The sequence below is a fragment of the Peribacillus simplex genome, from assembly GCF_030123325.1.
GTDB classification, from domain to species: Bacteria; Bacillota; Bacilli; order Bacillales; family DSM-1321; genus Peribacillus; species Peribacillus simplex_D.
On sequence record NZ_CP126106.1, the window covers coordinates 5,734,043 to 5,783,869 of the forward strand.

The 49,827-nt window shown below is 41.5% G+C and carries 44 protein-coding genes, 4 tRNA genes and 1 pseudogene (1 of these 49 running past the window's edge); 6 read left to right on the forward strand and 43 right to left on the reverse strand.

Annotation, left to right across the window (positions count from 1 at the left end; genetic code table 11):
- The 5 genes in view from QNH43_RS27355 to QNH43_RS27375 are tightly spaced (at most 7 nt apart) and all read right to left on the reverse strand, a layout consistent with a single transcriptional unit that may run on beyond the window.
- Nucleotides 1-171, reverse strand: the 5' portion of a protein-coding gene (locus tag QNH43_RS27355) for a lysine N(6)-hydroxylase/L-ornithine N(5)-oxygenase family protein (RefSeq protein WP_283916427.1). The gene continues 1,158 nt to the left of window position 1, outside the view; the window shows 171 of its 1,329 coding nt (coding positions 1-171); the start codon lies at nucleotides 169-171; the stop codon falls past the left edge of the window.
- The gene (locus tag QNH43_RS27360) at nucleotides 146-730 is read right to left on the reverse strand and encodes a GNAT family N-acetyltransferase (protein WP_283916428.1); all 585 of its coding nucleotides are present in this window, start codon (nucleotides 728-730) and stop codon (nucleotides 146-148) included. Before QNH43_RS27360 ends, QNH43_RS27355 begins: the two co-directional genes overlap by 26 nt.
- Nucleotides 720-2,522 carry an IucA/IucC family protein gene (locus tag QNH43_RS27365; protein WP_283916429.1) on the reverse strand — a complete coding sequence of 601 codons (1,803 nt, stop codon included), beginning with the start codon at nucleotides 2,520-2,522 and terminating at the stop codon, nucleotides 720-722. The genes QNH43_RS27360 and QNH43_RS27365 overlap by 11 nt, the downstream gene beginning before the upstream one ends.
- Nucleotides 2,523-2,524: 2 nt before the next feature.
- Nucleotides 2,525-4,033, reverse strand: coding sequence for a pyridoxal phosphate-dependent decarboxylase family protein (locus QNH43_RS27370; protein ID WP_283916430.1), 1,509 nt, complete (start codon nucleotides 4,031-4,033; stop codon nucleotides 2,525-2,527).
- A 7-nt stretch (nucleotides 4,034-4,040) separates the two neighbouring features.
- The gene (locus QNH43_RS27375; protein WP_283916431.1) at nucleotides 4,041-5,393 is read right to left on the reverse strand and encodes an aspartate aminotransferase family protein; all 1,353 of its coding nucleotides are present in this window, start codon (nucleotides 5,391-5,393) and stop codon (nucleotides 4,041-4,043) included.
- 257 nt (nucleotides 5,394-5,650) lie between these two features.
- On the opposite strand from QNH43_RS27375, the gene QNH43_RS27380 reads away from it, so the two are divergent.
- From QNH43_RS27380 to pepT, 4 genes and pseudogenes are all read left to right on the forward strand, one after another.
- Nucleotides 5,651-6,334: a polyphosphate polymerase domain-containing protein gene (locus tag QNH43_RS27380; RefSeq protein WP_283916432.1), complete on the forward strand. Its 684-nt coding sequence runs from the start codon at nucleotides 5,651-5,653 to the stop codon at nucleotides 6,332-6,334.
- A gap of 35 nt (nucleotides 6,335-6,369) precedes the next feature.
- Nucleotides 6,370-6,625 (forward strand): annotated as a pseudogene (locus QNH43_RS27385) (DUF4956 domain-containing protein); the annotation flags it as partial.
- 590 nt (nucleotides 6,626-7,215) lie between these two features.
- On the forward strand, nucleotides 7,216-8,679 hold the full coding sequence (locus QNH43_RS27390; protein WP_283916433.1) for an alpha-amylase: 1,464 nt from the start codon (nucleotides 7,216-7,218) through the stop codon (nucleotides 8,677-8,679).
- Nucleotides 8,680-8,845: 166 nt separating this feature from the next.
- Nucleotides 8,846-10,081 carry a peptidase T gene (pepT, locus tag QNH43_RS27395; RefSeq protein ID WP_283916434.1) on the forward strand — a complete coding sequence of 412 codons (1,236 nt, stop codon included), beginning with the start codon at nucleotides 8,846-8,848 and terminating at the stop codon, nucleotides 10,079-10,081.
- Nucleotides 10,082-10,145: 64 nt separating this feature from the next.
- On the opposite strand, the gene QNH43_RS27400 is transcribed toward pepT, so the two are convergent.
- Nucleotides 10,146-12,215: a catalase gene (locus QNH43_RS27400; protein WP_283916435.1), complete on the reverse strand. Its 2,070-nt coding sequence runs from the start codon at nucleotides 12,213-12,215 to the stop codon at nucleotides 10,146-10,148.
- Between the two features lie 277 nt (nucleotides 12,216-12,492).
- Nucleotides 12,493-13,941, reverse strand: coding sequence for a DEAD/DEAH box helicase (locus QNH43_RS27405; RefSeq protein WP_283916436.1), 1,449 nt, complete (start codon nucleotides 13,939-13,941; stop codon nucleotides 12,493-12,495).
- Nucleotides 13,942-14,238: 297 nt separating this feature from the next.
- Here QNH43_RS27405 and QNH43_RS27410 point away from each other — a divergent pair, with 297 nt between their 5' ends.
- Complete coding sequence (locus QNH43_RS27410) at nucleotides 14,239-14,571, forward strand: heme oxygenase (protein WP_063234288.1); 333 nt, start codon at nucleotides 14,239-14,241, stop codon at nucleotides 14,569-14,571.
- 62 nt (nucleotides 14,572-14,633) lie between these two features.
- Here QNH43_RS27410 and rlmN read toward each other — a convergent pair whose 3' ends face one another.
- The 25 genes from rlmN to QNH43_RS27535 form a co-directional block, all read right to left on the reverse strand.
- Nucleotides 14,634-15,701, reverse strand: a complete 1,068-nt coding sequence (gene rlmN / locus QNH43_RS27415; RefSeq protein ID WP_283916437.1) for a dual-specificity RNA methyltransferase RlmN — start codon at nucleotides 15,699-15,701, stop codon at nucleotides 14,634-14,636.
- Between the two features lie 77 nt (nucleotides 15,702-15,778).
- A complete protein-coding gene (gene rlmH / locus QNH43_RS27420) occupies nucleotides 15,779-16,258 on the reverse strand; it encodes a 23S rRNA (pseudouridine(1915)-N(3))-methyltransferase RlmH (protein ID WP_063234290.1) in 480 nt (159 codons plus the stop codon).
- Between the two features lie 616 nt (nucleotides 16,259-16,874).
- Complete coding sequence (locus QNH43_RS27425; RefSeq protein WP_065310847.1) at nucleotides 16,875-17,036, reverse strand: CxxH/CxxC protein; 162 nt, start codon at nucleotides 17,034-17,036, stop codon at nucleotides 16,875-16,877.
- Nucleotides 17,037-17,210: 174 nt separating this feature from the next.
- Nucleotides 17,211-18,422 (reverse strand): S1C family serine protease, encoded by a 1,212-nt coding sequence (locus tag QNH43_RS27430; protein WP_283916438.1) that lies wholly within the window; start codon nucleotides 18,420-18,422, stop codon nucleotides 17,211-17,213.
- Nucleotides 18,423-18,676: 254 nt separating this feature from the next.
- The gene (locus QNH43_RS27435) at nucleotides 18,677-19,471 is read right to left on the reverse strand and encodes an MBL fold metallo-hydrolase (RefSeq protein ID WP_283916439.1); all 795 of its coding nucleotides are present in this window, start codon (nucleotides 19,469-19,471) and stop codon (nucleotides 18,677-18,679) included.
- Nucleotides 19,472-19,477: 6 nt separating this feature from the next.
- Nucleotides 19,478-20,275: a two-component system regulatory protein YycI gene (locus QNH43_RS27440; RefSeq protein WP_283916440.1), complete on the reverse strand. Its 798-nt coding sequence runs from the start codon at nucleotides 20,273-20,275 to the stop codon at nucleotides 19,478-19,480.
- Nucleotides 20,262-21,599 (reverse strand): YycH family regulatory protein, encoded by a 1,338-nt coding sequence (locus QNH43_RS27445; RefSeq protein WP_283916441.1) that lies wholly within the window; start codon nucleotides 21,597-21,599, stop codon nucleotides 20,262-20,264. The genes QNH43_RS27440 and QNH43_RS27445 overlap by 14 nt, the downstream gene beginning before the upstream one ends.
- Nucleotides 21,596-23,428 (reverse strand): cell wall metabolism sensor histidine kinase WalK, encoded by a 1,833-nt coding sequence (gene walK / locus QNH43_RS27450; protein ID WP_283916442.1) that lies wholly within the window; start codon nucleotides 23,426-23,428, stop codon nucleotides 21,596-21,598. Before walK ends, QNH43_RS27445 begins: the two co-directional genes overlap by 4 nt.
- Nucleotides 23,429-23,433: 5 nt before the next feature.
- Entirely contained in the window at nucleotides 23,434-24,141 is a 708-nt protein-coding gene (gene yycF, locus QNH43_RS27455; RefSeq protein ID WP_034316131.1) for a response regulator YycF, read from the reverse strand.
- Between the two features lie 278 nt (nucleotides 24,142-24,419).
- Nucleotides 24,420-25,838, reverse strand: a complete 1,419-nt coding sequence (locus QNH43_RS27460) for a peptidoglycan DD-metalloendopeptidase family protein (protein WP_283916443.1) — start codon at nucleotides 25,836-25,838, stop codon at nucleotides 24,420-24,422.
- Between the two features lie 409 nt (nucleotides 25,839-26,247).
- Nucleotides 26,248-26,320 (reverse strand) — tRNA-Phe (locus QNH43_RS27465).
- Nucleotides 26,321-26,348: 28 nt separating this feature from the next.
- A tRNA-Asp gene (locus QNH43_RS27470) sits at nucleotides 26,349-26,424 on the reverse strand.
- A gap of 23 nt (nucleotides 26,425-26,447) precedes the next feature.
- Nucleotides 26,448-26,519 (reverse strand) — tRNA-Glu (locus QNH43_RS27475).
- 8 nt (nucleotides 26,520-26,527) lie between these two features.
- A tRNA-Lys gene (locus QNH43_RS27480) sits at nucleotides 26,528-26,603 on the reverse strand.
- Nucleotides 26,604-26,870: 267 nt separating this feature from the next.
- Nucleotides 26,871-28,163, reverse strand: a complete 1,293-nt coding sequence (locus QNH43_RS27485; protein ID WP_076368493.1) for an adenylosuccinate synthase — start codon at nucleotides 28,161-28,163, stop codon at nucleotides 26,871-26,873.
- A gap of 291 nt (nucleotides 28,164-28,454) precedes the next feature.
- Nucleotides 28,455-29,819 (reverse strand): replicative DNA helicase, encoded by a 1,365-nt coding sequence (gene dnaB / locus QNH43_RS27490; RefSeq protein ID WP_076368494.1) that lies wholly within the window; start codon nucleotides 29,817-29,819, stop codon nucleotides 28,455-28,457.
- Between the two features lie 140 nt (nucleotides 29,820-29,959).
- Nucleotides 29,960-30,409 carry a 50S ribosomal protein L9 gene (gene rplI, locus QNH43_RS27495; RefSeq protein ID WP_076368495.1) on the reverse strand — a complete coding sequence of 150 codons (450 nt, stop codon included), beginning with the start codon at nucleotides 30,407-30,409 and terminating at the stop codon, nucleotides 29,960-29,962.
- A complete protein-coding gene (locus QNH43_RS27500) occupies nucleotides 30,406-32,376 on the reverse strand; it encodes a DHH family phosphoesterase (protein ID WP_283916444.1) in 1,971 nt (656 codons plus the stop codon). Before QNH43_RS27500 ends, rplI begins: the two co-directional genes overlap by 4 nt.
- Before the next feature lie 42 nt (nucleotides 32,377-32,418).
- Complete coding sequence (locus QNH43_RS27505) at nucleotides 32,419-33,366, reverse strand: YybS family protein (protein WP_283916445.1); 948 nt, start codon at nucleotides 33,364-33,366, stop codon at nucleotides 32,419-32,421.
- Between the two features lie 235 nt (nucleotides 33,367-33,601).
- Nucleotides 33,602-33,841, reverse strand: coding sequence for a 30S ribosomal protein S18 (gene rpsR / locus QNH43_RS27510; RefSeq protein WP_034316147.1), 240 nt, complete (start codon nucleotides 33,839-33,841; stop codon nucleotides 33,602-33,604).
- A 47-nt stretch (nucleotides 33,842-33,888) separates the two neighbouring features.
- The gene (gene ssb, locus QNH43_RS27515) at nucleotides 33,889-34,416 is read right to left on the reverse strand and encodes a single-stranded DNA-binding protein (RefSeq protein ID WP_076368498.1); all 528 of its coding nucleotides are present in this window, start codon (nucleotides 34,414-34,416) and stop codon (nucleotides 33,889-33,891) included.
- A gap of 69 nt (nucleotides 34,417-34,485) precedes the next feature.
- On the reverse strand, nucleotides 34,486-34,770 hold the full coding sequence (gene rpsF, locus QNH43_RS27520; RefSeq protein ID WP_076368499.1) for a 30S ribosomal protein S6: 285 nt from the start codon (nucleotides 34,768-34,770) through the stop codon (nucleotides 34,486-34,488).
- Between the two features lie 331 nt (nucleotides 34,771-35,101).
- Nucleotides 35,102-36,202 (reverse strand): redox-regulated ATPase YchF, encoded by a 1,101-nt coding sequence (gene ychF / locus QNH43_RS27525; protein WP_076368500.1) that lies wholly within the window; start codon nucleotides 36,200-36,202, stop codon nucleotides 35,102-35,104.
- A gap of 166 nt (nucleotides 36,203-36,368) precedes the next feature.
- A complete protein-coding gene (locus QNH43_RS27530) occupies nucleotides 36,369-36,566 on the reverse strand; it encodes a DUF951 domain-containing protein (RefSeq protein WP_283916446.1) in 198 nt (65 codons plus the stop codon).
- 20 nt (nucleotides 36,567-36,586) lie between these two features.
- The gene (locus QNH43_RS27535; protein WP_283916447.1) at nucleotides 36,587-37,423 is read right to left on the reverse strand and encodes a mechanosensitive ion channel family protein; all 837 of its coding nucleotides are present in this window, start codon (nucleotides 37,421-37,423) and stop codon (nucleotides 36,587-36,589) included.
- Between the two features lie 390 nt (nucleotides 37,424-37,813).
- On the opposite strand from QNH43_RS27535, the gene yyaC reads away from it, so the two are divergent.
- Nucleotides 37,814-38,449 carry a spore protease YyaC gene (yyaC, locus tag QNH43_RS27540; protein ID WP_076368503.1) on the forward strand — a complete coding sequence of 212 codons (636 nt, stop codon included), beginning with the start codon at nucleotides 37,814-37,816 and terminating at the stop codon, nucleotides 38,447-38,449.
- Nucleotides 38,450-38,504: 55 nt separating this feature from the next.
- Here the strand turns inward: yyaC and QNH43_RS27545 are convergent, their stop codons facing one another.
- From QNH43_RS27545 to rpmH, 11 genes are all read right to left on the reverse strand, one after another.
- A complete protein-coding gene (locus tag QNH43_RS27545) occupies nucleotides 38,505-39,206 on the reverse strand; it encodes a DUF554 domain-containing protein (protein ID WP_076368504.1) in 702 nt (233 codons plus the stop codon).
- A gap of 52 nt (nucleotides 39,207-39,258) precedes the next feature.
- Nucleotides 39,259-40,119, reverse strand: coding sequence for a ParB/RepB/Spo0J family partition protein (locus tag QNH43_RS27550; protein ID WP_076368505.1), 861 nt, complete (start codon nucleotides 40,117-40,119; stop codon nucleotides 39,259-39,261).
- The gene (locus QNH43_RS27555) at nucleotides 40,112-40,873 is read right to left on the reverse strand and encodes a ParA family protein (RefSeq protein WP_076368556.1); all 762 of its coding nucleotides are present in this window, start codon (nucleotides 40,871-40,873) and stop codon (nucleotides 40,112-40,114) included. The genes QNH43_RS27550 and QNH43_RS27555 overlap by 8 nt, the downstream gene beginning before the upstream one ends.
- 254 nt (nucleotides 40,874-41,127) lie before the next feature.
- Nucleotides 41,128-41,988 (reverse strand): nucleoid occlusion protein, encoded by an 861-nt coding sequence (noc, locus tag QNH43_RS27560; RefSeq protein ID WP_076368506.1) that lies wholly within the window; start codon nucleotides 41,986-41,988, stop codon nucleotides 41,128-41,130.
- A gap of 374 nt (nucleotides 41,989-42,362) precedes the next feature.
- Entirely contained in the window at nucleotides 42,363-43,079 is a 717-nt protein-coding gene (rsmG, locus tag QNH43_RS27565; protein WP_283916448.1) for a 16S rRNA (guanine(527)-N(7))-methyltransferase RsmG, read from the reverse strand.
- A gap of 29 nt (nucleotides 43,080-43,108) precedes the next feature.
- Nucleotides 43,109-44,995 (reverse strand): tRNA uridine-5-carboxymethylaminomethyl(34) synthesis enzyme MnmG, encoded by a 1,887-nt coding sequence (gene mnmG / locus QNH43_RS27570; RefSeq protein ID WP_076368508.1) that lies wholly within the window; start codon nucleotides 44,993-44,995, stop codon nucleotides 43,109-43,111.
- 21 nt (nucleotides 44,996-45,016) lie between these two features.
- Nucleotides 45,017-46,402 (reverse strand): tRNA uridine-5-carboxymethylaminomethyl(34) synthesis GTPase MnmE, encoded by a 1,386-nt coding sequence (mnmE, locus tag QNH43_RS27575; protein ID WP_076368509.1) that lies wholly within the window; start codon nucleotides 46,400-46,402, stop codon nucleotides 45,017-45,019.
- A 343-nt stretch (nucleotides 46,403-46,745) separates the two neighbouring features.
- Nucleotides 46,746-47,366, reverse strand: coding sequence for an RNA-binding cell elongation regulator Jag/EloR (jag, locus tag QNH43_RS27580; protein ID WP_283916449.1), 621 nt, complete (start codon nucleotides 47,364-47,366; stop codon nucleotides 46,746-46,748).
- Nucleotides 47,363-48,151, reverse strand: a complete 789-nt coding sequence (gene spoIIIJ, locus QNH43_RS27585) for a YidC family membrane integrase SpoIIIJ (protein ID WP_076368511.1) — start codon at nucleotides 48,149-48,151, stop codon at nucleotides 47,363-47,365. Before spoIIIJ ends, jag begins: the two co-directional genes overlap by 4 nt.
- A 173-nt stretch (nucleotides 48,152-48,324) precedes the next feature.
- Complete coding sequence (gene rnpA, locus QNH43_RS27590; RefSeq protein ID WP_076368512.1) at nucleotides 48,325-48,681, reverse strand: ribonuclease P protein component; 357 nt, start codon at nucleotides 48,679-48,681, stop codon at nucleotides 48,325-48,327.
- 80 nt (nucleotides 48,682-48,761) lie between these two features.
- Nucleotides 48,762-48,896, reverse strand: coding sequence for a 50S ribosomal protein L34 (rpmH, locus tag QNH43_RS27595; RefSeq protein WP_034316183.1), 135 nt, complete (start codon nucleotides 48,894-48,896; stop codon nucleotides 48,762-48,764).
- Nucleotides 48,897-49,827 lie beyond the last annotated feature (931 nt).

Below are 49,827 nucleotides of genomic sequence, written 5' to 3' on the forward strand. Positions count from 1 at the left end.
CTGCAGAGTTGTCCCTTCCAACAGCATCCCTTCATGCCAATTAAATTCCCGCTTTTTCTCAAAAAAGACGGCATTCAGCTCCGGGGTTTTCTCCAAAAGGGCTGCAAGTCCAAGGTTAAAGGGTCCTATCCCTATCCCTACCAGGTCATAGATAGATTGTTGCTTCTCCATACTTCCACTTCCTCTCGAAGTTCTCCCGTGTACATGACATAAGTAATGCTGTTTTATCTGGGAGCTCAATTTCTTTAATTGGGGTAAACCCGCACTTTTCAAATAAGTAAATCATCTTTGCATTTCTAATATCCGGTTCAGCCATCACTTTTTTTGTTTTCGCAGAAAGCAGTTGGTATTTCACCATTGCACGTAAAAACGGCAAAGCCAGTCCTTTTCCTAGATAATCCGGATCACCTATGAGTAAATGAATGCCTTGATCTCCCTCTTCGGATTCATAAAAACCTTCGATGATATCGCCTTTTACCCAATACGATTCCCAATAGCTCATGGGAATGGAGTCCAGACAGCCTAAATAGAGTGTTTGGTGTGTATCAGCCAATGCCTTCTTTAAATGAACGGCGAATTTTTCTTTTGTGAAATTCAAATTCCAGTAGGGAATCACATGATCTTCATGCATCCATTTATGCAGTGTATCCAAATCCTTCTCAAATTCGACTTTGACAAATGAAAGCTGTTGATTACGGTCCTTCAGCATTTCTTCATAACTATTTTTCATGGACAGCCATAACCCCCTGCGCGAACGGATTATCAATCGTTGTATAAACGGATTGTGTCTCAAGTGAACCGACAAGCTCATCCATATCATGGAATCGTGTCAGTAAATTAGCCTTACACGATAATTCCCGGGCATGAAGCAACTTTGAAACAACTCGATTCACCCCTTCATCTTCGCTTTCCTTGCTGCATATTTCCAATTGTTCCTGAACGAGCTGTAACAGTTTGATCTCTGATGCTAATCCTTCCGTACCAAAATTATTGATTAAGCCTAATAAGTGATTGAAAAAGAAATAGTATTGCAGTCTTTCTTCAGCGACTTCATCAGAACAAATCGTGAAGCTTTTTTCACTTAGTTCAGGCAAGATCTTCAACAGCCTATCCACTTTGGATTCACAATAGTAATACCCTTGATTATCACGATAATAAAAAGTGGCTGGATAACCATCTTGAAGTTGAATGATGGAATTTTGTTGATGGGCTTCCAAAACAATTCCATACTCTTCAAAAAGCCAAAGCATCGGTTTTAATGTCCTTGACAGATAGGTTTTGAACCAATCCTTACTTACTTCTTCGGTACTGCGGTTTTCTTCAGCTGATAATTTGCGGATGATCGCTCCAAGCCTTGATGGTGCACCATAGGCATTATCCTGACATAAGCCGGCAATCAGGCTTGCTTGTTTATCGTTTTCATAAAAAGGGTTTTCCCGGATATCGACATCGAATCCCGATTCTTGCTCGGTTGTTTTGATCGTTAGGTAAGCAGGGTCCTTGATGATTTGGAAGGATGGGTGCCGTTCTTTTAGATCGTCGCCCACTTTAGAATCTATTAATTTAGCAATTTCCACACCACGATCTAATTCTTTTTGCAGATTTGCACGTAAGGAATTCGTGATTTTAACCGGAACGGAAAATTTGTACATATATCTTGATGTGGCACTATATACCGTCCTAAATGAAGAGGTGGCCGTGAATTTTTTCCCAAGCGGTCCAGCATAAACTAGTGACCCTTGCTCGATCAGCCTCTTGACCTCTTCTTTTTCAATGAGCACTTTTGCCTGGAGCGGGTGTGCCGGGATGATGATGAATTTGCTTTCCTTTTGGCAATACGTGCCCCTGAATTCACTGGAAATCTCCAAGTCCCCGGCTAATTCCTGTTTAATGATCTCACTTGCCGAAAGGACTTCACTGGAATCCTGGATGACAATCGAAGGTTCTGCCAGGAAGTAGTGCAGCTGAAACTGCCCTTTTAATTCGGGTGAATAGATCCATTCCTCTTTTTCTGAAATGCCCTGCTTGCTTTTCGGTGTCGGGTGGAACAGGTGCCCGAATAAAAGTGACTGCTCTGCTTCGATGTAGGTGAAATCAGGACTTTGAAGTGCATCAATGTCTTCCGTCCTGGCTTCAACATACCGTTGAATATTTTGGCTGCTTAGGATGACCCGCAGCATCAATTCATCCTCACTATCCGTCCGGCCCTGCTCATTCAATAATTCTTTAGAAACGATCGAGACCATTGTCACGTAATCTAATTCATGTACTTGCTTGGATGCCGTTTGATAGTAAATCGGGAAGTTAAAAATATGACGCCCCGTTTCCGACCAATATTTAAGCGGAACAAGCAATGCAATATCTTGGGACATGAGCTTACTGACCACTAATGAATCCGGAATGGCCCCATCCAAATTCGGCCAGTTTTTCGTTTCTTCTAAACTGTAATTTCCGGTTTCCCGGAAATAACAATTCAGAAAGCTTTGCATTGTCGCCCTTTCAGCTATTTGCTTACCATTCATCTTCATTCCTCCATTATCTTGAACATTTCACCTAATACTCGGATTTCGTCTAAAATTCCCTCTATGTGTTCAAGGCTTGTCATTGGATTCAATAGTGTCATTTTTAAATATACCTGTCCGTCAAAACGCGTTTTTGCTAAAAATGCCCGTCCGCTTTTCAGTAATTCTTGCTGAATCTGTTTATTTAATAGATTTACTAACTGATCACTTTCACCCACGGGATTATAACGGAATACAACCGCATTCAATTCAGGTTCTTTATTTAATACTGTGAATCCTTCCTCCTTATCGATCTTCGCTGCCACTTCACGTGCAAGATGGCAAGTATAGTCGATCATTTCGGCAAAGGTATCCAGTCCAACGACCTTCAATGACATCCAGAGTTTCAATGCGTCGAACCTTCTCGTCGTTTGAACCGATTTATTGACTAAGTGAACCATGCCCTCGGCTTCATCTTCCTGAGGATTCAAGTAATCGGCATGATGCTGGATATATTGAAATGAGTTGCTGTCAGAGACAAGAAAAGCACCACAACTGATGGGTTGATAGAATAATTTGTGAAAATCAACCGTAATCGAGTCGGCCCGTTCAATTCCGCTGATTAACTCTTTGTAATCCTTACTTAAAATCATCGCGCCTCCATATGCGGCGTCCACATGCAGCCATATCCCATTCTTCCTTGCAGCTTCGGACAATTCGTGTAATGGATCGATTGAACCGAAATCCGTTGTTCCACAAGTTGCAACGATGGCAAATGGCAGTAAACCCTGTTCCTCTAGAATCGACATTTGAAGATTTAATTCATCCATGGACAGACGGTGATTTGAATCCGTTTTAATCGTGACTACAGCCTGTTCACCAAGACCCAGCTGTGCCGCTGATTTACGGACCGTAAAGTGGGCAGCCTCGGAGCATAAAATCCGCAATTTTTTCGCCTCGACTGGCAAACCTTGCTGCTGAACATCCACACCCCAGAAACGCTTACAATAAGCGTCCCTCGCCAATAGCAGTCCCATATAATTAGATTGGGTTCCACCGCTAGTGAAAATCCCATCCGCTTGTTCAGGTAACCCCGCCTGGCTGCACAGCCAATCTATTAAACTCTCTTCAACGAAGGTGGCCGCCGAGCTTTGGTCCCATGAATCCATGGATTGATTCAACGTACCTATAATCATTTCGGCAGCCACGGCAGGTATTAATGTCGGGCAATGCAAATGTCCGATACAAGTGGGGCTGTGTACATTGATGCTGTCGTTAATAACAAACTCTGCCAGCTCATCCGCTACCGCTTCCATTGTCTTCCCTTTTAGAGAAGCAAGGGACAGCTCGTTTAATCTTGCTTCGATTTCATACGGTTTTTTCCCAGAGTATGGTGAATCGTTCCCTTTTAAAAAGTCCGTCAGCTTTTTTTCAATGATTTTTAATGACTGGCTGTAGTTATTGAAACCTTCTTCGTTATTCAAGAACAATCGAGAATAAGCAAAATCCGTTCTATTTATCATTTCGATCATTGTTCATTCACCCTCTTGCAACAGCTGCTCGAACAGCTTGTTCAAAAATTGCAGTGGCCCCGCGAAGCTGGGATTCCGTTACGATCAATGGAGGCAAGAACCTCACTACACTTCCATGTCTGCCGCCAACTTCCAGTATCAATCCTCTTTGAAAACATTCCTGTTGAATGGCACTGGCAAGTTGCGAATCAGCAGGATGGCTTCCATTCGCATTTTGCGGTTCTTCAGGATTGATCATTTCCACACCGACCATTAATCCCCGGCCCCTGACATCACCGATCTGCTTAATATCTTTTTGCAAATCTTTAAGAATATCCTTTAAGATTTCTCCCATTTTAGCGGCATGCTCCACAAGATTCGTCTCTTTCATGTATTTTAAAGTAGCTGTTCCTGCTGCCATTGCCATTTGGTTTCCGCGGAACGTACCGATATGTGCACCTGGTGACCATAGGTCAAGCTCTTTGTTATAAATCACCACCGATAATGGAAGACTTCCGCCTATTGCTTTGGATAGTACAAGAACATCCGGAATGATTCCTGCATGTTCAAAGGCAAACATTTTCCCTGTACGGCCGATACCTGATTGAACTTCGTCGATAATTAGCGGAATGCCCTTCTCTTTTGTTATTCTCCTGATTTCCTTAAGCCATGGAATTGGAGCTGGAATGGAGCCTCCCTCGCCTTGTACTGCTTCTAAAATCATTCCTGCAGGCGGCAATAATCCTGATTCGGGATCGTTCAATAGATTTTCGATATACTGGCTGCTGATTTTATGGCTTTCTTCCCCGCCTATTCCAAAGGGACAGCGATACTGATAAGGATACGGCAGGAATTGTACATCTGGGATTAACCCTTGTATTTTTTCCTTTGGCTTTGTATTGCCGCTGATTGACATGGTTGCATGCGTTGCCCCGTGGTAAGCACCTTGGAAGGATAAAATACTTCTATTGCCTGTCGCTGTTTTTACTAGTTTAAGTGCTGCCTCAATGGCGTCTCCGCCAGTAGGACCACAGAATTGAATTTTTGCATTTTTCCTGAATTCCTCAGGCAGGCATTCAAAAATTTCATCGACGAACTGCTCTTTGATCGGCGTCGTAAAGTCCAATGTATGCAAAGGACGCTTGTCCTTAAGAATTTTTTCCATTGCCTCGAGCACTGCCGGATGATTGTGTCCAAGCGCTAATGTTCCAGCCCCCGCCAGAAAATCAATATAACGTTTTCCATCCATGTCTGTTAAGTAAATTCCCTCCGCTTGATCGATCGCCATGGGTAATCTTCTAGGATATGATCGGGCATTTGATTCCCTTGTATTTTGTTGTTCCAGTAGTTGATCATTTTTCGTAAGCATGTTAGTTACCATAGTGAACCTCCATATATTAAATTAATTGAGAATAATTATCATTATCATGGAACTAATTTTACTGATAATGATAATTATTCTCAATGAGTAAATCCACTCATTTTTCTGCTATTAATTTCCAATAAAATTAAGAAAAGGTTAAAACTGGGGCCTATTCTCCACTTAACTATTGAATATAAAAAATGTTGTTAAGGTTTTATTAAGATTCTGTTTATAAGCTGAACGCAGTCAAAAATCATGAAAAAGGAGGAACGGCAATGAACGGTTTAAAGGGAAGGCGGGAACTTAAACATGCAATCACCAAAGCGGATTGTCATTTATTAAGAAAAAATCTGCAAAACTTCATGAGACTTGATCCCCATGGGTGTGATGGGAAATATTTAATTCGAAGTGTTTATTTCGATAACTTTGACAATAAAATCCTGCGGCAAAAAACAGAGGGGTTCTATCACAGGGATAAGTTCAGGGCTAGACTTTATGATCATAATGCCAATTTCATCAATCTAGAAAAAAAGAGTAAGCGGAATAACCTTACCTATAAACAGAAGTGCATGCTTTCTGCCGAGGAATACGAACGGATTCGTTCAGGGGATATAGATTGGATGTCCCAGGATTCAAGGGATATCCTCAGGGACTTATACATTCAAATGACCCTTTTCCAAATCAAGCCGACAACCGTCGTTGACTATGAAAGGGAGGTATTCATCTATGAGTATGGAAATGTGCGGGTCACCTTTGACAGTAACGTGAAAACGAGCTTTCGGGATACGGACTTCCTGAATCCCGAATTGATCGTGGTCGATGCTTTAGACCCAGATTGTGTCATCCTGGAAATAAAGTTTGACGAATTTCTTCCGGATATCATCAAACAATTGTTATCCATCATCGATACTAGAAAAACAGCTTTTTCAAAATACCAACTAAGCAGAAGATACGGCTGATTGCAACAAACATATAAATTTTGGAGGAATAGAAAATGGATACGACGACAACCAGCACCACTTTTAATGATATTTTCAAATCAAGCTTTTTGGACAAGACCGAGAGTTTTTCAATCATTGACTCCCTAATTGGATTACTGTTGGCATGCCATCGGATTGTTCATTTACGTCATTTATAAGAAAACCTTTTCCGGTGTGATGTACTCACATAATTTCAATATATCCCTCATCATCATGACAATGGCCACGGCTTTGATCATCATGGGCATATCGGCAAATATCGTCAACAGCCAGCGGAAAGAAAGCGGATTTCTGAAAACAACTTGAACGTTTTTTAAAGAGGCACTTTTCGTAAAGATTGTTGTTTTTAAAAGAAACTATTTAACGTTGATTGGAGCGCAAGTGCGAGACTCCTGCGGGAGCAGCGGGACAAGTGAGACCCCACAGGCGTTTTCGCCGAGGAGGCTCACCGCCCGCCCCGCGGAAAGCGAGCATCTGGAATCAACCACACCGCTTTACTTGGAATAGCAACAAAGTATGCGAAAACAGCCTTTAATGAAAACGGTAGGCAAACTGCTTTTCTTCGAATTATCTATAGTCTGAGGTATCCCAAAAATATTCGGGATACCTTTTTTATTGAATTGGCGTATGGCTTTTTCCGGGTTATTCCTCCACATTTGATTAATTTTTAGCTGCTAATCAATATAAAATACCCTTATTTGGTATAAAATAGTAAAATAGAGAGGTAAATGAACCTCAATCAAGAGGGTTGTTCACTTGTTTATCAATTGGAATTAGGGGGTAAAGATTTCCATTATTACTTTATCCGATCGTACAGTTTCACTTTTGTTAAAAACGGGTCGGTGTCAGGGGGGAAACGGATGAAAAGAAATCATACGATGATGCAATTTTTTGAGTGGCATCTTGAGGCAGATGGTTCTCATTGGGAGAGATTGAAATTTGCAGCCTCCAAGTTGAAGGATATAGGAATTGACTGCGTTTGGCTTCCGCCAGTAACCAAAGGGCAATCCGTTGGGGATAATGGATATGGAATATACGATGGATACGATTTGGGGGAATTTGACCAAAAAGGAACAGTTCGTACCAAATACGGGACCAAAGATGAATTGTTGCAAGCGATAGCCACCTGTCATAACTACGGACTTTGCGTTTATATCGATTTAGTCATGAACCATAAAGCAGGAGCCGATGGAACCGAAAAATTTGAAGTGATTGAAGTCAATCCAGAAAACCGTATGGAAGATATCTCAGAACCATTTGAAATGGAAGGCTGGACAAAATTCGATTTTCCAGGCCGTAAAAATAAATACTCTGATTTTAAATGGAACCATACTCATTTTAATGGTACAGACTATGATGCCGAAAACGACAAAATGGGTGTATATCGAATCACAGGCGAAAACAAGCACTGGAATCAGCATGTCATCGATGAATTCGGAAACTATGATTATTTAATGTTTGCCAATATCGATTACAGCCTGCCGGAAGTTCGTCAGGAAATGATTAGCTGGGGAAAATGGATGGTTGATACGTTAAAGTGTGATGGTTTTCGTTTGGACGCCGTTAAACATATCGATTATGAATTCATCAATGAATTTCTCCAAGAACTCATTCCTTATACAAAGGAACATTTCTTCATGGTCGGCGAATTTTGGAAGGCGGATGTTAAAGCATGTCAAACTTACTTAGAGCAAACCAATCATGACCTCAACTTGTTCGATGTTTCCCTGCATTATAAATTTCATGAGGCCTCAAACGCAGGAACTGACTTCGACCTCTCAACCATCTTTGATAATACCCTCGTCCAAACCAATCCGGCAGAGGCCGTCACTTTTGTCGACAACCATGACTCCCAGCCCCATGAATCCCTGGAATCTTGGGTAAAGGATTGGTTCAAACCATCGGCATATGCACTTACCTTGCTTAGACTTTGCGGTTATCCATGTGTCTTTTACGGGGACTATTATGGAATCGGCGGGCCTTCTCCGGTGCCAGGGAAAAAGGACATTCTAGATCGCCTCTTATATGCAAGGTATGAAAAAGCATACGGGGAACAGACTGATTACTTTGATGATCCAAATACGATAGGCTGGGTCCGGCACGGAGTTGAAGAGCTAGAAGGCTCGGGGTGCGCCGTCATAATTTCGAATGGAGATCGCAACAGTGAAAAAAGGATGTTCGTCGGTAAACATCGTGCTGGTGAAATCTGGAGTGATTTAACTTGTCATAGAGATGACCACATCACCATTGAAGAAGATGGTTTCGCGACCTTTCCCGTTCATGGGAAAAGCGTATCGGTATGGGCTTTGAATAATCCGCTCTAAAAAGAGATAAGCAAGGAACGGCATGTCCATTTGCGGATATGCTGTTCTTTGCTTATGACAACACCCTTGAAGACTTGGAAATAAGTCTGTATGCCACATAGGGAAAGATAATTTTTCCATTTTGATCAATCATGGTAAGATAAGGGAAAAAGGAGTTGAAGGAAAAGTGAAAAATGAAATCATTGAAAGATTCACTTCTTATGTGAAAGTAGATACCCAATCGAATGAGGAAAATCCCTCATGTCCCTCTACACCCGGACAGTTGACCTTGGCAAATGCATTGGTCAAGGAACTTCAATCGATTGGGATGAAGGAAGTGACAATTGATCAGAACGGATATGTCATGGCAACATTGCCAGCCAATTCAAGTAAGGATGTCCCGACAATCGGTTTCTTGGCACATGTCGATACAGCAACGGATTTCACTGGAAAAGATGTAAAACCGCAAATCATTGACAACTATGATGGCAATGATCTTACTTTACATGAAAAATTGGATGTCATTCTTTCACCTGATGATTTTCCTTCGCTTAAGAACTATAAAGGGCATACCTTGATTACAACGGATGGGACAACCCTGTTGGGAGCAGATAATAAGGCTGGAATTGCCGAAATCATGACTGCCATGGATTATTTGATCCAGCATCCGGAAATCAAGCATGGAAAAATCCGTGTTGCTTTTACTCCCGATGAGGAAATCGGCAGGGGGCCCCATAAGTTTGATGTAGATGCTTTTGATGCTCAATTTGCCTACACCGTGGACGGTGGTCCACTTGGAGAACTTGAATATGAGAGCTTCAATGCAGCATCGGCCAAAATCCTGATCAAAGGGACGAATATTCACCCTGGTACGGCTAAAGGAAAAATGGTCAACTCGGCAAAAATCGCCATGGAATTCCATAATGAACTCCCAGTGGCAGAAGCACCGGAATATACGGAGGGTTACGAAGGATTTTATCATCTGATTTCATTTCACGGTGATGTGGAAGAGACCAAGCTTTCTTATATCATCAGGGATTTCGACCGCCAAAAATTTAATGAACGCAAGGAATATATAACAAAAGTAATCGAAGATTTAAAAGAAAAATATGGGCAAAACCGCATCCAGCTTGAATTAAACGACCAATACTTCAACATGAAGGAAAAAATTGAGCCCGTAAAGGAAATCGTGGATATTGCCCACGAAGCAATGGAGAAACTCGATATAAAACCGAAAATCTCGCCAATACGCGGTGGTACGGACGGTTCTCAATTATCGTATATGGGCCTGCCAACACCCAACATCTTTACGGGCGGGGAGAACTTTCATGGCAAATATGAATTTATTTCCGTCGATAACATGATCCTGGCCACTAAGGTGATCGTTGGCATTGCATCGCTTTTTGAAGAAAAAGCAATGTAGCTTGATACGAAATGCCTTTATTGAAAAACCCCCGACTCCAAGTCTGGGGGTTTTTCATCCAATATTAAACGCGATTCCAGTGACGGTGCTTGGCAATCGCCTCGATAAAGACAGTACCACTATTTTTATCCGTAACAGCTACAATGCCTGAGGCTGGATCATTGGAACCGATGCCTGCCTTCGATAGGATTTCGGCTCCTTCTTTTCCCGCACCAATTGCTTTGAAATGATTGTAGGCTTCATCAACAAAGTAAATTGGTTCCTTGGATGCCTTTAAAGAATTGACGCTCTCCTGCCCTCCTGGCACATATACAGCATCGAAAAGTACCGAATCGGCTGTCAGGAATGTCTGATTCACCTCGGCCTGCTGTCCTTTAGAACTTGTAATCACTCCACGGTTATGACTGATGATTTCAGCCGTTATCCCTGCCGATTTAAATGATTCCAAAACTTGATTGACCTCTGACCCGTTGAAGCCATTTGCAGCCAAGATTGCCACTTTCCTTGTTGCGGCCGTGTTCACCTTCATTTGCTCCTGGCTTAAAGCTGGAGAAGCCAAATCCATTTTGACCTCACTTTTGTTGGCCGGAGGATTCACGCCCACCCCAATAGCGATCGTTTTAGCCAGCTCTACATCCACATTGCTGAACATCTCGACGATTTGCTGCTGAACGTCCTTACTTTTCACTTTTCCCACTTCAAAGTGGAACGCCTGAATAATATGCTCCTTCTCCACTTCCGTCATGCTATTCCAAAATAATTTAGCCTGGCTGTAATGATCCTTGAAGCTTTCACTGCGTTGTCGGACCTTCCTGCCATCGACTTTTTCCTGGTAATGTGCATAGCCGCCTTCCTCTTCCGAAGCAGGTTCGGGAGAGTTGCCTGCAAGGGAATTTTTGTGGTAGCTGACCTGTCCTGGATTTATTGACATTCGGTGCATGCCATCGCGTTGATTATTATGAACGGGGGCAACCGTCCTATTAATCGGAAGCTCATGGAAATTCGGTCCTCCCAATCGGGATAGCTGGGTATCGGTGTATGAGAATAACCGTCCCTGGAGCAGCGGATCATTTGAAAAATCAATACCCGGTACGACATGCCCCGGATGGAACGCTATCTGTTCCGTCTCTGCAAAAAAGTTATCCGTATTTTGATTCAAAACCATTTTTCCGATTATTTTCACCGGAATCTGTTCTTCCGGCCATAGTTTAGTAGGATCAAGGATATCAAAGTCGAATTTGAATTCATCTTCCTCCTTAATCATTTGCACGCCAAATTCAAATTCAGGATAATTTCCGGTGTCTATCGCTTCCCACAGATCTTGGCGGTGAAAATCAGGATTCTTCCCTGCAATTTTCTGTGCCTCATCCCAGACAAGGGATTTAACTCCAAGTACAGGCTTCCAATGGAATTTAACGAAATGGGCCACGCCTTGTTCATTTACAAAACGGAATGTATGGACACCAAACCCTTCCATCATCCGGAAACTCCTCGGTATGGCCCTATCAGAAAGATGCCACATGATCATATGAGCCGTTTCTTCATTGTTGGCGACGAAGTCCCAAAAAGTATCATGGGCAGACGCAGCCTGAGGTATTTCGTTATGAGGCTCCGGTTTAACCGCATGAATTAAATCCGGGAATTTAATGGCATCCTGGATAAAGAATACCGGAATATTATTTCCGACTAAATCATAGTTTCCTTCCTCAGTATAGAACTTTGTAGAAAATCCCCTAACATCACGTACCGAGTCTGCAGATCCACGGGAACCTGCCACCGTTGAGAAGCGAACGAATACGGGTGTCTTGACTGAAGGGTCTTGAAGAAACTTGGCTTTTGTATATTCGGCCATCGGTTCATATACCTGAAAATATCCATGAGCACCAGATCCACGGGCATGGACAATCCGCTCAGGAATACGCTCATGGTCAAAATGGGTCATTTTTTCCCGGAATTGAAAGTCCTCCATCAAAGTCGGACCACGCGTTCCAGCCTTCAAAGAATGCTCATCCTCAGAAATGCGCAAACCTTGGTTAGTCGTCATCTTTTTCCCATTATCGTCCACTCGATATTGATCCAACTGTCGCTGCTTACTTTGCTCATTGATTCTTCCGTTTTCATTTGCTTTTGCCATCCCACTCATTCCCCTCCATGTCTAAGAATTCAGATTAAATCGTGTTGTATGTACTTAATTGATTCGAAAAAATTGCGTTATCCTTCCTCATATACCACTCTATTTTGTCGGATAAACAGAATTCAAAAAAAGAATCTTCACGGTAGGTAGGTCATTGGGGGATAGGTGGAATGCTTCCCGTCCCCAGTTTTGAAACACTTAAGACGGATCATTAACATATAAAAAAGAAGCGGGAGACCGATATTTCGATCTTCCCGCTTCTTTTCATTCAACACCTTTACTTCTTAAAAGCCTCTGAAACCTTCAAAAGTTTGCCTTTTACTTTCGTATTTTTCATCACTTTCAAGACAAGCGGTCCCTTTTCATTCAATATTTCCACATAAGAAACATTGTCCTGGATCGTAATGATCCCAATGTCCTCTGCATTCACTCCATCAATCTTTGCGATGGTTCCGACAAAATCCACAGCCCTGAGTTTCTTTTTCTTGCCGCCATTAAAATACAACTTCATGATTTGTTTATTCAACTGTTCACTTTTATCTTTTTTGATCTTGGGACGAGCTTCCAGTTTCGCTTCGAATTCCAATTTTTTATTGGAGACTTCCTCTTTTGAAGGAACAGTCATTTTAGGGATTTCAAAACCGATATATCCTTGAATCTCAGCAAGGAATTTGTCTTCGTACGGCGTCATAAAAGTAATGGCTTTTCCTTTTTTACCGGCACGGCCCGTTCTTCCAGTTCGATGTACGTAACTTTCCTTTTCCAATGGCAGGTCATAGTTAATCACATGGGTTATATTGTCGATGTCAATTCCACGCGCAGCAACATCTGTCGCAACCAAATAGCGGAATTCACCTCTTCTGAATTCATTCATCACTGCAAGGCGATCTTCCTGAAGCATGCCGCCGTGTATCATATCACACGGATATTCCAGTTCCAGCAGCTGTTCACATACTTGATCTACCCTATCTTTCGTCCGACAGAAAATGATGCAGCTATCGGGGTTTTCCGTGATGGTGACGTCTCTAAGCAGGGAAAACTTATCATCTTCTTTCACTTCAATAAGAGCATGTTCAATTTTCTCCGTCGTTAAGCCCTTTGCTTTGATTTCAATATCCAAAGGATCTTTCATATATTGCTTGCATAGCTTTTTTATACTCTCAGGTAACGTAGCAGAGAACAGCATGGTTACTCTATCTTTCGGAAGCTCTTTAATAATGGCTTCCACTTGTTCAATGAAGCCCATATTCAGCATTTCATCCGCTTCATCAATAACTAAATGAGTTAAGCGTTCCAAGGCGAGTGTCCCTTTCTCGATATGATCCAGAACACGCCCCGGAGTTCCAACGACTACATGGCTTTTTTGTTTCAATTCCGCTTTTTGCTGTGCGAATGGATGTTTTCCATAAACCGCAGTAGCCTTTATCCTTTTAAATCTGCCTATATTCGTAATATCCTCTTTAACCTGTACAGCAAGCTCGCGTGTCGGTGTTAAAATAAGCGCCTGAGGCTTATTCTCCTCCCAATCGACCATTTCGCAGATCGGTATGCCGAATGAAGCGGTCTTGCCGCTTCCCGTTTGGGATTTAACGACTAGATCCCGCTTTTTCAGCGCCACTGGTATCACTTCACGCTGTACTTCGGTTGGACTTTGATATCCCAAGCTTTCTAATGCCCTTATAATTTCATCGCTTAATGTATAATCAGTAAAACTCAATTCATTCATATGACAGCCTCTTTTGTTGTTTAGTATATTGCTTTATTGTTTCCATAATCGTAATTTCCTTATACAAGGTTCTATTATACGCTATATGCATCGATAAACCTTGTACTAACCAAATTTCAATTGCCTTATTTCAATATAATGAAACGTTCGTCTTCATTAAAACAACGGTCATCAGGATATCATGATCTGAGTTAATCAAAATGGACCCTGCTTCTTTCAATATGCTAAAATATGTATGATATAAAAGCCGAAATAGGGTGTAGTTTCTAAACCGATGTCCAAAAGGAGTGCTGATTTATGATAATCGTAACGAATAGAATCAGAGTCAAAAAAGGGATGGGTGCAGTCATGGCCCCAGGATTTACTGCACCAGGTCCACTTGATACTACGGAAGGCTTCGTAAAAGTTGAAGTATTATTAACGCAGAATTTGTCGGACCACGATGAACTGAGCGTTAATATGTACTGGGAAAACCTTGATAACTTTACTGCTTGGAGAAATAGCGATGCATTCAAAGCTGCACATAAACGGCCTGAACCAGGTTCCGGTGAAGCAAAAAAAGAATCTCCAATTCTAGGCAGCGAGCTTACAACGTATGAAGTCGCCTCGGTAAAGGAAATAGCTAAATAATAAAATCACACAAAAAGAGGCCGCAAAATATGCGGCCTCTTTCTGTGTTTTCTCTTAGTGAATTACTGGGCTTCAGCCTTCTTTATTTGCTTGCTTCTAAGCTGGCCGCAAGCTGCATCAATATCCGTTCCATGTTCTTGGCGGATTTTACAATTTACGCCTCTCTTTTTCAGCGTATCATAAAACGCGAGAACGGACTCTTTTTCACTTCTTTGATATTGACTATGCTCATCTACAGGATTATATGGAATCAGGTTGACATAGAGCCGATGTTTTTTGTCCTCAAGAAGAGTGGCGAGTTGCTCGGCTTCTTCTTGATGGTCATTGACATCTTTCAATAGGATATATTCAATCGTAATTCTCCTATTCGTTTTCTCTAAATAATAATCAAGAGATTTCATCAATTTTTCTATCGGGATACCTCGGTTTATTTTCATGATCTGTGTCCTGAGCTCATTATTCGGCGCATGCAATGAGATGGCCAGATTCACCTGTAATTGGGTATCGGTGAATTCATAAATCTTATTGGCAAGACCGCTCGTCGAAACAGTAATGCGCCTGCCCGCTATAGCAAGGCCCTTATGGTCCATGAGCACCTTCAAAAAGTCCAACATATTTTCAAAGTTATCGAACGGTTCGCCAATACCCATTACAACAACATGGCTTACAACATCCTCTTGTTCCAATTTATCCAGATGAAGTTGAACGTTCATGATTTGTTCCACTATTTCCCCGCTGGATAAATCACGGCTTTTGGCCAATAATCCACTGGCACAGAAACTGCAGCCAATATTGCAACCCACTTGGGTGGTGACGCAAACCGAAATTCCGTATTTATGTCTCATCATGACCGTTTCGATAAGATTTCCATCCTGTAATTTAAACAAAAACTTGATCGTACCATCCGCTGATTCTTGCTTGACGTGCTGAGTCAAAGTCTGGATGACAAAGTGCTCTTCAAGTAATTTTATGCACTCTTTATTTACATCCGTCATTTCAGAGAAACTCGTCACACGTGTTCTATAAAGCCACTCCCAGACTTGGGAAGCTCTGAATTTTTTATGGCCATGGTCCGAAAGCCACGCTGTCAATTGTTCGAATGTTAAACCATAAATGGACTCTTTATTCATTCGTTACCCTCTTTTCATTACATTAAGATTTAATATGTTATCCCATTAACCTTACGGGGAATTCCCCCGTAGTCATTTCATTTATGATAAGGTTCATTTCTATTTATCCGAAAAGCCCGATATATTTGCTCCACCAGAACCAGTTTCATTAATTGATGCGGAAAGGTCATTTTCGAGAAGGAAAGGGCATAATCGCTTCTTGATAACACCTCGGTGCCAAGCCCAAGCGATCCGCCGATAATAAAGGCAATTTTGCTCTTTCCATAGGTGGCGAGCTGATCCATATGAGTGGCCAGCTGCTCTGAAGTAAGCTGTTTTCCATTGATTTCAAGCGTTATTACGTAGGTGTCAGGGCTGACTTTCGCCAGGATTCGTTCACCCTCCTTTTGCTTTACAATGTCCATGTCCGCTGCACTCAGGTTCTCCGGGGCTTTTTCATCCGGTACTTCGACAAGTTCTATATTAGCATAGGCGCTTAACCTTTTAGTATATTCAGCAATTCCTTGCTTTAAGTATTTTTCCTTTAGCTTGCCAACAGTAATAATCGTTATTTTCATATATATCCTCTAGCTTTCATTATGTTTTTACTATCAATTGTTGGATTTGCCTACCTATTATCATACCTTACAGTGCCCTATAAGCAAAACAAGCATATCCTTTCCAATTTTTAATGCATTTTAAAATAAGGCTGTTTTCGCATACTTTGTTGCTATTTACCAAGTAAAGCAGTGTGGTTGATTTCCCCTCCAGATGCTCGCTTTCCACGGGGCGGGCGGTGAGCCTCCTCGGTGTAAACGCCTGTGGGGTCTCACCTGTCCCGCTGCTCCCGCAGGAGTCTCGCACTTGCGCTCCAATCAACCTGAAATCGTTTCGTTTTAAAAACAACAATCTTTACGAAAAGAGCCTAAAATAAAAACCGCTGCCCCTGAAAGCGGCAACGGTAACTTTCATTATTTTTTAATGTGTATTGAAGAAATTAGAGTCGACTTAGTTAAATCCGATGCAGAATTATGTTGATTATTCGTACAATCAAAAGCACGAATCTAAACCATTTCACACGCCGCTTCATTCTTCGGAAAATGTTAAGAACATGTTAAGAACAGGTTACGAACATGTTATCCACAAAAGTTATCCACATATCCACAAAATCTATCCACATCTTGTATGGGAATATTAGTTCCCTACTAGATATATTGCCACGTTTCGACAATATTCACAGGTTGTTGATAACTGATTTTCTTCGGGAACCAGCGTTAAAACAGGATAGGTTTCACATTCGTATACCACTTCATCCAGCGCCATATCCACGTGTTCCTGACAGCAATATAATTTCATCTTTCATATCTCCTTTCCCACTCATTATTCCCAGTACTTCCATTCCAATTATCCACAAATTACATGAGATTATTAATTTAAGTATATATCCACAGGTAATCGTAACAAAAAATAAGAAAATCGCAAGGAAATAGAAAGGACAGGAGGCATTTTTCCCCCTGTCCTTTTGTGCTTTTAGATTTCGCTGCTTGAAAGTTTGACTTCCGCAGTTTCTTTCTTTCCGTCACGGTAATAAATGATTTTGACTTTATCACCGATTTTCTTTTCGTTGTAAAGGTATTTTCGTAATTCCACAACGTCATGAATTTTTTCATTATCCATTCCAACAATGACGTCAAATTCCTTCAATCCGGCTTTGGATGCTGGAGAGTTGCTTTGAACGCCTGTTATTGCAACGCCAGATGTAACTTTCCTTGGTAACTTTAATGTATTTTGTTGATGGTATTGGGAAATCTCTTCTACAGATGCCAAGTTCACACCCAAGTAGGCACGTTTCACTTCACCAAATTCCTCTATATCATTAATAATCGGTATAACTGAATCAATCGGAATGGAAAGACCGATTCCTTCCACTGCATTTTCCGCAATCTTCATCGAATTTATTCCGATGACCTGCCCTGACATATTTACGAGTGCCCCCCCGCTGTTACCTGGGTTAATCGCCGCATCGGTCTGGATGACCTCCGCATTCCAGTCCACTTGTCCGTCCTCATTGATATCCACCTCTATCGTACGCTCCAAACCGGAGATGATCCCTTGTGTGATCGATCCAGAGAATTGGAGGCCTAATGGATTGCCAATGGCAATTACGGGCTCACCAGGTTTCAATTTGCTGGATTTCCCGAATTCAGCAATGGTTTTGATTTTATCACCATTCACGACAATGACAGCTAAATCTGTCCATGGGTCACTACCTTGTAGTTCAGCTGGTAATTTAGTGCCATCACTTAATGTAACTTCCAGTTCATTGGCGCCTTCAATGACGTGATTATTCGTGACGATATAGGCTTTGCCCCCATCTTTTTTGTAGACGACTCCAGAACCAGTGCCAGCTTCTGCCGAACTGTCCTCGGCGTTGCTCCCTTGACCCCAGAAGTTCGTTTCCTGAATGTTAGTGATCCCGACTACTGCGTCGCTGGCCTTATCAACAGCATTTGTGACAGCACTTGTTACATCAAGAGTAAGGTTTTGCTGGGACTGCTCCGCAGGCTCATTCTCTGTTGATTTCTCCGTTGTAATTTCGTTATCATCGTTATTTAACAGCCCGCTTCCCGGTAAAATAAGTAAGGCCCCGATGATGACGCCCCCCAAGCCTGCTAGAAAATAGCCCGTATAGCCTTTTTTCCGTTTATTTTGGTTCTCATCATTCTGATCATAATAACCCAAGACCGCCCCATCCTCTCATTTTAGGAATGTATTATAGCAATTCTATTGTTTGGTATCCTCTCTCAATTATACTCAATTACCGAATTTTTTCTAAAAAAATGAATGCTTTTATTTAAGGGAATAAAGCCGTTTTCCTTTTACCTATACAGTTCTAACCAAACGATACCCCTTTTAATCCGATTCGTAACTTACGAATCGGAATTTTTAAAAATAAAAAAGGAATGAACAAGGTATCCCTCATCCATTCCTTTTATTTATAACGTAACAAGCTCCGTTGGTCTTTTCGGGTCAGTATCATATAAGGAAAATTGTTCGCCAACGATGATCCCCTTTGTCTTTAACGTCTGTTCCACCGACATTCTTGCTAGATCCTTCATATTGTTATCAAGGCTTAAGTGGGCCAAGTAAATCCGCTTGGTCTTATCACCTGCCACTTCACTCATTGCAAGGGCAGCGTCTTCATTACAAACATGTCCGACATCACTTAAAATCCGGCGCTTGATGCTCCACGGATATTTTCCCATCCTCAGCATGGACACATCATGGTTACTTTCAAATACATAAGCATCGGCATTCGAGATGATTCCTTTCATCCGGTCACTTACGTACCCTGTATCGGTAATGACCACAAGTTTCTTATCCTCATGATGAAAGACGTAAAACATCGGCTCTGCCGCATCATGTGAAACGCCAAAAGATTCTATATCAAGACTGCCGAACGTTTTGACCTGTTCCATTTCAAATGTGAATTTTTGTTCGGTTGAAATTTCACCGATTGATCGATCCATGGCATTCCATGTTTTTGCATTCGCATATATCGGGAGTTTATGTTTTCTGGCAACCACGCCAAGACCTTTAATATGGTCGCTGTGTTCATGGGTAACGAGGATACCGGATAACTTCGACATATCACGGCCTATATCCTGAAACAATGCTTCCAGGGCTTTACCGCTTAAGCCGGCATCGACAAGGAATGATTGATCCTCCGTTTCCACGAAAAAGGCATTTCCTGTACTCCCGCTTGCGAGAACACTAAAATGCATTGTCATCTTTACTCACTCCAGTATTTTTTCTTCTGTATTCAATTCAATGACCTCTCCATCAAAAGCATTCACGAAGAGATCCGTTTCGTCATCAATGACCACCCACCATGTTGGCACAAGTAAATGTGACACAGATGTCGTCTGAAGCGAATTATAAAAGCCCAGTTTTACATTCGTGACTTTGCTTTTGGGATCAATATCACCATTCTGATACAATTGTCCAATAGCAGTTAATGCAGATACCAATTCTTTAGGTTTATTGAATTTTTCGATGCCCTCTAAATACATCTGTTCATAGGAAACGATTTCACCCTTCTTGTTCAGATATAAAGTGACCTTCCCTTTACTATTATTATAAAACATCTTTTTATCTGCCACTTGATAGCAGATGATGGTCTGGTTGATTTCATCATAGCTCCAAAAATGATACTCACTTCCATTTAAAATATACTCCTTCAGGAATATATCAAGGTCTGCAGCATGAACTTCCGCTTTCATGCCAACCGGTGTTTTAAATGTACCCACAAGCTTCTTATCATCGATGATTTTTGCTTTTTGGTTTTTCAGGTGCTCAATATCCTTCTTCTCGAAAGTCTTGCTTTGGGCAATCAGGAATTGATCCTTCAACTTTTGTTTCGGAAGTGGGGTTTCTATTGAAATCTCATCTTCTTTCAACAGTTCCTCCGTTGAGGACTCCGTGAAGCTTTCATATTGGGAGTCATTAATCTTTTCCAGGAATTGATAAAGAAGAAAAATATTCAAAATGAAGAAAACCATGATGAAAATCGACTTTGTATTATTCCAATCCACTTTGATCGCCTCCCGAATCTTCTTCAAAAGGCACAATAAACCATTTATCGCCGATACGATAATACCAAGTGGGATCGAGTGTAACCAGTGTTACAAGTTTGGAATCGAGGGATTTATTCAGTTTATAGCCAATCGAGATGTCCTCCACGCTTTTGAAATCGATATTATCCATCGATTTCAGCTTATTCAATACTTCTCTACCGCTTGGTAAAATTACTACCGCTCCTTCTGACGGGAGGACTGAGTCAAGTGAAAAGTATGGGCGGTCATAGCTATAAATTTCTTCTTTCCCCCAAATTTGCTCGATTTCTGTCATCCCAGATTCATTGAAGGCCGGATAACCATTTACGAATAAGCGGAATACCACTCGTTGTTCATTCTCCGACATATAGGCAAAGCGGTAATTGTTATCTTCCCAACCGTCATGATCATTGATGAAATCAATGCTTTTTTGCAAAAGGTCACTGGAACTGCCAAATAGCTTGCTCTTTTGTGCCGGATTGATATAAGAAATAAGGTAATGATCTTTATTGACCGTCATAAGTCTTGTTCCATCCGTGTATTCCTCACCGACCGAAACGGGTTCCTGGCGTACGAACTTCGGAAAAATAAATAACGCATTTTTCAAGTTCCCAATATCCAAGTAATCAATATAATACTCAAGTTTGTTGATCTCCACTGGCTTTTCCGGAACGAACAGCGTCCTTTTGCTGTTTATGGTTTCGGCCGTGTATTCAGGGTGCTTATCGTATGAACCACTATAAAATGAATCCATGAAATTCCTTAGTTTTTTAGTGTCGACCATCCCTTGATAAATCTTCTCTTGCTCGTAGGAAACAAAATAAACGGCAGATTCCTTACCACGGATATCCTTTTGTTTAATGATGATTCGATCGAATGAAAATCCAGGCACTTCCTTATCCGTTATATTCAATACCGTTTTATAAAGGGCGATGGGTATATCATCGGTAAATTCTATTTCAATCGACCCATCTTCATGGACAAAATCGTCAAATTTCCTTTGCAGCCTTTTTACGGATACCTCTTTTATGCCGCTGAAACGCCATTGCGAAAATTCTTTTTCCATTTCATTTATTTCCACCGGATTGGAAGTCTGGAAATGCTGCCCATTGCCATGGAAAAGGATACTGACTGGTTTAATGACATCACTGACAATCTGGACATCGCTTTTAATCCTTATAAATTCCGACGATTGTTCAAATGGATCATATTCAGGCTCGTACGTCCAAATGCTCCATGTCAAAAAAATGCTTGTCCCAACCAAAATAGTCAGTATGATACTTTTTGCACGTTCAAAATTCATGACCAATCATCCTCTTCTTCCTGTTCGTAAGGAAGTGTAAAGAACACGGTAGTTCCTTTTCCATCCACACTTTCCGCCCATATTTTCCCGCCATGCGCCACGACCATCTCTTTTGCAATGGCTAAACCAAGCCCTGTCCCGCCTAAGTTACGGGCCCTTGCTTTATCCACACGGTAGAAGCGGTCAAATATTTTATCAATGACGTTTTTCGGGATACCCACTCCTTGATCTGTAATGCTCACAATGATAAAGCCATCAGATGCCCTGACGCGGAAAGTCACTTGACCCCCTTCAGGTGAGTACTTTAAGGAGTTGGAGATTACATTATAGAGAACCTGGGTGATTTTATCTTCATCAATATCCACAAAATAAGCTTCCTTCGGCAAATCACGTTTAAACGTGATGTCATCATTTTTCGACATTTCAAAACGATCGATGATGTGGTCATAGAATTTATTGAAATTCACCCAGCCCGTTTTAAGCCTGTAATCTTTACTGTCCATTTTCGAAAGCTGTAACAGATCATTAACAAGCCTGATCATTCGCTCCGTTTCATTTTGGGTAACGCTTAAAAAGGATGGAGCGATTTCCTCGTCCTTCCATGCACCTTCAGCCAATGCTTCCAGGTAACTTCTCATCGTCGTTAACGGTGTTCGCAGTTCATGTGATACATTGGCAACAAACTCCCTGCGTTCGCTCTCGATTTTTTCCTGCTCTGTTATATCATGCAAAACAGTAATCAAACCATTGACGAAACCCGTTTCCTTTTGAATGACCGAAAAGTTCCCCCTCAAAATGTAAGGCCGGTTTTTTTTGCTGTAATCAAGGATAATGGACTCTCGTTCTTCCAGTAAATCCTCAAATTTATATTCTTCTTCAAGACCCAAAACCTCAATGATCGGTTGGTTCATGACGGTTTCACTCGAGACATCCAATAATCGTGCCGCCGGTTCATTGATCAAGTTCACCCGACCGCGCCTGTCCGTTGAAATTACACCATCGGTCATATTGGCAAGGACAGATGAAAGCTTACGCCGCTCTCCTTCTGTGCTTGATTGCGATTCTTGAAGCTTTTTGGTCAAATTATTGAAAGTGACGGCAAGCTGGCCAATTTCATCATCGCCATACACCCTAACTTTTCTGGAGAAATTTCCTTTCGCCATCACCAGGGCCTGTTTTCTCATATCGGACATCGGCCTTGTGATCGTTCGTGCGAGCAGGATCCCCAAGATGGCCGTAATGACTAGGGCGATGGCCGTCCCCGTCATGAAGATACTATTGATTTCATCCATCTGCTCAAAGACATTTTCCATCTCTGCTATTACATAGACGGCGCCAATGACCTCCCCATTTGCTTCAATGGGTGTTGAAAGGACCCAAAGCCGCCTGCCTGTTTTCTTGTCCCGAAATATATCACTATCTTCTTTTCCATAAATGAGCGTATTCTTAATAAGGACCTCCGTTGTCTTCTTCCCTACAATATCCTGGTTACTTGAGGCTGAAGTCCCGATCACGCGTCTGCTGCGGGTGTCGATGACACGCACTTCCGAAATATCATTCGATGAATTATCCCGGTCTTTCAATATCGTATCAATCGCTTCTTCGAGGGTTGGATCTTCCTCTCCCCTCTCTTTTTCCATTTCTTCACCAATACTGTAGGTAAGCAGGTTAACGTGACCTTTTATTGATTTCGTAAAGTTCCCGACAAGATTTTCTTCCAATTCCCCAACAAAATATACCCCGATTATTTGCATGGCTACGAAAATGAGCAATACATAAATCAGAACAAATTTAAAATGAATTGAGCGAAAAAAACCAACCTTTTTCATAGAGACTACTCCTGTTCAGGGTTACGCAGGTAATAACCGACCCCTCTTCTAGTTACAATCCAGCCAGGATGGCTTGGATTGTCTTCAATCTTCTCACGAAGACGTCTGACCGTTACATCGACCGTACGCACATCACCAAAATAATCATAGCCCCACACGGTTTGTAATAAGTGCTCCCTTGTCATGACCTGACCGATGTGCTTCGCTAAGTAATGAAGCAACTCAAATTCGCGATGCGTTAATTCAATCGTATCGCCCCGCTTGGATACCACATAGGCATCCGGATGGATAGTGAGCGTTCCTATCGTAATTTCCTTCGGTTCATTCTCTTGATCGGGAACCGGAACAGCTTGCTGACGTCTTAGGTTCGCCTTAACGCGGGCAATTATTTCCCGGGTACTGAATGGCTTTGTCACATAGTCGTCTGCACCAAGCTCCAATCCTAAGACCTTATCAATCTCTGAATCCTTTGCCGTTAACATGATGATCGGCGTTTCATACTTCTTCCTTACTTCCCTGCAAACTTCCATCCCATCGCGCTGCGGCAGCATGATATCAAGTAAAATCAAATCGGGTTGCCGTTCTTCTACCATTTTGAGGGCTTCATTGCCATCATAAGCACAAAAAACTTCATAGCCTTCCTTTTTTAGATTGAATTGTAATATATCAGCAATTGGCTTTTCGTCATCCACTACCAGAATCTTTTTATCCATGTACTTATCTCCTTTTTAATAACTGAACTGAATCTATTAAAAACCGTGTCCTTATCCGGGACCTTATTCACTTTTCCTTCTGCTTGCACCAAGCTGGCAACCTAGTTCAGCAAACTTACATATATATACCCAATAAAAGGGGCTGAACACCGGAATGAAAGCAAATTGTCTCTATTCTACTTTATCATTTTATAGGCATTAAATCACCTTTTTCCTATTATTCTCATCTATGTATGAAGCAAAGAAGTCTTCGAATATTTTTCGAAGACTTCCATCGATTACTGGCTTATATAGTTTAGCGGATTAACGAGAGACCCGTTTTTATATATTTCAAAATGGAGGTGGACACCGGTCGAGTTACCCGTTGAACCCATCATGCCAATCTTCATGCCTTTTTCAATCTTTTGTCCTGCTTGTACATCTATTGAATCCAAATGGGCATACACGGTCTTATACCCGTTATTATGATTGATCGTTATCTTATTTCCATATCCTCCGGAGTTTCCGGCAGTTTCGATTATCCCATGATCTGCTGCCGTTATCGTCCTGGTTGCTGGCCGGGCAATATCTATACCTTTGTGCAGTTTCCCCCAGCGCTGGCCCTGCTTACTGGAAATATAGCCCCCATCTGCAGGCCATGAATATGTACCGCTGCCTTGTGAAGGAATGACCTTGGTGCCTTTTCTGGTGATTTCTGTTTTGGCTTTTTCCGTGACTTCCTTTTTTACGATCGTTTCACTGATTTTCTTTCCGTTTGTTTCGGATACATTATAGGTGAACGCAAGAATCCCCTCATTCCCGATTTGTTCAGTGATGAGCTCGCCCTTTGGAAGTTCGTCATCCTCCTTCACTTTCTTTTCAAATGGAATTCTCTCTTCCTTAAATACTTCTCTTTCTACCATTACGTTCACATAGGGGATACGTTGGGTCACATAGAGACGCTCGCCCTCTTTAATACCTTTGTTCTCATCCTGTCCCGGATTTAGCTCCAGCAGGCGATCCAGGTCCATATCATGCTTAGTGGCAATGGCTTCAAGATCCTCATCTTCCTTTGCCTCATAGATCATCGTTCCTTCCTTTCCTTCTTCTATCATGGAAAGGGTTTTATCGACGCTCTTGATTTCGTCTGGATATACCATTGTCTCTTTAAACGTGACGGGAAGTGAAAACTCGATGTCCAGAATTCTACTTCCTGGCTCTTTTAACGAATCCGCATCTTTTTCACTTTCCTTTTTACCTGATTCATATTCAGCGTATTCCTCTTCATTCACATATAATAAAGTGATTTTCTCCAGAACGTCCTCGGCATCTTCCTTTGACGCAACATAAGCGACCGCCTGATTATCTATGTCGATTTCATACGCCTCTGCCTTCACATTCAACTGATCTTGAATTCCCTTGACAGCCTGATCCTCTTTTACCTCTTCATCGAATACCTCTTCAGGTACAAAAGTCAGCTGTGCCTCCTTATCGAATGTAAAGTCCGGATAATCTTCCTGTGCTTCTTCTACCTTATCGGCTACGATCTTTTCGATTTCCGTTTCATCCGTCACACTTCCGACGAATTCGTCGTTAAGATAAACATGCTGTATGGTTGCAGTTTCCGATATCCCGGCAGCAGTTGCCCGATTTCCTGCAAGCATTAAAATGACGGAAACCATCAACAGGATGGTCCCCTTGCCTTTTGAGCTAAACATATATTGTCCTCCTTAACGGCTCAGTCACCAATTAAGAAACTAATTAGTTTTATTTCGAGATTTATTAGTCCAATTTAAATATCCACATGCTTATGACTGATTTCTAATGATTTTTATCACTCATAACTCTACCATATTAAGAAAAAAAACAAGAAACAGACTTCATAATGTAATGGAACTGTATAAATGGTGACAACATGTACCAATAAATAGAGGAATGGGGCACGTTCAATAAACTGCAGAAAAAGGAGTGGACCTAGGCCCAGCATGGTTAAAAGCGAGTTATATGCCGAATTGGCCGAAATTGGTATGTTACAAATCGTTAACAATCTATTAACAAGATTTCATTCAAAATACATCTGGACTCAAAACAAAAAAACGCCCTAAAGGAAAGGCGTTTATAAAAGGATGGCTCAGGACGGAATCGAACCGCCGACACAAGGATTTTCAGTCCTTTGCTCTACCGACTGAGCTACTGAGCCAAATATTCTATTTTTAAAAAAAATAAAATGGCGGTCCCGACGGGAATCGAACCCGCGATCTCCTGCGTGACAGGCAGGCATGTTAACCGCTACACCACGGGACCAGTAAAGCATTTATATAAAGAAGTGACCCATACGGGATTCGAACCCGTGTTACCGCCGTGAAAGGGCGGTGTCTTAACCGCTTGACCAATGGGCCGGAAAAAATGGTGAGCCATGAAGGATTCGAACCTTCGACCCTCTGATTAAAAGTCAGATGCTCTACCAACTGAGCTAATGGCTCGTACTAATGAAATGTTTCTTTTCGGGATGTTAACTTAACATCCGTATCTTGTTAATGGCTTGTTCTATTGTGACGACGCTTTTGATAATATCATGGTTTATATAGTTTAGGCAATAGTTTTTTGAAATAAAATTATTTTTTTCTTATTTTTTTCATTTTCCAACAGTTTAATCCATTCATTCAGTATCCCGGACCTCCTGAATGTGACATATAATGCATTAATAACGAAAGAAGAGCCGGCAAAAAAGCCAGCTCCCTTTTCAAGAATTACGCTAGACGCCAAGGGCTTCTCACGACATTAGTTTGGTTACGGTCAGGACCGACAGAGAAAGTGGTCAAAGGAATGCCTACCAATTGAGATACGCGCTCTACATAGTGGCGAGCGTTCTCTGGAAGCTCATCCAATGATTTGCAACCTGTGATGTCTTCTGACCAGCCTGGTAGCTCTTCATAGACTGGTTTACATTCGCCAATCGCTTTCAAAGTCGCTGGTACCTCATGAATGATCTCGCCTTTATAGTCATAAGCCACACAAATTTTGACCGTATCAAGACCTGATAATACGTCTATCGAGTTCAATGATAGATCGGTAATCCCGCTGACACGGCGAGCATGGCGAACGACAACAGCGTCGAACCAGCCTACACGGCGCGGTCTGCCTGTAGTTGTACCATATTCACGGCCGATTTCCCGGATTTGGTTGCCGACTTCATCATGCAATTCTGTCGGGAAAGGACCATCGCCCACACGGCTTGTATATGCTTTACATACTCCAACCACATGGTTGATTTTCGTAGGACCTACACCAGAACCGATCGTAACTCCGCCTGCAACTGGGTTAGATGAAGTGACGAATGGGTATGTTCCTTGATCGATATCAAGCATGACACCTTGTGCCCCTTCGAATAATACCCGTTTCCCTTCATCAAGTGCATCATTCAATACAACGGATGTATCACAAACATATTTCTGCACTTGTTGTCCGTACTCATAGTATTCTTCCAAGATATCTTCGATTTTGAAACCTTCCGTTTCATAGAAACGTTCAAACATACGATTTTTTTCGACAAGATTTTGAGACAATTTTTCCTCGAAAATTTCACGGTCCAAAAGGTCTGCCATGCGGATCCCGTTACGAGCAGCTTTGTCCATATATGCAGGGCCGATTCCCTTTTTAGTCGTTCCAATTTTGTTGGCGCCTTTACGGTCTTCTTCGACTTCATCCAATTTGATATGGTAAGGAAGAATGACATGTGCACGGTTCGAGATACGAAGATTATCCGTACTCACACCATGGCTATGTAAATAAGCAAGCTCCTCTACAAGAGCTTTTGGATCAACCACCATACCATTTCCAATGACACAAATCTTATCACTATAAAAAATCCCTGACGGAATTAAATGCAGTTTATAGGTAACGCCGTTAAATTTTATTGTATGCCCTGCATTATTCCCACCTTGATAACGAGCGATGGCTTCCGCATTCTGGGATAGAAAATCTGTTATTTTACCTTTACCTTCGTCTCCCCATTGTGTACCGACTACTACAACTGATGACATCTGAATAAAGCACCTCCAAAGGTTCACGTAATACCGATCATTTTAACCGGTTCTTATCAAACAAACCTATTTTATCAATAATCCAAACTGGAAGTCAATACAAAATCCGAACAATACACTTTTCAATAAATACTTCGTTCGTAAATATGAGAAAATTCTTTCCGGTTTTACATTGGGTTTTGGATTGTCAATCATTATTGTACCCTTTGATTTCTTTTTCTATTATCATAAGGCCTTTTCTTTTTCCAAAAACAGAGAAAGCCCGCCATTGCAAAAATGGCAGGCAGTTCCCTATGCGCCTGGAGACATCGAATCATCATCGAAGCGGCGTTCGAGGTTAACGAATTTATTATATTCTTTTACGAATGCAAGCGAAACCGTGCCTACTGGACCATTACGCTGTTTCGCTATAATGATTTCGATGATATTTTTATTCTCGGATTCTTTATCATAATAATCATCACGGTATAAGAATGCGACGATATCGGCATCTTGCTCGATACTCCCGGATTCCCTGATATCAGACATCATCGGGCGCTTATCCTGACGCTGCTCCACTCCCCGCGATAGCTGTGAAAGGGCGATGACGGGCACTTTAAGTTCACGAGCGAGCGCTTTGAGTGAACGTGAAATCTCGGATACCTCTTGCTGACGGTTGTCGCCTGAACGTCCATCGCCTTGAATTAACTGCAGGTAATCGATCAATATCATGCCAAGGCCATGTTCCTGCTTCAAACGACGGCATTTTGAACGGATTTCACCAATCCTCACACCTGGTGTATCATCGATATAAATGCCGGCATTCGACAAGCTCCCCATCGCCATCGTCAGTTTACGCCAATCCTCATCAGTTAAGGAACCTGTACGTAAATTCTGGGCGTTGATATTCCCTTCAGCACAGAGCATACGCATAACGAGCTGCTCTGCACCCATTTCAAGACTGAAAATCGCTACATTCTCTTCCGTTTTGGTCGCAACGTTTTGAGCGATATTCAATGCAAAAGCGGTTTTACCAACCGAAGGACGGGCACCCACTATGATGAGGTCATTACGTTGGAACCCTGCTGTCATTCGATCCAGTTCAGCAAACCCTGTCGGTATTCCCGTGACATCCCCTGTACGGGTAGTCAAAACTTCTATGTTATCGTACGTCGAAACCAATACATCCTTAATATTTTGAAAAGACCCGGAATTCTTGCGCTGGGCCACTTCCATGATCGTTTTTTCTGCTTCCCCGAGCAGCTCCTCGACCTCGTCCTCGCGACTGTAGCCTTCCTGAGCGATATTGGTCGCTGTCCTGATCAAACGACGCAGCAATGACTTCTCCTCGACGATGCGGACATAATATTCAATATTGGCCGCGGTAGGCACCGATCCGGCCAATTCACTTAAATAAGAAACGCCGCCAACTTCTTCAAGGTTTTTTGTCGCAGCCAATTCCTCTGTCACCGTAATTAAATCGACAGCTTTTCCTTCGTCATTCAATTTAAGCATCACATTAAAGATTTTTTGATGAGAGCTTCTGTAAAAATCCTCCGGAATCAAAACTTCCGATGTAACGGTCAATGAAGAGGGCTCAAGAAAAATGGCTCCTAGCACTGCCTGTTCGGCTTCTATATTTTGAGGGGGAATCCTATCCTGAAATTGTTCTATCATATCTTAAAACCTCCCATTCTAAGAGGATACCTTTTATATGTTTCTAGTAAAAAAGAAAAAAGTGAAAGGACAACGTGCCCAATCACATTTTTCATCTATCTCTATTTTATCAATTTTTCACAGATATGAAACAGCTAAAATTAGTTAATTTCTTTCACATGCACAGTCAGTGTCGCAGTGACTTCAGGATGAAGCTTGACTGGAAGCTTTGTATGCCCTAAAGTGCGGATGCCTTCGGCAAGCTCCATTTTACGTTTATCAACCTTGATACCGTGTTTTTTCTGAAGCTCCGATGCAATTTGCTTAGTCGTGATGGAACCGAATAAACGCCCGCCCTCACCGGCTTTGGCAGATAGTTCAACCGTTAATTTCTCCAGCTGCACTTTCAATTCTTCAGCATGCTGCCGTTCTTCTGCCGCAAGTGATTCTTCTTTATTTTTCTGGGCTTCCAAAGTTTTTACATTTGAATTATTTGCTTCAACGGCCAATCCTTGTTTTAGCAGGAAATTATGGGCATAACCATCTGCAACATTTTTAACTTCCCCTTTTTTCCCTTTACCTTTTACGTCTTTCAGAAATATTACTTTCATTCTTTTTGTCCCCCTTCTAAATATTCATCAATAGCTACTTTCAATCGACTTTCGGCTTCATCAATGGAGCAAACCTGTTGAGTGGCGGCATTTGTTAAATGTCCGCCTCCATTCAACATTTCCATGATCACCTGTACATTGATATCACCAAGAGAACGCGCACTTATGCCAACTGTATCATCAGATCGCTTAGCCATTACGAAAGAAGCCGCAACGCCATCCATGGTCAATAGGGTGTCCGCAGCTTGAGCGATGAGCACCTGATTATGAACTTGATCGGTTTTTGCAGAGGCAATGGCAATTCCCTTTTTATAAAAGATGACTTCCTCAATGAGCTTCGAACGTTTGATATAGGTGTCCACGTCTTCTTTTAAGAATTTCTGGACAAGTACCGTATCGGCTCCATGCGCCCTTAGATAAGAGGCTGCATCGAAAGTGCGTGAACCTGTTCTTAAGGTGAAGCTTTTCGTATCGACGATGATACCTGCAAGAAGCGCCGTCGACTCCAGCATATCAATCTTTGAGCGTTTCGGTTGATATTCAAGCAGTTCAGTTACAAGTTCTGCTGTTGAAGATGCATATGGCTCCATATAGACGAGCAATGAATTCTTGATGAACTCCTCACCGCGGCGATGATGGTCGATGACTACAACCTTATCGATCCTATTCAATAACCGTTCTTCAATCACCATGGAAGGTTTATGTGTATCGACCACAACCAGCAAGGTCTCATCCGTAATCATTTCAAATGCATCATCAGGTGTTATGAACCGGGAATACAGCTCTTCTTTATTTTTGATCTCTTCCATTAAACGAAGGACACTGTTATCGAGCTGCTGGGTGTCGATGACAATATAGCCTTCACGTTCATTCATCTGGGCAACTTTCAAGATGCCAATCGCTGAACCGATTGCGTCCATATCCGGGTTTTTATGGCCCATGACAATGACTTTATCGCTATCAAGGACTATATCCTTCAATGCATGGGAAATGACACGTGCACGGACTCTCGTGCGTTTTTCCATCGGATTGGTTTTACCGCCATAGAATTTCACTTTTCCATTCGCTTGCTTTATCGCCACTTGGTCACCGCCCCGTCCTAGGGCGAGATCTAAGCTGGACTGGGCAAGCGAACCTAATTCCGGTAAGGATGACACGGCAGAGCCAACCCCGATGCTCAGAGTCAATGGTACATTTTGCTTGGCCGTCGTTTCCCTGATTTCATCCAAAATCGAAAATTTGCCCTTCTCAAGCTGATGAAGGATATGCTCATTGAAGACAGCGATGAATCGTTCCGAGGAAACCCGTTTAAAGAAAACGCCATTATCCCTTGCCCATTTATCAAGAAGTGAGGTGACCAAGCTATTAATGCTGCTTTTACGCTGATCATCCATACCCTGTGTCAAATCATCATAATTATCAAGAAGAATGATCGCAATTGCCGTCCGCTCATCTTCATATAATTTCTCAATTTCCACTTGCTCCGTTACATCAAAAAAGTAAAGAAGCCTTTCATCACGCTTATGGACCACCTTGAATTTCCGATCGTGGAGCGTAAGCGTCTCTGTCTCGATCTCTTGCTTGATCAACGGCACTATCGAGTCCGCAACATCGTATAGCGATCTTCCTGCCAAGGAATCTTCACTAAAACAAGAAGCCAGGAATGGATTGGTCCATTCAATGTAATAATCCTCATTAAAGAGCATGATCCCAATCGGCATTTCCAATAACGCTTCCTCGCCCACCTTCTTTAAACGATAGGATAAAGTCGTTATATACTCTTCTGTCTTTCGTTGCTTTTTTTCTACCATTCTTAATGTTAAATAAAATAAACCAGCAAGAATCAATAGTCCAACAAGTGCAATAACCCAATTATAATAAGCCAGTACGCCCAAAAGTAAAACGACTGCGGCCAGCACCCCATACAATGGGGACTTAATCGAGTATTCTTTCAAATAAGATGGCATAGTTTCAGCTCCTAAAAGCATCTGTTTTACAAAAAAAATCTTCTATTCCTTTTTCTTGATTGTCTCCCTAAAAGGAAAGCCTAAATCTATTATACCTAAAAATCGAACGGCCGTCGTAATAATCGGAATCGGCAGCAGCAAAGAAAAAACCACGATTAAAACAGGGATGGCCTTAGCCCATGACTTAACATGAGCGATATAGAATATCAGGGAATATCCTTGTAATAAAATGAAGAACTGCAGTATGAAAAATAGGTTCGTTATGGCCATATATACAAAACTGTTCTTGTCCGTATTCACAAAAAGAGCAAGAAGCATCGTAATTAAATAATACCATAAAAGGCTTTTCGGGAGTCGCAGATCTCGAAAATGGGGCCATTTTAACGCCTTATCACTGAATCTCTTCACAATGGGATGCGCCGCAAAGAAAATCAATAAAACCATGATGACGGACATCAAGACGAACAAACTTGGCATCAGAGTGTTCATCATATCGAGTGATTCATACAACCGCTTTTTGACTTGTTCCGTCGGTGCCTGTCCAAAGGAATCCATTATGCCGATAGTATTTTCGAGCGACCCCTCAGCCATGTTCATCGATTCTTCTATGTAATTAACATCCGTTATCAATACTGAAGCTGCATATATTAATAAAATGCCTCCCAGGAAGACAAGGACTGCGCTTATGAACATAGGTGCCATCGGTTTGTCCTTTTTCAAAAAATGGCCGATCGCGATTCCCGTTGCCCCCATGAGCAAGGTCAGCGGAACAGACAATATCGTCCCGATGAGGATCGACAATAACGAGGCTACAAATAAGTAACCAAGGCTCCACGATAGCTTTTGCTTGATTGTGACAAGTATGAATGGAATGGGTAAAAAGAAAGTAGTGAAAATACCCAATAGTGGGACTTGAATGGTGATGAACAATAAAATGCAATATAATGCCAGAAGGGCTCCGCCCTCGGCAATCCGTCTCCCGCTATTCATCTTTATTTCACCCCCTGTTATTATTGATGTCTTATCTCCATCTTTATATTGTATCCGTTACGGCCAGGATATTTCAAACATCACACTCTTTTTTAGGATATGATTATTTTTTCTGAGGAAAACGTCCGGATGACTTCCTTTTGAAATAAAAAAACCGCAATTCAGCGGTTTTCAGGCATAAGTGACAACTTATAAAAAAGGCACATTAAGGATAACTCCTCAATGTGCCGATTTATTATTCACCAGATACATATGGTAGTAATGCCATAGTACGTGAGCGTTTAATAGCAATCGTTAATTTACGTTGATATTTAGCGCTTGTACCAGTTACACGACGTGGTAAAATTTTACCGCGTTCTGAGACGAATTTTTTAAGAAGATCTACATCTTTGTAATCAATTTTAGTGATTCCGTTAGATGTGAAATAACAAACCTTTTTACGCTTACCGCGTCCTTTACGTCCACCCATTGCCATGATACATTTCCCTCCCTGCTTTTTGAATTTTCATTTTAAACGGCTGTTTAAAACGGAAGATCGTCATCTGAAATGTCGATTGTCTTACCGTCATTTGCAAACGGATCATCATCTACACGAGTGTAGTTGTTATTGCTCCGTTGATTCTGATTAGGATTTTGTCCATACGAATTGTTGTCATTTCCGTTATTATTGCCATAACTTCTTTGACCTCCACCGTAAGAACCGCCTTCATTTCTTTCACCCGCTGAACTGCTTCGTGGTTCAAGGAATTGAACGCTCTCAGCCAGAATCTCCGTCACATATACGCGTTTGCCGTCTTGTCCTTCATAATTACGTGTTTGGACACGTCCATCCACGCCAGCTAAACTACCCTTTTTCAAGAAGTTAGCTACATTTTCTGCCGGTTTACGCCAAACTACACAGTTAATGAAATCCGCTTCACGTTCACCCTGCTGATTCGTAAAACCACGGTTCACAGCTAAAGTAAAGGTAGCTACGGGAACTCCATTAGGTGTATATCGTAATTCAGGATCTTTAGTTAAGCGTCCTACCAAAACTACGCGATTCATCATCAGAATCAACCCCTAGGTTTCAAGCTTGTTTCATATGAAACAAGATTAGAATTTATATTAAATATCGAATTATACTTCTTCTTTAGTAGCCATGTGGCGAATAATGTCTTCACTGATTTTAGCAAGACGATCGAATTCTTGAATCGCAGCACTTTCAGCGTTAACTTTAAGAAGCATGTAGTAACCATCACGGAAATCATTGATTTCATATGCAAGACGGCGTTTACCCCATTCTTTTGCTTCTACTTCCGCACCATTATCAGAAAGGATTGTGTTGAAACGTTCAACTAAAGCTTTTTTAGCTTCTTCCTCAATGTTTGGACGGATGATATACATAATTTCGTATTTTCTCATCACTGTCACCTCCTTTTGGTCTAAGCGGCCCAATTGGGCAAGGAGCAATTATTTATAATTACTCACAAGAAAAAATTATAGCATAGTTAAAGAAGCTTTGCAACGAACGGTTCGACTTATTACAATTAATTGTAATCCGAGTGACCGTTGATTTCCACTTCAGGCACTCGCTTTCCGCGGGCGGTCCGGGAGCCTCCTCGGCGCCATTGCTCCTGCGGGGTCTCCCTTGGACCTGCTTTTCTAAGCAGGAGTCTCTTACCTTCCGTTCCAATCAACTCCTTTTGTCGACAAACTGAAAGACCCTACTTATGAATGGTAGGGTCTTTGAATCTTAAACGTTAAAACGGAAATGGATAACATCGCCATCGTTAACGATGTATTCTTTTCCTTCCAAACGAACTTTACCTGCTTCTTTTGCAGCACCATGACTGCCCGCTTCAAGTAAATCGGTATAAGAAACCGTTTCGGCACGGATGAAACCACGTTCGAAGTCCGTGTGAATGACGCCGGCACATTGAGGGGCTTTCATTCCTTTGCGGAATGTCCAAGCACGCACTTCCTGTACACCAGCTGTAAAGTATGTTGCCAATCCAAGCAGATTATAAGAAGCACGGATCAACTGATCAAGACCTGACTCCTCGATGCCTAGTTCAGATAGGAACATTTCCTTTTCTTCACCTTCAAGCTCGGCAATCTCTTCTTCAATCTTGGCACAAATCACGATCACTTCGGCATTTTCCTTAGCAGCATATTCACGAACTTGCTGTACATATTCATTATCGTCAGCATTCGCCACTTCATCTTCGCTCACGTTCGCCACGTAAAGCGTCGGCTTCGCTGTGAGTAAATGCATGCCCTTCACGATTTTTTGCTGTTCTTCAGTAAACTCGACGGTACGTGCAGGCTTTTCATCTTCCAATGCTTCTTTTAAAGCTACAAGGATTTCATGTTCTGCCACAGCGGCTTTATCTTTTTGCTTGGCCATTTTTCCGACACGGTCGATGCGTTTGACAACAGACTCCAAATCGGCAAGGATCAATTCAAGGTTGATGACTTCGATATCATCGATTGGATTTACTTTTCCGGAGACATGGGTAATGTTATCGTCTGCAAAACAACGGACGACTTGACAAATTGCATCCACTTGACGGATATGGGAAAGGAATTTATTACCCAATCCTTCTCCTTTACTTGCTCCTTTTACAATCCCGGCGATATCCGTGAATTCAAATGCTGTCGGAACCGTCTTTTTCGGTTTTACCAATTCAGTCAATTTTTGCAGACGGTGATCCGGCACTTCCACGATTCCGACATTTGGGTCGATCGTACAGAAAGGATAGTTGGCAGATTCCGCACCTGCCTGAGTAATTGCATTAAATAAAGTGGATTTACCTACGTTAGGCAAACCGACTATACCAGCTGTTAAAGCCATTTATATTTCACTCCTTCAAGATGATTCGTACATATGGGAAAAGAACTGATCTTCTATAAAGACCCTCCAATTACCTAAACCTTTCCCAATTATAGATTTCGCTTCCTAAAAAGACAAGTAAATCATGAGAAACGCAGGACTACTTTCACTCAAAAAAAAAGCATGATCACTCCTCATGCTTTTGCAGAACTTTTTTCATTTTCTTCGAGAATTCACGTCGAGGCAGCATCACGCTATGGCCGCACCCTTCACATTTTATCCGGATATCCATACCGATCCGTATAATTCTCCACTTATTCACTCCACAGGGATGCGGTTTCTTCATTTCCACAATATCCTTAAGTGCAAATTCCTTTTCTTCCATAATCATGAGCCCCCTAATTCCTATGACTCGCTGCCATTGTACGTAGATTTAATCCCTGTTGAATCAAGCGCAGCACTTATTTCAATTCTTAATATCCTACTGATTTCAAGGTGATGCATCGGCTTTGTTTCCGCTTTAATCCTAAAGACGATTTCCTCAGGACTAATTTTTTCAATTCCCAAAAATTCAGGTGCCTTGATCAAGGCCTCGTATTTGCCTTCCATACTGTTTAACAGGTCGATCAGCACCTTCTCAGCACGCTCGACCGATCCATCGTTAGGTATGGTCACGTCAACAACAGCCATACTATTTAAAATGGAATAATTCGTGACCTGGACGATGCTGCCGTTGGGTATGAAGTGCAATTCACCTGCACCGCTTTTAATTTTCGTTGTACGAAGCCCGATTTCAATGACTTCCCCTTCAAAATTATTGATTTTAATATAATCCCCAACTGAGAAATGATCTTCAAATATAACGAAAAATCCTGTAATTATATCCTTGACCAAACTTTGAGCACCAAACCCAACTGCCAAACCGAGAACACCGGCACCAGCGAGTAACGGCATTACCTGAAGTCCAAAAATTTCCAGAATCATCATCAAAGCAATGAAATTGATGACATAGGTAATGATATTTTCGAGCAATTTAATGAGTGTCGCTTCCCTGCGCTCCGATACCCGAAGGGGACTCCTTAAACGTGCTTTGAAAAATTTATTCAGAATAGTCTTTCCTATTCTAATAATAATACGCGATAACAACAGAACTAGGAAGATTTTAATAATCCCCTCGCCCAACAGCAGCCATAGCTTTTCATCCAATATCTCTTTTGTAACGTTATCATAAATGCGATCCATATTTTCCTCCTGCCCAATGCAATTAACTGCAAATCTTTTATATTGTCTATATGATTTTTTCCCATATAAACGTATTTCTCTACCCTTCATGCGTTGAGATAACCATGGGTAGAGAGATTTTCTCTATTTTATCAATAAATAATGGTTTCTGTACAAAAAAAATTTGGGTATATAGGTAAAAGAATTAGAAGTTTTTTAAAAAATATTCAAGTAATTATTTACTAGAAAGTATAAATGAAAGCAATTGGTAGAGGATAACGTCGATTCATATCCCCATCACCTGTTTGCATGTTCTACAAAAAATTCCCTCATCCATGATGTTAAATACCGTATATTTTCCCCTTTTTATCCGTATACTGTAATACCAAATAAAGTAAAGGAGTTGAGCCGATGAATCTGAATTCTAGTCTATTTAATAATAATAAAAATAGATTGAGTCGCATCCTGCATGAAGATACGGATGCATCCAAACAAATTTCCCAGGAATTAATCAACCTCCTACCTACCGGAAAGCTACAACCAATCGTCATCGTCTGCATAGGCACGGACCGTTCCACAGGCGATTCACTCGGACCACTTGTCGGCACTCTGCTTAGTGAGAAAGCTGAAAACGGTTCTTCTTCATTCCATGTTTATGGTACTCTGGATGACCCTATACATGCGATGAATTTACAGGAAAAATTAAATGAAATCAAAAAGATGCATGCCAATCCCTTTATCGTCGGAATCGATGCTTGCTTAGGGAAAATGAAAAGTGTCGGCATCGTTCAAATCGGCCAGGGACCAGTGAAGCCAGGGGCTGGGGTCAATAAAGATCTTCCGTCCGTCGGAAATGCCCATATTACAGGAATCGTGAATGTAAGTGGCTTCATGGAGTTCATGGTCTTGCAGAACACGCGTCTCAATCTTGTGCTAAAAATGGCCAAAACCATTGCCGAGGGGATTTATGAAGCACAAAATCATTATCCAATAAAACCTTCCATCACTCCTTTCACATGGTCATTCAAGCAGGAAAAAACCCTTTGATCGGTTTTTGCTCATCATAAAAAAGGAAGGAGGGGTCCATCCCCTTCCTTCTTTTTTATACATAATACATGAAAGTTACCAAAATGGCGGTGATCATTATGCCCGGAAGCAGATTTGCCACCCTTATTTTGGTCAGGCCGATAATATTCAAACCAATCGCCAAAATCATGACTCCCCCAGTTGCCGTCATTTCCAATATGAAGGAATCCATTAAAGCAGTTGGAATCATCGTATTGATCTGCCTTGAAAAAATCGCTATGAATCCCTCATAAAGAATGACCGGAAATGCTGAAAAAAGTACACCTATGCCAAGCGTACTGGCGAGGACCAATGCTGTAAAGCCATCAATGATCGCTTTTGTTATCAAAACATCATGATCATTCCGGATACCGCTATCCAGGGCACCGATGATGGCCATCGCCCCAATGCCAAATATGAGTGTAGCCGTTACAAATCCCTGAGATATCGAAATTCCTTCCTTCGCTTTCATCCTGCGTTCAAGCCAATTGCCTAATGAATTTAACCTGGCCTCAAGATTCATCCATTCACCCAGGACAGCCCCTCCGACAATACTTAAAATGACAACAAGGAAATTATCGCTTTTAAAGCCCATCTGCAAACCTAAGACCATGACGGCCAAACCGATACCGCTCATGACCGTTTCTTTTATCTTTTCAGGTATATGTTGTAAAAACCTTCCTAAAATCGAACCGATTAAAATGCAGGCACCATTCACCAAAGCCCCTAATAATACCATCTCATCCACCTAATTTTCTGCATATGTCGTCACGATCTTTTCATAAGGTGATCTAAGAGGAAATGTTCTCTTGATCGATCAAGTTCAAAATTCTCTCTAAATCCTCTTTTGAAAAGAATTCTATTTCTATTTTTCCTTTTTTCTTGCTTTGTTTTATCGTTACGCTCGTTCCTAGTCTTTCACGCAAACTTGTCTCCCGTTGCTTTATGAAGATATCTTTTTTTTCCTGTTTCTTATGTTTAGTTTCACGTGAAACGGTATCATTCAATTGATGTATATATTGCTCTAGCTGCCTGACATTCATTCCTTCTTTGAGGATTTTATCCGCTACGGGCTTAAGCATCTCTTTTTTCTTTAAACCTAGCAATGCCCGGCCATGCCCCATGGAAATTTCCCCTTCGGAGATATATCTCCTAATCTCTTCAGGCAAAGATAGCAATCTAACATGGTTTGCTATATGGGGTCGGCTTTTACCCAGCCGATTGGCCAATTGCTCTTGGGTGAATTCCAATTTTTCAAGAAGCGTTTGATAAGCGACAGCCTCCTCGATCGGATTCAAGTCTTCCCGTTGCAGGTTTTCCAAAATCGCCAGTTCCATCATCTGCTGTTCGCTCAATTTCCTCACAACGACCGGAACTGTCTTTAAACCAGCTTCCTTGGCAGCACGGTAACGCCTTTCCCCAGCCACGATTTCATATCCCTTAATGCTTTCCCGGGCAATAATCGGCTGTAATATCCCATGTTCCATGATGGATTGCTTTAATTCCTCTATAGCTTCAAGCCGAAAACTCTTTCGGGGCTGATAAGGATTTGGCCTTAATTCCCTTAATTTGATTTCTCGCACGATTTCATCTTTACTGATCTCCCCATTGTTGAAAAGTGCGTTAAGTCCTTTGCCAAGTCCTTTAGCCATTTGATACCACTTCCTTTGCCAGTTCTAGATAGACCTCCGCCCCTCGTGACTTTGGATCATATATAATTATCGGTTCTCCATGGCTCGGCGCTTCACTCAATCGGACATTGCGGGGAATGATGGTTTGATAGACTTTATCCTGAAAGTATTTTTTGACTTCTTCTATGACCTGGAGACCTAGATTCGTTCTTGCATCCAACATCGTCAATAGCACACCCTCGATTTTCAAATCATGGTTCAAATGCTTTTGGACGAGGCGGACCGTATTCAATAGTTGACTCAACCCCTCCAATGCATAATATTCACATTGTACCGGAATCAAAACTGCATCGGCGGCCGTTAAGGCATTAAGCGTAAGCAAACCCAATGATGGAGGGCAGTCAATCACAATGTAATCGTATTGGCCCTGCACCTCTTCTAATGCCCTTTTTAATCGGACTTCCCTTGAGATGGTTGGAACAAGCTCAATTTCCGCACCTGCAAGTTGAATTGTCGCAGGTATGGCATATAGGTTTTCCACCTTTGTTTCCATGATGACGGTACTGGCCTCGACATCATCAACCAATACATCATAAATACATTGTTCCACATCCGCTTTATCAATACCTGCACCGCTTGTCGCATTCCCCTGCGGGTCAATATCGACCATTAAGACTTTCTGTCCTATGTATGCAAGACAAGCACTTAAACTGACAGAAGTTGTCGTTTTTCCAACACCGCCCTTTTGATTGGCAATGGCGAGAATCTTACCCACGAATTCACCCGCTTTCAACTATCTTCATCACGCTTTTATCTATTGATTTTTACCCTAAATCCATTTATTTCTTTCTATTTTATCATGAATGTTACTGGAAGAAATCGTTTTCTTAAATTCCTCTTAAAATTTGAAATGTATCTAAAAGCATAAAAAATCCGGGAAAAGTTGAATGTTTTTAAGGGCGAAATACCAGTTTTGGCGCGAAAAAAAGCTTGGTAATCGAAGACTACCAAGCGGGTAAGGATAAGGAATCAAGTTTTTTTCTTGGGTATTTTAATCGTGAACTGATAATACTCCTCGAATTCTTCTTCCTCTGCATCCAAGTTTATTCCATTGTCTGTAACCATATTGAGTGATTGGCGTATGGTATTCACGGCAATCCTCATGTCTTTACTAAACGCTTTTCGCTTAGGTTTCGGCTTCTGCACAGTACCCGTCAAGAGCTTGACGACCTGCTCTTCGGTCTGTTTGACGTTTAACCCTTTTTCGATGATTTCCAAAAGCAGTTTAAGCTGCTTTTCAGGACTCTTCAACGGTATCAACGAGCGGGCATGGCGTTCCGTAATTTGCTTTTGAAGAAGTGCATCCTGAACCTCCTGGGGCAGCTTAAGCAGCCGAAGCTTATTCGCCACGGTAGATTGACCTATTCCCAGTCTTTGTGCCAGAGCTTCTTGTGTTAAACTATGCAGTTCCAATAGTTTTCCATAAGCCAAAGCTTCTTCAATCGGTGTCAGTTCTTCACGCTGAAGATTTTCTATCAGCGCAACGGAAGCCGTTTCTGTATCGGTGAAATCTTTGATTATAGCGGGTGCCAATTCCCAGCCAAGCTTTTGCATGGCTCGGAAACGACGCTCACCTGCAATGATTTCATACTTTCCCTGACCATAAGCCCTTACTACAATTGGTTGAATGATCCCATGTGTATGGATCGTTTGAGCCAATTCGGCAATTTTATCGTCATTAAAAACGGTCCTTGGTTGAAATCGATTAGGCACAATATCAGAAATGGAAATTTTTCTTATCTCTTCATTATTATTGCTAGGTGTCTCCATCTCTAGTTGCTCTTCTTCTTTTTCGCCAAACCCAAAGAACCGCGAAAAAGGATGCTTCATCTTCCTACACCACCTTTTAAAACTCCCAAATAACATATTCTCTATTTAAAGGACAAGTCCTGCATACATTTCCCGACATGGTTATACATATGGCCCTTCACGGTAAAAAACATGTCGACTGGCGCCATCAAGGCAATAATTAGGAATGGACGGCCAGTTATTATAAATATCGGCCGGCTTTCACAAAATTATTTCCCTGAATCAGCCAGCACAGGGCACAAGTTTTGACATGTACCGAAAATGCCTTCTTGTTGCAGTATCGAGTGAAAATAATAAGGTCATACATTTATAGTAAAAGAAAATAAGGGCAAGTACCAGCCATATATATTTGAATCATCTACGCTTACTATGAATACTTACTCATCGTACAGATGTTATTCAATAGGCTGCTTGTTCGGTGTCCCTGGTTTTCTCGGGTATTTTTTAGGAGTCTTCTTCACTTTTTTTACAGTAATGATGTTTCTTTCGCTATTTTCCTCTGGCAATGTGAAAGGATGAATTTCTTCAATTTTTCCGCCTAACGTAAAAATGGCCTTCTTCCCTGTGTCCATTTCATCTTGTGCACTAGCCGCTTTCATGGCAATGAACGTCCCATCCAGTTTAACGAGCGGCAAACATAGTTCACTTAAAACGGACATCCTGGCTACTGCCCTTGCCATGACAATATCATAGGATTCGCGATGCTCCTGTTTTTGGGCGAAGGTTTCCGCCCGGTCATGATAGAAGGAAACTCCCTTTAATTGCAAGGAATCCGCAAGGTGATTCAAAAAAGAAATTCGCTTATTCAAGGAATCCACAATCGAGACGTGGATATCAGGGAAACAAATCTTCAATGGAATACTCGGAAATCCAGCTCCAGCCCCAACATCGCAAATTCGATATGATTTGTTAAAGTCAAAATAGAAGGCTGCACTGATTGAATCATAAAAATGCTTAAGATAAACTTCTTCTTTATCAGTGATGGCTGTTAAGTTCATCTTTTCGTTCCATTCCACCAATAATCGATAATAAGTGTCAAACTGATCAAGCTGTCGAGGAGAAAGCTCGACCCCTTTCTCCAGCAGTGCTTGTTGGAACTGTTCAATATTCATGTCTTTTCAATCCTTTTCGGGTATTTCCATTACTGAGATACTCTGGCAATCTTTCCTTGTTCCAAATAAACAAGCAAAATGGAAACATCAGCGGGATTCACACCGGAAATTCTTGAAGCCTGAGCCACTGATAGCGGGTGGACCTGCTTTAATTTTTGACGTGCTTCCGTTGCAAGTCCAGAAATTGCATCATAATCGATATTCTCTGGAATCTTTTTATTCTCCATTTTTTTCAGGCGATCGACTTGCTGCAAGGATTTTTCGATATATCCTTCATACTTGATCTGGATTTCGACCTGTTCCGTCACTTCATCGCTCAGTTCGACATCACTTGGCGCCAACTTCTGAATATGGGAATAATCCATTTCAGGCCGTTTCAATAAATCGGAGGCCCGGATTCCATCCTTTAACTCACTGCCGCCACTTGCAGTAATGACTTCTTGTACCTCTTTGGTCGGTTTGATGAAGTTTGATTTCAGTCGTTCCTTTTCCATTTCAACCGCTTCTTTTTTCATAAGGAATCGATTGTAGCGTTCTTCTTTGATCATTCCGATATTGAATCCAATTTCCGTTAAGCGTAAATCGGCATTATCATGACGCAATAATAAACGATATTCTGCACGTGAAGTCAGCAATCGGTATGGTTCATTCGTGCCTTTCGTTACAAGGTCATCAATGAGAACACCAATATAGGCATCCGAACGGCTTAAAATAAGTTCTTCTTTCCCCATTGCATTCAATCCTGCATTAATACCGGCCATTAATCCTTGTCCTGCCGCTTCCTCATAGCCGGATGTCCCGTTAATCTGGCCAGCAGTATAAAGATTTTTGATTTTCTTCGTTTCAAGTGTAGGCCATAGCTGGGTAGGAACGATGGCATCATATTCAATTGCATATCCAGCACGCATCATTTCCGCCTTTTCAAGTCCTGGAATTGTTTGCAGGATTTTCACTTGTACATCTTCAGGCAGGCTTGTAGATAAACCTTGCACATAAACTTCCTTTGTATTGCGACCTTCAGGTTCCAGGAATATTTGATGCCTTGGTTTATCATTAAAACGGACGACTTTATCTTCAATCGATGGACAATAACGCGGCCCAGTTCCTTTAATCATTCCCGAATACATTGGTGAACGGTGTAGATTCTCATCAATGAGCTGATGTGTCCCCTCATTCGTATACGTTAACCAGCATGGCAATTGATCCGTTATGAACTTTGTCGTTTCATAAGAAAATGCACGCGGCACTTCATCGCCAGGCTGAATTTCCGTTTTGCTGTAATCTATGGAAGAACTATTCACGCGTGGCGGCGTTCCTGTTTTAAAACGGACCAAATCAAATCCTAACTGCTCCAAATGTTCAGAAAGCCTGATGGAAGGCTGCTGATTATTAGGGCCGCTTGAATACTTCAGTTCCCCTAAAATGATTTCACCGCGTAAATATGTTCCAGTCGTGATTACGACAGTCTTCGCACGGTACACCGCGCCTGTTTTAGTGATGACACCCGTGCATACGTTGTTTTCAACAATTAATTCCTCTACCATTCCTTGAATCAATGTTAAATTTTCTTGGTCTTCTATCGTCTTTTTCATTTCTTGTTGATAGAGAAATTTATCTGCCTGCGCCCGTAATGCACGAACAGCCGGACCTTTGGCCGTATTGAGCATTCTCATTTGAATATGGGTCTTGTCGATATTTTTTCCCATTTCTCCGCCTAAAGCGTCAATTTCCCTAACGACTATCCCTTTTGCCGGCCCACCAACGGAGGGATTGCATGGCATGAAGGCGACCATATCCAAGTTAATGGTGATCATCAACGTTTTAGCTCCGACTCTTGCCGATGCAAGGCCTGCCTCACTGCCAGCATGACCGGCACCAATAACAATGACATCATAGTTACCTGCTTCGTACTGCATATCCATTTCCTCCTTTTACGTTTATTTTCCTAAACAAAATTGAGAGAACAATTGGTTGATCAAATTATCCTGCACGCTTTCGCCAATGATTTCTCCAAGTAGCTCCCATGCTTTCGTGAAATCGATTTGAACCAAATCAACCGGTGTACCCATTTCAATAGCATCGATTGCATCTTCGATAGATTGTAATGCCTGTCCCAGCAAAGCTATATGCCTGGCATTGGAAACATAGGTCAGGTCTCCCGTTTCTAAAGAACCCTCGAAAAATAAAGAAGCGATGGCTTCTTCCAATTCATCGACCCCTCGATCCTCCAGTAATGAAGTCGTAACAACTTTATGGGATGCCGCCTTTTCCTTTACCTCTGACATATCGATTTTTTGTGGAAGGTCGGTTTTATTGATGATAACGATGACATCCATACCCTCAACCGCTTGAAATAGTTTCTCATCTTCAGTAGTGAAATCATCGGAATAATTCAATACAAGCAATATTAAATCAGCCTCTTTTAATACTGCACGGGACCGCTCAACTCCAATACGTTCGACGATATCCTCCGTTTCGCGAATTCCTGCCGTATCGACAAGTTTAAGCGGTACACCGCGAACATTGACATACTCTTCGATTACGTCACGTGTTGTACCCGGAATATCAGTGACGATCGCTTTATTTTCATGAACTAAGCTGTTAAGCAAAGAAGATTTCCCGACATTAGGACGCCCTATGATAACGGTCGCAAGCCCATCCCGGAGTATTTTACCCTGTTGGGCCGTGTGAAGCAGTTTCTCTATTTCATTCTTCACATAACTGCCCTTTTCCAAAAATAAACGATGCGTCATTTCCTCGACATCATCATATTCCGGATAATCTATATTTACCTCGACTTGAGCGAGGGTCTGTAAAATTTCTTGACGCAGGTTTTGGATTAATTTCGAAAGCCTGCCTTCCATTTGACCTAATGCAACATTCATGGCTTTATCCGTTTTAGCCCGGATTAAATCCATAACGGCCTCAGCTTGAGAGAGGTCGATCCTGCCATTCAAAAAAGCCCGTTTCGTAAATTCACCAGGTTCCGCTAAACGAGCACCTTGTGAAAGAATAAGCTGCAATACCCGATTGACCGAAACGATACCACCATGACAATTTATTTCAACTACATCTTCTCTTGTAAATGTCTTAGGACCCATCATGACCGAAACCATGACTTCCTCTATGATTTCACCTGTTTTGGGCTGGATAAGGTGGCCATAATGAATCGTATGTGATTTCACTCCAAGCAATCCTTTTCCACCTGGTCCCTTAAAGATCGTATCGGCTATTTCTATGGCCTCATCACCGCTGATTCTAACGATGGCGATTGCCCCTTCCCCTAAGGGAGTAGAGATAGCGGTGATTGTATCGAATTCCATGCTTTCACCTCTTATATATTGATGGTTCTATTTTTTTCTATTATAAAATCGTCGAATCCCTAAATTACTACAATACCACAGTATATTCATGAAAAAAAGTAGATACTCCTCCCCTATAAGAGTTATCCACATGCAATTAATCCATATTCTGTAACATCTATTCTAACTTATCCACATGTGAATAACAAATGTCGCCCACGTTCCTTTCTTCCCTTCCCTTTACGAATCAAGAGAATATAAAAAGAAATTTGTCAGTTATTGTTGAATGGTTACTTTGAAAAAAAATTCGACACACAACGGTTTCATGGCCTAAAAAAAGAACCCCTGCTTAAAAGCAGAAGGTTCATTTAACTGGAGTAATGACCAAGTGGCGATATGGCTCAGTCCCACTTGAAGTTGTTTTTATTTTTGGATAATCCAAGAGGGCATTATGGATGACCTTACGTTCATAGGATGGCATCGGCTCGAGTGAAACAGCTTTACCTGTTTTCATGGCTTTATTTGCCATTCTTTCAGCCAACTGGATTAAAGTGTCATTGCGGCGATTCCGATAATCTTCTGCATCTACAGTAATATTCAAAAACTGCTTCGAATACCGATTTGCAACAAGCTGCGCTAAATACTGAAGTGAATTTAGTGTTTGACCCCTTTTTCCAATCAATAATGCAATTTTATCACCTGATAAATGGAATGTTACGTTCTTCCCTTTACGGGTGACATCAATTTGTGCATCGACTCCCATTTCCACGCTGACATTCTTCAAAAACCCAAGTGTCTCTTCAATGGGATCTGCAGGCAATGTCACATGGACAATGGCCTTCCTTGCACCAAATAAACCAAAAAATCCTTTTTTGCCCTCATCTTCTATTTCAATCTCCACGCGATCTTTAGTGCTGTTCAGTTGAGCTAAAGCTAAATTTACTGCTTCTTCGACAGATTGTCCTGTAGCAGTTACCTTTTTCACTTTTTCTTTGCCCCTCCCGCGTTTTCCGCAGCTGCTTTTCTAAGATCCGGACCTTTGATGAAATATGTTTGAACGATACCAAAAAGGTTACCAACTACCCAGTAAAGAGAAAGAGCAGCGGGGAAATTAATAGCAAAAACAACAATCATGATTGGCATGATGTAAAGCATCATCGTCATTTGTGCCGCCATTTGTGGATTGGAGTTCATTCCAGCCATGGACATTTTTTGCTGAATAAAAGTCGTGATACCTGCAACGACCGGTAAAATATAATAAGGATCCGGGGAACCTAAATCAAACCAAAGAAAACTATGTAAAGCAATTTCTTCCGTACGGCTGATTGCATGGTAAAATCCGATCAAAATCGGCATTTGCACCAATATCGGCAAACATCCCGCCAATGGATTCACATTATATTTTGAAAATAGAGCCATTGTTTCTTGCTGTAGTTTTTGTTGTGTGGCAGCATCTTTTGAGCTGTATTTTGCTTGAAGTTCCTTCATTTCAGGCTGAATGGCCTGCATTGCTTTCGAGCTTTTCACCTGTTTGATCATTAATGGAAGTAATGCTAAACGAATGATAAGTGTAACACCGATGATTCCCAAACCATAGTTCTCGCCAAATGCTTCAGAAAGCCAAATGATCAGGGCTGATAATGGATAGACAATGTATGAATTCCAAAAACCTTCACTCTCCGCAGTAATAGGTTCTTTAATTTCCGTACACCCTGCTAACAACATCATTATCGAGGCTAGTCCAATAATGAGTAATATTCGTTTTTTCAACCGTAATTTCCTCCTAACTGCAATCAATCTTTTTTGAAACAATTGTGAACTGTTTATTAGAAGATTTCAAGGAAAAGTAATCCACTTTTTCCAGTTTACAATCGGAAATTTCTATGTCATCTTTCTCAAGTAACCACATGATTCGAGGAGTGCTTATTCGATATAAGGGGACTTTATTGTTTTTTCTTTTTAAAGTTTAATGATTTAGAACGTTTCAGGACATGGATCAAGCTGCTTTTCACCTGGAAAAAGTCCATCTCCGCCGCTGGTTTTCGAGCAATCACAATATAATCCTTACCCTCTTCTATATCTTCTTTCAATTCCAAAAACGCTTGCCGTATGTATCTTTTGATTTGGTTCCTAACAACGGCGTTCCCGATTTTTTTACTGACTGAAAGGCCGATCCGAAAATAATCCTGACCCGGCTTTTCAAGGACATAGACAACGAATTGCCGATTAGCAGAAGATTCACCTTTTTTAAACACAAGCTGAAATTCATCCTCTTTCTTAATCCTTAACTTTTTTTTCATTTTTACACCTTCATTACATGAATTGAGTCTCAGTAAATCCCTTATTTTGCGAAAAAAGACCACTGAGACTTTTCAGTGGTCTATGCAGATAATACTTTTCTGCCCTTACGGCGACGTGCAGCGATTACTCTACGTCCGTTTTTCGTGCTCATACGTGCACGGAAACCGTGAACTTTACTATGTTTGCGGTTATTCGGTTGATAAGTTCTTTTCATTATATGACACCTCCCTGAGGAATAACAGTTAAAGACAGTCTTTACAATTATATAGATGGAGGTTTCTACTTGTCAACCTCATCCATAAAAATATTTCAATTTTAATGCTCAATGTCCAGTAGGCCTTTTTTTACTACCTAGCCTATTGTAAATGATTTTGCTCCGAACTGATATAGAAATTTTTGGGGAAAGGGAAATTTCCATCATTTATCCCTGAGCACAAATATGAGATTCGCAATGAATCGTCCCTTGATCGACATGAGATTCGACAAATAATAAGTATGAACCTGAATCACTTTCGATCTGTCTCATGCAGGCCTTCCGGCTTGAACAACTTGGTTCAGGTTAAATTAATTCGAGCCTATAATCATGGTCTGTGGATAAAATTCGACATGTTTTTTTCTATCCACAAACCATTTTATAGACTTTTGCACATAACAATGGCCTGTGGAAAAGTTTTTCCCACAAGCTCGGTAAGTTGTGGATAAAGTTTTCTAACCCATTGCAAGACGCCTGAATTTCTGATATTATATTTGTGTTTTCACTCTGAATAACTTTATCAACAGGGAACGTTTATCCACAGACTGTGCATAACTTGTGGATAGTTTATTCGACCTGTGTATATTAATCTGTCCACAGATGGTGGATATTGTCGAAAACCCTTTTTTCTTCTTTATTATATAATTCTTAAAATACCTGTTGATGAATAAACATTCAAATCTGCACCGGCTCACCAGATGTAGTCTGTACAAAGGTTGTACAGCGCAAGATATAGTTTTTAGGCACTTGACATTAAACAACACAAAATCCCTTATACAGCTCACCGAACCTTTGCTGTCAAAATTAATATAAAGACGGCAATCGATGAGTTTATTTGTGCCTATACATTTAGATACAATTATTAAAAATTTTTTGCAAAGGAGGGATAAGT

Bases quoted from the DNA above. Each gene is read 5' to 3' on its own strand.
- QNH43_RS27360 (WP_283916428.1), bottom strand. From the start codon at position 730: ATGAAAAATAGTTATGAAGAAATGCTGAAGGACCGTAATCAACAGCTT.
- QNH43_RS27365 (WP_283916429.1), bottom strand. From the start codon at position 2,522: ATGAATGGTAAGCAAATAGCTGAAAGGGCGACAATGCAAAGCTTTCTG.
- QNH43_RS27370 (WP_283916430.1), bottom strand. From the start codon at position 4,033: ATGATCGAAATGATAAATAGAACGGATTTTGCTTATTCTCGATTGTTC.
- QNH43_RS27375 (WP_283916431.1), bottom strand. From the start codon at position 5,393: ATGGTAACTAACATGCTTACGAAAAATGATCAACTACTGGAACAACAA.
- QNH43_RS27380 (WP_283916432.1), top strand. From the start codon at position 5,651: ATGAACGGTTTAAAGGGAAGGCGGGAACTTAAACATGCAATCACCAAA.
- QNH43_RS27390 (WP_283916433.1), top strand. From the start codon at position 7,216: ATGAAAAGAAATCATACGATGATGCAATTTTTTGAGTGGCATCTTGAG.
- QNH43_RS27400 (WP_283916435.1), bottom strand. From the start codon at position 12,215: ATGGCAAAAGCAAATGAAAACGGAAGAATCAATGAGCAAAGTAAGCAG.
- QNH43_RS27405 (WP_283916436.1), bottom strand. From the start codon at position 13,941: ATGAATGAATTGAGTTTTACTGATTATACATTAAGCGATGAAATTATA.
- QNH43_RS27410 (WP_063234288.1), top strand. From the start codon at position 14,239: ATGATAATCGTAACGAATAGAATCAGAGTCAAAAAAGGGATGGGTGCA.
- rlmN (WP_283916437.1), bottom strand. From the start codon at position 15,701: ATGAATAAAGAGTCCATTTATGGTTTAACATTCGAACAATTGACAGCG.
- rlmH (WP_063234290.1), bottom strand. From the start codon at position 16,258: ATGAAAATAACGATTATTACTGTTGGCAAGCTAAAGGAAAAATACTTA.
- QNH43_RS27425 (WP_065310847.1), bottom strand. From the start codon at position 17,036: ATGAAATTATATTGCTGTCAGGAACACGTGGATATGGCGCTGGATGAA.
- QNH43_RS27435 (WP_283916439.1), bottom strand. From the start codon at position 19,471: ATGACAATGCATTTTAGTGTTCTCGCAAGCGGGAGTACAGGAAATGCC.
- QNH43_RS27445 (WP_283916441.1), bottom strand. From the start codon at position 21,599: ATGAATTTTGAACGTGCAAAAAGTATCATACTGACTATTTTGGTTGGG.
- walK (WP_283916442.1), bottom strand. From the start codon at position 23,428: ATGAAAAAGGTTGGTTTTTTTCGCTCAATTCATTTTAAATTTGTTCTG.
- yycF (WP_034316131.1), bottom strand. From the start codon at position 24,141: ATGGATAAAAAGATTCTGGTAGTGGATGACGAAAAGCCAATTGCTGAT.
- QNH43_RS27460 (WP_283916443.1), bottom strand. From the start codon at position 25,838: ATGTTTAGCTCAAAAGGCAAGGGGACCATCCTGTTGATGGTTTCCGTC.
- QNH43_RS27485 (WP_076368493.1), bottom strand. From the start codon at position 28,163: ATGTCATCAGTTGTAGTAGTCGGTACACAATGGGGAGACGAAGGTAAA.
- dnaB (WP_076368494.1), bottom strand. From the start codon at position 29,819: ATGATAGAACAATTTCAGGATAGGATTCCCCCTCAAAATATAGAAGCC.
- rplI (WP_076368495.1), bottom strand. From the start codon at position 30,409: ATGAAAGTAATATTTCTGAAAGACGTAAAAGGTAAAGGGAAAAAAGGG.
- QNH43_RS27500 (WP_283916444.1), bottom strand. From the start codon at position 32,376: ATGCCATCTTATTTGAAAGAATACTCGATTAAGTCCCCATTGTATGGG.
- QNH43_RS27505 (WP_283916445.1), bottom strand. From the start codon at position 33,366: ATGAATAGCGGGAGACGGATTGCCGAGGGCGGAGCCCTTCTGGCATTA.
- rpsR (WP_034316147.1), bottom strand. From the start codon at position 33,841: ATGGCAATGGGTGGACGTAAAGGACGCGGTAAGCGTAAAAAGGTTTGT.
- ssb (WP_076368498.1), bottom strand. From the start codon at position 34,416: ATGATGAATCGCGTAGTTTTGGTAGGACGCTTAACTAAAGATCCTGAA.
- rpsF (WP_076368499.1), bottom strand. From the start codon at position 34,770: ATGAGAAAATACGAAATTATGTATATCATCCGTCCAAACATTGAGGAA.
- ychF (WP_076368500.1), bottom strand. From the start codon at position 36,202: ATGGCTTTAACAGCTGGTATAGTCGGTTTGCCTAACGTAGGTAAATCC.
- QNH43_RS27530 (WP_283916446.1), bottom strand. From the start codon at position 36,566: ATGGAAGAAAAGGAATTTGCACTTAAGGATATTGTGGAAATGAAGAAA.
- QNH43_RS27535 (WP_283916447.1), bottom strand. From the start codon at position 37,423: ATGGATCGCATTTATGATAACGTTACAAAAGAGATATTGGATGAAAAG.
- yyaC (WP_076368503.1), top strand. From the start codon at position 37,814: ATGAATCTGAATTCTAGTCTATTTAATAATAATAAAAATAGATTGAGT.
- QNH43_RS27545 (WP_076368504.1), bottom strand. From the start codon at position 39,206: ATGGTATTATTAGGGGCTTTGGTGAATGGTGCCTGCATTTTAATCGGT.
- QNH43_RS27550 (WP_076368505.1), bottom strand. From the start codon at position 40,119: ATGGCTAAAGGACTTGGCAAAGGACTTAACGCACTTTTCAACAATGGG.
- noc (WP_076368506.1), bottom strand. From the start codon at position 41,988: ATGAAGCATCCTTTTTCGCGGTTCTTTGGGTTTGGCGAAAAAGAAGAA.
- rsmG (WP_283916448.1), bottom strand. From the start codon at position 43,079: ATGAATATTGAACAGTTCCAACAAGCACTGCTGGAGAAAGGGGTCGAG.
- mnmG (WP_076368508.1), bottom strand. From the start codon at position 44,995: ATGCAGTACGAAGCAGGTAACTATGATGTCATTGTTATTGGTGCCGGT.
- mnmE (WP_076368509.1), bottom strand. From the start codon at position 46,402: ATGGAATTCGATACAATCACCGCTATCTCTACTCCCTTAGGGGAAGGG.
- rnpA (WP_076368512.1), bottom strand. From the start codon at position 48,681: ATGAAAAAAAAGTTAAGGATTAAGAAAGAGGATGAATTTCAGCTTGTG.
- rpmH (WP_034316183.1), bottom strand. From the start codon at position 48,896: ATGAAAAGAACTTATCAACCGAATAACCGCAAACATAGTAAAGTTCAC.